The following is a 57671-nucleotide window of genomic DNA, read 5'->3' on the forward strand; positions in this document are numbered from 1 at the left end:
AGGGGGAGTGATCCGGATCTCTGTAGAAGTAGCCAAAAACACACTGCTCATCCGGGTTACCGATAACGGAACCGGCATGAATGCGGAGAAACTCAATGCCTGGCTGAAGGAGCCGAACGGTAGTGGAGGTTACGCTCTGTCTAATATATGTAGCCGACTGCAGCTGTACTACGGCAAAGAAGCCGGATTGGTCTTTCGAAGCAGTCCGCGTGTTGAAACCGAAGCTGTTCTATCCATTCCTGTGGAAGGGGGAATAAATCCTGAGCGCCCATTCAATTAAAATATGTATTGTTGATGATATTCCTGCAGTGGTCCGCGGATTGTCGCAGCGGATTCCTTGGGAGGAACATGGGATTGTGATCGCGGCCACCGCGGCAGACGGGGAAGAAGGTCTGGAGCAGATCCGCAAGCATCGTCCTGACATCGTATTGACGGATATCCGAATGCCTTTTAAGGATGGTTTAGAGATGATGCGGAGCATCCAAGCCGAGCAGCCAGGCATCAAACTGATTTTTTTGACGGGTTATTCTGATTTCACCTATGCCCAGGAAGCAGTTAAGCTGGGTGCCTTTGATCTGATTGTAAAACCGTATACCAAGGTTCAAGTGCTTGAATCCGTATTGAAGGCCAAAGAAATGTTGGAACGGGAACGCAGTCAAGCTGAGCAGATGATGGGCATGGAACAAAAGCTGCGCGAGAGCTTACCTTATTTGCGTCAGGAATATATGCGTCTGCTCATCCGTTACGGCACTAGGCAGCAGCACTTGAGCCAGCAGTGGGATTTTTACAATATCGAGATGAATAACCATAACTTTTGCGTGATGGTAGCGGAAGTGGATTTTTTTGTGGAACGTACATCAGAACTTACGGTTTCCGAGGTGGAATTAATCCGCTTTGCCGTACAGAATATTTTGGAAAATACAATATCCGAATACACTCGGGGCATTGTGTTCCGGGAAAATGTGAATCAGTTCGTTATTGTGATGAACCCTCTGGCGGAGCCGAATATGGAGCAACTTGCAGAGAAATGCCGGGAAAATGTACATCGGTATACGTACCAGACGGTATCCATTGGACTGGGTGGAGAGGTGGAGGAGGTAGGGCAGCTTTCTGCTTCCTATGCGCAGGCGCTGTCTGCACTTGCGAACACCTTTCTGAACGGTGGGAACAGCGTGTACACCTATGTTGAAGATGCAGTCGTGAATGCCGTGCTACCCAGATACTCATATGACAAGGAGAAAGAATTGCTTTATTGTCTGCGTTCGGCGAATTTGTCCAAAGCAGAGGAGCAGCTGGATCATATTTGGCATGATTGGATTACTGCACCGGCAACGCCTAACCCGTCCATCGTTAAGACGTTATGTCTTGAACTGGCTCATTCTATCCATCGGATTTTTTCGGAAAAAGCAACGGATTCGGAAGTTAAAACTCTGGAAAATAAGCTTGCAGACATGAGCAGTGCAGTCTCTTTTGAAGATCTTAGCCGCCAGATTCGGGAATTTTGCCGTTTGGGCTGTACGTATTTGCAACAACGCCAATGCAGTGACGCGCGTATGCTTGTGGATCGGGCCATCACTCATATCAATGGAAATCTGCAGCGAAATCTATCCGTCGCGGACTGTGCACGGGAGGTGCATCTTAGTCCTAGCTACTTCTCCAATCTTTTTAAAAAGGAGACGGGAATGACACTCGCCCAATATATTATCGGGAGACGAATGGACAAAGCCAAGGAGCTGGTGCTGGAAGGCATACAGGTTCAGGATATTGCCATCTCTTTGGGCTATGAGGATCGACCCTATTTTACAGAGCAGTTCAAAAAATACACCGGAATGACGCCGACTGACTTTCGTGCAAAATATACCTTGCCCAAAGTGGAGGGAAACAGTGATTTCGTCTCCCATTGACAGTTGTTTTCTCCTTCACTGATAAAAGGGCAGTGGAATTATAATTTTCTTAAGAAATGAATGCGATTTCAAAAGAAAAGGGAGGCATTTTAGATGAAAAGAAACAAATGGATATTAGCTGGGGTTTCGCTGATGCTGGCTGGCTCGTTGGCCGCCTGTTCATCATCCGAATCTAATACGGAGGTAAGCAGCAGCAATACAAACTCCGAAAAAACAAAATTGGTCTACTGGACCATTGATCGTCATGATTCTGATTTTATTGAGCAAAAGATCAGCGAGTATGAAGGTCTTAATCCCAATATCGAGATTGAAATGAAGGTTATGGCAGAGAACTATACGCAGTCGGTGGATATTGCCTTCTCCAGCATGCAGGCGCCTGATATTCTCCGGGTGGATACTTATAACGTACCAACGTGGGTCAAAAGAGGGTATCTGGAATCTTTTGATAGCTACATTTCACCAGAGATGAAGAGCCGGTTCGAGAACGTACTTATCAACGAGAAAAATACCGTTGACGGCAAAATATATAGCCTTCCCAATATCGGTCAGTTCTGGCGCCTCATCTATAACGTAGATTTGTTCGAGAAGGCTGGCATTACAGAGCCGCCTACCACACTCGCAGAGATGGTCGAGGATGCCAAGAAAATTACGGAAGCGGGAAAAGATATAGGCGCTTACGGCTTCGCGGGTAATTTTAAAAGTACCAGCGGATTTGAGCGTATCGCTTATCCAATAACAACACTTAGCAAGACTAAGGGCACAGAGGGCTTCGACTTCCAGACCGGGCAATTTGATTTTAGCGTCTATAAAGAGGTTGCTGAGGCGCTGCGGCAGATTAAGGTGGATGGAAGCATGATGCCAGGATCGGAATCGCTTGATATCGACCCGCTGCGTGCGCAATTTGCTCAAGGCAAGATCGGTATGTATTTCAACCATTCCGTTGAGCCGACGGTCTACAAAACCCAATTCCCAACTGAGATTCGCTGGGCAGCTGCGATTCCTCCAACCATTGACGGGGAGCAGAAGGGTGTCAGCCAAGTTATTGCAGGAAGTTATTTGGCTATGAGCAAGGATTCTAAGCATAAGGAAGAAGCTTGGAAGTTTATTGAATGGATGTACAGTGATGATGTGCAGATTGCTTACCAGGAAGCAGGGTATGGGGTTTCGGTTATTCCATCGGTTGCTACTGTTGCCAAGGCACCAGACATTGCAGGAATTGAAGATTTTCTGCCTACGAAGTTAGACGGAATTTATCCAGCGACTCCGATGGTCATTAGTGAAGGACGTTTGGAAGGACTAAAGAAGGTTGATGTCTTCAATAGATATATTTTTGGTGGTGGAGATTTAGATAAAGAGCTTCAGGACTTGAATACTCGCTATAATGCGGCGCTTGAAAAAGCCAAAGCTGCAGGTGACACCGATATCGAAGCACAGCCGGACTTCGATGCAGGTTCCCTGCAGGGATCATTGGCCAAATAAATCGAAAAAGACGCCCCTTCGGCTTCGTATTAATACGAGCTAGGGGTGTCTTTTTTTTATGACTACTAAGATATTTTTATTCCTCAGTCGTTTTAGCTGTGCTCGGGGTTCCTTTGTTATTGTAGAGCCACAGCGCGTATTCCAGAGGGCGAATCAGGGCTTTGCGGTAAGTGGTTCCGTCACCTGATCTTGCGAACACTTCACGGGCGGGCTTGGGATTAACCTCCAGCACGTAAATTTTACCTTCGCGATCAATGGCGAGGTCCAATGCAAGCTCACATAAGGCTCCGTAACTTTCTTCCAAGAAGGCTGCGGCATCAAGGCCCAACCTCTCGGCAGTCTTCATGACCTTATCGGTTTTATCCTGACTACCCAGCCATTCCTTCAGCAGTGTTTCCGCTCGAACGGCATGACCACCGCCATGAAGATTGGAGGTTACACTCCGCGCTGCACCGACCCGTGCTGCCATACCTGTGAGTTCCCAGACACCTTGCCCGTTCTTTTGAACGAGCATCCGGTAATCATGGAAACGTCCGCCCGGCAGACGTAATGGGATCCCCTGTTGGATAAGGAAACGCCCGCCGATACACCATTGCCGTACGATGGAATCCAGCCGAGTAGAAGAGACTTTACGGGTGGGAATGATTCGGCGATCCTGGCGACGGCCTTGAATATCATATACCCCACGCCCATCCTTCATTCTCTCAATTCTGAGAATGCCACGTCCGCCTGTGCCGTTTGCCGGCTTGATATAGACTACTGAATTGGTTTTCAGCATCCGGCGCAGGTCGGCAGAGGACTGATAGAGTAAAGTTTCTGGCATATGCTGCCGGAAACGGCTTTTTTGTGAGAATGTTTGGTGAATGGTCCATTTGTTGCGCAGTGGACGATTCAGAAATAACAGATGATTGTAGCGTTCTCGGAAACGAAGCAGTTGCTGAAAGCGTGAGCTTCGCTGAATACGGCAACGGTCATAAATCATGTTCGGAAAAGAACGCCATTTGCGTGACCATTTTCCGCTCTTGGGATCAAAGACAAGGGCATGGATCTGCTCTTTGCTGGGATGAACATCCATGGGGGTAAACACAAAGACATCCAAGCCAATTCGTTTGCCCTCGACGATCATTCTCCGGTACACGGCCTTTTCTTCAAGCTGCTTGGCTTCGTTAATATATAAAGTAAGAATGCCTAAGACGGGCTCTGGCACAGGAGTTCACCTTCTTGTGGAGAAATAGTAGTGCTGCCGGTATGATGGGGTGACCGGAGCAGTAATGTTGGCTTGCCGGTAGGACCAGTGGTAAGTGTGTCGGCAGCAAGGCCGATATTGAAGCACATCTTTAGGCTAGCAGTATTGTCGCAGGCAACACTGCATTGCAGATGCCCGAGGCGTTTCAGCTGGGCAGCCATTAAGGCAGTGCCGGTATGTCTATTCCGGTAGAAGGGGTGCACAGCGACAAGACAGGCTTCTGCACCGAAACCGGATACGAAGCTGACTCCTGCGAGCTGGCGCCCATTCTGACCGCGTACGGTAGCGACAAGCAGCGAGATACCCGGCTCTGACAACTGATCCGGTGTTAATCGGGCCAGTACTTTGCAAGCTTGGTTTGTGATTCGCTTCTCCCCATGCGCTCTTATAAACTCAAGCAGTCCAGCCAGCCGTGATTTCCACTGCTTGGCATTTGTGTCATAGATGGAGGATATCTGCATGCTGTGTCACATCCTTTTAATGATTTCTATTTAAACTGGCGCGCTAGATGCTGGCCGTAGTGAAAGATTCGCTCTAGGGACAGCTTGCGGATCGCGGGTTCATCAAATTTCATCGGCCGGGAGTTGGCCTCAAAGAACCAGAGTCCCCCATTCTCATCTACACCCAGATCCATCGACATCTCTCCGAGCATAGAATCAGAAGCTCTTTCAATTTGTCTAGCGATAAGAAGGGCGGTTGTAGGCACGCTCTTCAGGATCATGGCTGCTCTTTCGGTGCCAAATGTACTTTCCAGCATGCTGGCAGGCTCTTCAATACTACCGCCGCGTGGTACATGTGTCGTTATACTTCGGGCACCGGCGAGGCGTGCACCTATTCCGGTGACTCCCCAGCCGCCTCTGCTGTTTTTTTGCAGCAGCACCCGCAGATCAAACGGTCTTCCCCGATGAGTCGCCAGTTCAATAGCCTGCTGCACAATATAACGAGAGATTCCTTTTTCTTTTCCGATTCTTGCCCAGAGCCGGTCCATGGAAGCTGCTTTGTACGTCACATTTTTTTTGCCGCTTTGAATTTGGAGCCGGTAAGGCAAAGCGGTATCTGCACGATATTTTAGGCGCATAATTCCTTTTCCTGCTTTGCCATTCTCTGGTTTAAGGTAGAGGCTGGTATGCTGGTTCAGCATGGCAGTAAGGGTGTTTGCACTGCGTAATCGTCTCGTTTTTGGAACATGCTTTGAGGTGGAGTGCGAACCCCTCAACCATTCGAAGAGACTCCATTTATTGAAAAAATATGGATTATATAGCTTAATGCCTGGATGTTCCAGGCATTGAGCTATTTTACGTACCACAGCAGGTTTTTCCTCATCCTCACGGGTGGGAATTCGGTTATAAATGATTTGTGGAAGAGGTACAGGAATGCTGTACCAGATTTTACCGCTGGACGATGGGACATATCCGTTCACCATCCGTTCCTCAAGCTTGAGGTCACGGACAGTGATGACGTAGACAAGAAATCCCATTTCTTTGCCTGTGCGAATAATGTCCCGGAAGTTGCTGCGGTTGCCATTAAATTGCCGTACTTTATCGCTGGTTGTCAGTATGGCAATAACAGGTTTTGTATCTTCCGGATTATGGGTGCTCACATCTCATCCCTCCTGCGGAATTTGCTGAGGTATAGACAATGCTCCAGAATGTGCTCGATGGAAGCTTTGCCCTCAGCGCGCAGGGAAGGGTGACGGAAGATGGAACGACCTGGTTTGGCGTTGGCCTCGAACATCCAGATGTCTTCATCCTGATCAATTCCGAGATCAAAGCCAATTTCACCGAGCAAATGACGATGCTGGACTTCTAGTGATTCTGCCAGCTTGATGGCTGTAGTCTTTGCACGCTGCAGTACTTCATCAGCTCTTGCGCCGAATACACGTCCGAGTGCTTGCTGAGGTGTAAGCAATGCTCCTCCATTTTTAAGGTGAGTGGTGACACTGCCACGGCCGGCTTTTTTAGCGCCTATGCCGACTACAATCCACTGATTACTGCCGTTTTTATGCATATGGAACCGGAAATCAATCGGGCAGCCATCTATTTCAATGAGACGTATTCCCTGCTGAACTATATAATTTTGCAGATTTTGACCGTGACGCGAACGAAGCATACGCATAAGGGCTTCAAAGGTGGTAAAGCGTAAAAGAACGTTTTTTCCACCGCGGCGGTAGCGGGCAAAATACCCCTTTTTCGGGAGATAGGTAAGCCGATAAATGCCGTGACCCAGACTTCCCGCAGAAGGTTTATAGTATACAAAATGATGGTGATCCAGCATTTCTCTCATTTTTTCCGTGGACGGATTGCTGTGGGTTTCAGGTACATAACGATTTGCCGCCCCATCATTTTCTAAAAGCTTATAGATATCGGATTTATTGAAAAAGCTCCAGTTAAAGTATGGAATTCTTTTCCGCATAAATCGTTCGCGAAGTTGGTTGATATAGGGTGAGGTCTCAGCTCTCCGACTGGGCAATCGATTATAGACAACATCAGGCAGAGGGACCATTTTTCGTTCAAACTTACCGCTTGAGGTCAAAAAATATCCATAGACCTGTTCCTGTTGCCAGTTGATGTCACGCGGCATAAAGGCAAATATATAACATTTGTTGCTGCCTTCCCGCAGCAATTGCTTGATGAACCCTGTGCGAGAACCGAAGGGCTGAGACGAAGAAGCAGGACCATCGGACAATATGCCAACTAAAGGTCCTAGCTGCACCTCGTCATTCTGTAGATTGCGTAAATAGACACCGCCCGATTTCGGAACCTTGATAGCGCTTTTTACGCCTGAGGCGAGATATAGGTGATTTCCGGCGCGCTTGATGGGCTTGATCATGGTCGGGGTGGCATCTTTACCGAGCCTTAAGCGTATATTTTTTTTCCCCGTTAACTTCAAGCTTTTCATCAGTGCACCTGATACATATACAACTCTTTGGGGCTGCTTAGTGAAATGCACATTGCAAAAAGTGAGACTCATTTATGAATCCTCCTTAGGAACCATTGTTATCATTCTCCCGTTTGTAACGGAGCTGTCCGTAGATAGGGATGGTATCCGTCGTTGTGTGAGCAGTAGATGGCGCGCATAAGACAGTGGATTCTCGGCGGCGAGCTTAGCAGCCCGGCGGTCGCCCGTCAGCCGGAATACCGTGCGCCCTGGCTTGGAATTTGCTTCTAGTAAATGAATCCGACCGCTCGAATCAATACCGAAATCAAGGCCGAGTTCTCCAAGCCTGCCGCATGCAGCCTCCAGTAGGGGAGGCAAGTATGCAGCTTCTGCAGCAAGCTCACGCATGATGTCTTTTCCACCCTGACCATATTCAGCAAGCAAAAAAGGCAGGGGTGAAACAGCTGTTCCGCCGCCATGCAGGTTCGAAGTCAGCGAACCTTGGTTACCCAGCCGTACGGCCATGCCGGTAAGAGTCCAGCGGCCAAGGCCATTCTTTTGCATCAATACACGCACATCGAACGGTTGCCCCTTACTATTCGTTAGGTGCAGGAAAGGCTGTATAATATAGCGGCGTGAGCCGATAAATTCATGAATCCAGTTCAGTCCTTCAGCCTGTGAGTCGAAAACATATTGAAAGGGTGTATTTGTACCGTCACGCCCTCGAACTCTCATACCTCTGTTTTGCAGTATGGCATGTAATGTACGTTTGCCATGGGTGCCGGCCTTGGGCTTTAGAAAGACTCCATATTCTCTTTCAGCAAGCATTGTACTTAACCTGCGGGTACCGGTATAGAGTACAGTTTCCGGCAGTATTGCCGCTGCTCTCCGGTCGCGCTTCAATATCTCATGTACACCCCATTTATCTGGCAAACCTCGAGACCAAGGCAGGGAACGATGAAGAGTAGAGAGAGCAGCGGAAGCTTCTTTTCTTTCTTTAGGACCTTCGTAAAAGCAGCGATTATAGACAATATCTGGCGGTGAAGAAGTAGTATTCTGCCAGCTTCCATCTTTCCAGGTATAGCCGGTAATGGAGGAACCGTCTGCCGCTACTCCGTCTGGATGAAATACGAGGACTTTTAGGCTGTATAGAGGAGCTGCCCGGCATAAATGACTGCAAAACTCTGGCTCGGCGATCGGTGGATTCCCGTTGCGGCGGCCTGTCATAATGCCGAGGAACCCCACTTCTGTTTCAGTCATCGTGTCCTCCTTATAAACCGGCCAAGTAGCGGCAATATAAAATCATTTGCTTGACGGACGGTCTTATTTTTTGATCGTTTAACGGTGTATTATCGTTCTTGGAGGGCTTGGAGTTAACCTCTAAGAGCCATATTCGTCCTGATTGATCCAGTGCCAGATCGATTCCGAGCTCTCCGAAATGAGCGGGGATAAAGGTTTCGACCCCTCTTGCAATGGCAAGTGCTGCTCTGGGCAGCTGAAGCTGAACGTTTTCTTTTGCGCCCGGAGGAAGACTGCTCTTGCTAACCGCTTCTTTTACAGTGCTGAGACTGCCACCTCTAGCTAAATTAGACACGAAGTGATTGCTTCCGGCGGTGCGGGCGACAATGGAGGTAACCCCCCATTTGCCGCTGCCATTCTTCTGAACAAGTGCCCGGAAATCTACAGGCCGCCTTCCTAGCTCCATCAAAGGCAATCCCTGCTGAATCTGGTATCGAGTAGTCTTCATTTTGGGAGCGATGGACTGGTACAATTTAGCGAGAGTGGTGTAGCTTTGCTTGCGTGTACCTATGGAGGTAGTAGACAACAGACGGTAACCTCCGCCTTCTTCTTTAGAGATACGAAGTATGCCTTTGCCGAGACTGCCTCGTACAGGTTTCAAAAATACACTTGGGTAATGGCTGCACATCTTCTTCATTACGGCAAAGCCGTTCAACGCATGCGACTCAGGTAAATACCGCTGCAGGGAAGGGTCTTGCGCTAAAGCTTCAAATACCTCTGTCTTGTCAAGAAATTTTTCGTTGAAGAAATGCGTTCCATATCGTGATTTTACATCCGCCAAAAAATGCTGTACGCTAGGTTTATTCTCCACCTTTCGCGTCGTTAACCGATTGTTGATTACATCGGCAATGGGCAGACTCATTTTTCTCCAACCCTCGTTGTATACCCAGCCCTGAATGGAAGAACTGCGTGTTTCCAGCGCTTCCGGGGTAAAGAAATATACATAGGCGCCTTGTGTGTGGCAGGCATTTGTCAATTCCCGGCAGAACATGGTAATGGGTCCAAACAACCTGTCGAGATTATCTGGATGGTCACGACTGACGAGCACGCCGATCAACGGTCCAAGCCGCAAGGTGCGGCTTACAGAGCTGTAAGAAACGTTGAGGGTTTGTCGGTGTTTCCATCCGGTCCGCTGCGCCAGTCCTTCGCTTACACGCAGGATGTCGGATTTGGGAGCCGAGATAATGGTAACCTCCTGCCGGAAAGAGCCGAATGCCAGCTGGAGTGTTCCGTGAGACGGGATTTTGAGTCTTTTCATGGATTTTTCGCCAAGCATTATAGCGTTTTCCTGCAGGATGCCCGAGTTGACCGTATGGACCGGGATCTTGAATTGGGACATCGTGGATCTCCTTCCGGTAGGCAGCATGATGCCGGCAATTTGGTAGCTAAGGGTTACATATCATTCATCATATGGAGACAGATGACCCTTGGTGATTGACCTAATCGCTAAAAACCTTGCCCAGTCATTTCATAAGCTCGGCCCAAGAAGCGAAACAAGTATGGAATGAGCGAATATTGGAAACTAAAGCAGCGTGAATTCAGGAAGCGGCTGCTAACAAAACTTAAGCGTATGTTTTCGGAGTGAGTTTTTAGAGCAGAGTAGATTCAGGAAGCGGCTGTTAACAAAACCTAAGCGTAAGCTTTCGAAGTGAGTTTTGTACGAAGACGATCTGAGGAGTGTACGCTAACAAAACTTTTAGGAGGAATCATAATGAGCATTCACGACAAAGCACATGAACTGGCGAAAGCCATTAAAGAGAGCAGCGAGGTATCGGATATCAGAAATGCCATGAAGGTCGTAGAAACAGATCCTGAAGCGAAAGCGATGCTGGACAATTTCCGCCAAGGTCAGATGGAGCTGCAACAACGGATGATGAGCGGAGAAATGCCTCCACAGGAAGAAATGGAAAAGATGGAGAAGCTGTTCGAGGTGCTTAACTTGAATCTTGGCATTCGTCGTCTGTTCGATGCGGAACGCCGTCTGAGCGTTGTAATCGAGGATGTAAATAAAATTATCACCGAGAGTTTGTCTCAACTGTACGGCGAATAAATTTCAACAATGAAAATCAAAAGAGGGTGTTCCCGAAGCCGGTGGCTCTGGAAACACCCTCTTTCTTGTGGCTGTGACTATAGGGCTAGCTTAAGTTCAAGCTCGACTTCGACCTCGACCTCGACCTCGACCTCGACCTCGACCTCGACCTCGACCTCGACCTAATCTTGTTTACCTTCGACTGCGCAGAGAAGAATACCAGCTGCCAAACCTAAGCGGCGATCAAGCTTGCCTTTTCGATCCTCCGAGAAGTCAGCCATAATTTTGGTGACAAATGGATTGAAATTTTGCTTGAATGCAGGGATCGTAGTATCATCCATCTCGATATTATATTTCTGCGGAATAATAGCGATGAAGCGGCGCAGTAGAGCCATCGCGGTGCTGTCTTCCTTGATTTTTCCGATTTCCTGATCATGACGGTCAAGAATAATCCATTCATCCTTCAAAATAGATTTGAGACCCTTACGTCGAAAAGCACCAATATGCTCACCGGACTCTGTATCGTGTACATCATAAGTAGCACTAAAATCGACCACGTTGCGGGCTTTTATGCGCAGAAGCTCCTTCTGCATGGACTCATCCGTATAAAGTGCAATGTCTTCTTTAAGCTTGAACGCTTTCATTTGCGAATAGAGCACAAGCTGCTCAGAGCTATCAAAAATATGAAGTTTCGCACCCATGATCGAAAATACTTTTTTGCGAATTATGTATTCGGTATGATTATAAGCTGCATTCAATTCAAAAACGCCTCCCTAAATGAAATCATCATCTCATATATAAGCATCTCTTGCTATATAAATGCTAACCTTTTATACAAAATTTTGAAAAGGTATATATTTTTTAATGGACTTGTCTCATATTACGGGCCTCATGTTCATAGAGTAGAGATATAGATTCAATCGAATATCCTGTCTACGAAGGAGCTGTTATTAATGAGAAAAAGAAACAAGTTCAAACACGGTGTCTATCTGTTGCTGGCGTTGGCCATGCTTTTGTATGCACTGCCGAAGCTTTCGCTTGCGAATGGACCGAGCTGGGTGTTTGGTTTTGGAGTCGTCTGGTCACTTTTTGCGTTTATGGTCATTGCGGCACATTTGCATTTTATTATCGGGGTTGATGAAGAAAAGTCCAAACGTTTGGAAGCTGTGCGAAAAGCAAAGCTGGAGCAATGGCAGACAAAGTGGAATGAAGAAACTAGAGTTTCGCAAAGATAATAGAGTTGACATCGGATACTAAAAAGCTAGATTAGCTTCAGGTCTCTCGAATAAGCGCGGCAATCGTGCAAAGAGAGGCAAAAATGCCTCGGAATGCTGCGGAAAGCGTGGCAATGGTGCGAAGAGAGGCAAAAATGCCTCAGAATGCTGCGGAAAGCGTAGAAGTGGCGCGAAGAGAGGCATAAGTGCCTCAGAATGCCGCCGAAAGCGTAGAAGTCGCGAAAAGAGAGGTAAAAATGCCTTAGAATGCCGCGCAAAAAACCAAAGTAGCCAAAAGAGAGGTATAATTACCGTAGAATGCCGCGCAAAACGCACAACTAGCCAAAAGAGAGGCAAAAATGCCTTAGAATGCTGCGGAAAGCGTAGGAGTGGCGCGAAGAGAGGCAAAAATGCCTCAGAATGCCGCGAAAAGCGCAGAAGTAGCGAAAAGAGAGGCATAAGTGCCTCAGAATGTTGCGGAAAGCGCGGCAATGGTGCGAAGAGAGGCAAAAATGCTTTAGAATGCTGCGGAAAGCACAGAAGTGGCGAAAAGAGAGACACAAATAACGTAGACTGCCGCGCCAAAAGACACACTCATACGAAAAAGCCCACTAGCCTAAGCCAGTGGGCTTTAATATGTTCCTGCATTGCTAGCAGGGGGCTAAATGTTGTTTTCCACCCGTAAAAGGATTGATCTCATTCGTGAGATCTCTTCCAGCCTTCTTTTCTTCTGCAGATATCCGTTTACCGAGAGCCGCGTAATACCACACTGCAGGAACGAGAACCGCGAGTATAACAAGAAATTGCATAAGCTCAGCTCCTTTCACGTCGATAGTATAAACTTTTTTCCTGATCGTAGAAAGGATGGATATGATCCTACCATCCTACCATCCTACCATCCTACCATCCTACCATCCTACCATCATCCCACCCACTTGTTGCAAAAACAATCCGACTACTTTTTACTGACCGAGCATTCTACTTCAAATACATAACTGGCGCTTCCCTGAGGCCATCTTGCATGGATGAAATATAGGTGTCTGCCTCTACCTGCTGCGAGTTGAAAACTATTTTTGTCCACGGAAAGGGCTTCGTCCGGTCGTTCCTCACGGGGAAATGAAGCCATAACCTCTATCTCTTTGGGTGCATATGAGAACTCGAGTTCTACCCGATCACCGCTGATGGCTTTAGGATGTACCTTTTGTTTGGAAACCAATTCATCGTAAGAAGCCATATCCACACATACGCCTTTGCCATTGTCGTTCCAGCAATAAGAGCCTTGAATAGCCTCGAACCGCTCACCGCCAACAGTAACTTGAACACTTGGGGGCTGTGGGTTAGTAGTGTCTTCTGATGAAATCTTATCTTTAAAAGTTGATTGAAACAAGTCCAATAGATCTTTTTTGCTGGTATCTGACAGACGATAGTGGCCCATTTGTCCGGATTTAATGAGTAACCCACTGTTACTTCCGCCGATCCAAAAAGAGAACTCATAACTTATGCCATCCTTCATGTTCACAGTGGTGCTGTAATCGCTGGAAGCAATATCTAGTTGTCCTCTATCATATTCAGCAGTAGTTATGGCTTGAACGAAACGTTCAAACGAGGATGGATCCGAAATAGTGGCCATGGGCTGTTTTTTTTCAATTAAGTTAATAGAAACTATATTATTTGCATCCAACTCAATCTGGCCTGCTTGTTTTACTTCGTTTCCCGTATTTCCACAGCCGACCAGTCCTATAAAAAGCAAAGTAATAGTAAGTAGTAATAAAGCGGTCTTGTTCATCTCTTCAATGCTCCTTTACACATTCTTTAATTCTCAGACTATAAAAAAGAGGAAAAGGTTGCTAAATAAAGGCAGCGAATGTTTAAGGTCAGCTTAAAACGCATCAGAGATATTCAGTTTCAAAAAATTCGATTTTAAGGTGGTTTTCAAACTTACTATGTGGCAATACCTACCTTAATCGTAGATTGTGTAAGGAGAGTGAAATTCGAATTCGAAGCTTATGAATCGGTTGTACTGAGCCATTCTATCCGTGTATAATAGGTACAGTATAGTACAGATCGGAGCATGGGGGTGTAACAGTTGGAAGGTCAAGGCGATGCGATTACTAAACACGAGCAACTGCTGCAGCATATTGAAGGTCTTAAGGTAGGCACCAAAATATCTGTTCGCAAGCTCGCCAAAGAAATGTTAGTCAGCGAAGGGACTGCTTACCGTGCAGTGAAGGAAGCTGAGAATCTCGGGATAGTCATCACGAAGGAACGGATTGGTACAGTTCGTGTAGAAAAGAAACCTCGGAACATTTCAGAGCAGCTGACGTTTGGCGATGTAGTTGATATTGTTGAAGGGCATGTGCTCGGCGGAGCAAGTGGACTAAATAAACATCTGCATAAATACGTGATCGGGGCGATGAAGGTCGATGCGATGATCCGTTATATAGACGCTGACAGTCTGTTGATTGTAGGTAACCGCGATGATGTTCACTCTCTAGCGCTGGAGCAGGGTGCGGGGGTTCTGGTGACAGGGGGCTTTGGGACGAGCCGTGAAGTGAAGGCATTGGCAGACGAGCTTGATCTTCCCATTATTTCTTCGAGACATGACACGTTTACCGTCGCTTCAATGATTAACCGTGCCATTTTTGATAGATTGATAAAGAAAAAAATTATGCTGGTAGAGGATATTATCGACAGCAAACCGCGCCTGAATACGTTAAAAATCTCTAGTACCGTCGGCGAGCTACGACAGGTTTCTGAGGAAACTGGAGAGCAGCGCTTTCCCGTTACGGATGAATGGAACCGAGTCATCGGCATTATCGGTCGCCGCGATGTAGAGGAATTGACGGAAGGCCAGATCATTGAAAAAGCGATGATCCGCAGTCCGGTTACGGCTGCACTGCAAACCTCACTAGCCTCCGCGGCCCAGATCATGATGTGGGAAGGCGTGGATTTTCTGCCCATAGTGGACCGTAACCGTAAACTGGTAGGCTCCCTAACCCGTAAAGAAGTGCTGCAAAGCTTACGCGATGTCCGGAATCAACCTCAGCTGGGAGAGACTTTTGATCATCTCATTTGGAATGGTTTTGCGGATGAGCGGGACGAAGAGGGACGATTGTTCTTCCATGGCTTTATTACGCCGCAGATGGCCACGGATCTTGGGACGATTTCTGAAGGGATATTGTCTACGCTTATGACGCTCTCGGCTTTTAAAGCAGCTAAGGACATCACAGGAAATGATTATGTACTAGATAATATGTCCACTTATTTTATCCGACCGGTACAGATCGAACATGCGATCATTGTAATGCCGAGACTGCTCGAAATCAGCCGCCGTACCTGTAAGCTTGAAATTGAGATCAGCCACTCGGATACTCTGGTAGCCAAAGCTGTTCTGATGCTGCAATCCATTGATCATGGCTAAAAAATGGTTTGCTAGCTGGATAGCATACGGTAAATAGGATCGTATACATGCTAAATAGACTGCCCTCATCATTGAAAGAGAGGGGAGTCTATTTTATTCTTTCTATTCCGTCAGAACAGCAGCTAAGCTTTCGACTAGTGTTGTTCCTGGCTGCGGCTGCGACTACGGCTGTAAAAACTATAGCTGCGTAGCCCCGAGAAGATGTTGAACGCACCAATCAGCAGAAAGGCAGCTTCAACAATGATATTAACGGTAGAGCCGCGAAACAAAAACATGGATATCAAGGACAGCGTTACGAGCATAGCACCGAGCATCACATTCATGACGGAGCGTTTCAGCCCTTTATCTTGGGGATTTAAGGCACGGCGGGAGGATATGCTGAACACAGCGGCACCGATTACAAAGATCACCAGCAGGATAAACAATAAATACTTGATAAATAAAACCATGGACAGCCAGCTCCTTTATCGTGTCTTGCAGTAGCCAAGAAGTAATTTCCACGTCTGTCCATTATTGTATCACACGATGGCTGTCAGCTGCGCTTAAAAGGACTGATTTCTACCCAGATTTGCAGGACGCCTTCCATGACGAGCATGGTTCGGATTTTGACAGAGTATTCCTTGTCACGCACAATGTATAGCTTACCATCCAACAGCAGTCTAACCAGTTTGCTGTCTGTATCAATATCGAACATGCTGCGGCCGCGCATCGGTTCCAGATCTGAACCCATTTGGCTTATGATTAATTTTACAGTTACGGGGTCAAGTGGGGTATCTTCTTTGGATTTGCTTTCCTCCGATCGAATTTTGATTTCTCTGATCACGGTTGAGGTATTATTGTATTTTTTGAGTGTCTGAATATCTTTTTGATATTGCTCGATCTGTACACGCAGATCTTGATTATGCAGCCATAATACGTTATATCCTACATGGTAAATAGCATTGTATATGACAGCTCCTACGACGATCCCTAGCATGAATATAGCGGAGATCTGGGTGAATCTGCGAAAACGACTGAATGGTGGAACTCTCACTGGCGTTACCCCCTGCCGCACACCCATTTTACTAGCTCACTGCCCATATGGGCTCCTAGAAAAGCGAAGGCAAGATACATGATTTGTTTGATGGCGGGGGAGAGGTTGCCTCCAATCATGTTGCTTTCAATGACCCGTAAGGGGTCCATAGTACCTCCTACAGCGGCTGCTAGTGCCCATATTTTAATCCGATCTGCCACATCCAGCATCGTTTGCGTCGGCGGTTGCAGGGATACAACGGCGCCGATTCCGCCGAGCATAGCTCCGCCAAGCACGATGCCGAAGGCGATAAAGAAGTCGAGGATAGCTTTGCTCATAAAAATGCTCATACAGGCCCCTTCCCGGACGAGGCATTTACAAGCTTTGCCTGTCCTTATGCTCTTAATCCATTCTATGGGCGGGTCCCCCTTTAATATGATAAAATAGTTTCATCTTATGTTTGATTTTTGCAGTAGAGAGGAAGTGGGGTTATGAGCCCTTTCGTGCATTTGCATGTGCACAGCGAATACAGTTTACTGGACGGGGCGGCGCGCATTACCGATCTCGTGCGCCGGGCCAGCGAATACGGCATGAAGTCGCTGGCGCTTACGGATCATGGAGTGATGTACGGGGCCATCCCCTTTTATAAAGCGTGTAAAGAGAATGGAATCAAGCCGATTATTGGCTGTGAAGCTTATTTAACCGCGGGTTCACGCCGTGAGCGGGGCAGTCGAAAAGATCAACCGATCTACCACTTGATTCTGCTCGTCAAGAATGAAACCGGCTACAAGAACCTGATGAAGCTGATCTCTATCGGCCATCTGGAAGGCCATCATTATAAACCCCGGATCGATATGGAAGTGCTGGCAGCTCATTCAGAGGGGATTATTTGTCTTAGTGCTTGTCTTGGCGGAGAAGTGCCGCAGCATCTGCTGCATGGACGTGATGAGGAGGCGCGCAAGGCTGCGCTGCGATATAAGGCGATTTTTGGCGAAGATTTCTATCTGGAGCTGCAAGACCACGGGATCTCCGAGCAAAAGAGAGTCAATCCCAAGCTGATCGCCCTTGCCGAGGACTGTGAAATTCCACTTGTGGTGACGAATGATGTCCATTATTTAGCGAAGGAAGATGCTGAGGTTCAGGATGTGCTGATCTGCATCGGAACAGGCAAAACGGTGGATGATGAGGAACGTCTCAAGATCGGAACAGATCAGCTGTTTCTAAAAAGCAACGAGCAAATGGCGGCCTTGTTTCCGCATGTGCCGCAGGCTATCGCCAATACCTTATTGATCGCAGAAAAATGTAATTTGGAGCTGACCTTCGGCAATCATATTCTGCCTGCCTATTCTCCGCTCCCTGAAGGCATGGATTCCGCTGCTTATTTGCGTGAGCTGTGCTGGAAGGGGATGGAGGAACGATATATAGATACACCGCAATGGACTACACCTGAGCAAAGAGAGACGGCTGAGAAGCGTCTGACCTATGAACTGGGCGTTATCGAGAGTATGGGCTTCAGCGATTATTTTCTAATTGTGTGGGATTTTATTGCTTATTGTCATCGTCAGGGAATTGCTACGGGACCCGGACGGGGATCCTCCGCGGGTAGTCTCACCGCATACTCTTTGCGAATAACTGACGTGGACCCATTGAAATATAACTTGCTCTTTGAACGTTTTCTAAATCCAGAACGGATCACCATGCCGGATATTGATATCGATTTTAGTGATGAACGGCGTGATGAGGTTATTGGTTATGTAGTGGAGAAATACGGCAAAGAACATGTGGCGCAAATTATTACTTTCGGAACTATGGCTGCACGGGCTGCCGTTCGTGATGTAGGCAGGGTGCTGAACTTGCCTTATAACGAGGTAGACAAAGCTGCCAAGCTTATACCTGGTCAACTAGGGATCAGCCTTGCCAGAGCGCTGGAGAGTACACCAGATCTTAAAGCACTGTATGATAGCAATCCAAAGATAAAAGGGCTGCTGGATATGGCTATGAAGGTGGAGGGCATGCCCCGCCATGCTTCGACACATGCAGCGGGGGTTGTTATCTCGAAGGGTCCGTTGACCGATGCAGTCCCACTTCAGGAAGGTAACGAAAGTACGGCGTTAACCCAATACTCTATGGAGCATTTGGAGAGCGTCGGGCTGTTGAAAATGGATTTTCTGGGTTTGCGCACGTTGTCGATTATCGAACGCTGCATGAATTCGATTAAAGAAATGAGCGGAAGTGTTCCGGATTTCCGTGTCATCCCAGATCATGATCCAGCTACGTATGAAATGCTTGGGGCTGGTGAGACAACAGGGGTCTTCCAGCTGGAGTCGGCGGGCGTTAGACGAGTACTTAAAGATCTGAAACCTAACGGCTTTGAAGATATTGTATCGGTTCTAGCGCTGTATCGTCCGGGTCCGATGGAATTCATCCCGAAATATATAGCAGGCAAACACGGTGAGATTGAAGTAGAGTATCCACATTCTGATTTGAAGGCTATTTTAGCGGACACCTATGGGATCATTGTGTATCAGGAACAGATCATGCAGATTGCTTCTCTGATGGCGGGCTTCTCGTTAGGAGAAGCGGATCTGCTCCGTCGAGCGGTCTCAAAGAAAAAACGTGAGACGCTGGATAAGGAACGGAGCCATTTTGTTCAAGGCAGCTTGCAGCAGGGGTATAATGAAACGGATGCAAATGCTGTTTATGACATGATCGTGCGTTTTGCTGATTACGGCTTCCCGCGTGCTCATGCCGCGGCTTATGGAGTACTGGCTTTCCAGACAGCCTATCTCAAGGCACATTATCCGGTGCAGTTTATGGCGTCTATGTTGACCGCTGTAATGGGCACTCACCGCAAGGTAGCGGAGTATGTGCTGGACTGCCGCCGCACAGGCATCGGCGTGTTGCCGCCGGATGTGAACGAGAGCGGCGTATTGTTTACTCCGGTTCCTGGCGAAGGAACCGGAACCGGGCATATCCGCTTTGGACTCGCAGCCATTAAGAACGTCGGAACACTGGCAGTGGAGAACATTATGGCAGTCCGCAAGGAGCGGCCGTTCGACAGTCTGCTAGATTTCTGTCGACGTGTGGACCTACGGGTCTGTAATAAGCGGGTAGTGGAATCTTTGCTGCAGGCGGGAGCTTTTGACTGTCTGCCGGGTCACCGCGCCCAGCTGCTGGCTATGCTGGACGAGACGGTTGACGCTGCGCTGAAATGGCGCAAGGAGCGGGATGAGCTGCAAATCCAGCTGTTCGACGATTTGGTGGAGACACCGAACTGGGAAATCCGCTATCCGGATATCCCTAAGTTCACCATTGGCCAGCAGCTGGAGATGGAACGTGAGCTGCTGGGGTTATATCTTTCGGGCCATCCGCTTGATGATAGCGTGGAACTGCTTGAGGAGCCCGGCATGCAGCGGCTGATGGATCTTGGTGAAGCTGCGGATGAGAGCCAGACGGTTACGGCCGGAATGGTAGTATCCGTTAAGGAAATTACGACGAAGCAAGGAAAATCGATGGCCTTCGTCGAATGGGAAGATCAGATCGAGCGCTGCGAGGTCGTGCTCTTCCCTGAGGTGTGGAAGCGAAGCCGCAGCTTGATTGCCAAGGGCGCGCTGCTGGCCTTGCGCGCTAAGGTTCAGCAGGAAGACGAAGGCTTCAAGCTGCTGGCCGAGGAAGTGGCGCTGCTGTCTGCGGAGGCTCTCCGCGGGCTGTTGCAGCGCCGCAGTGCCGCCGCGTCCCGCTCGTACAGCGCGGGACGCTCGGCCTCGGCAGGAGCGCCGCCACGCGGCGCAGCTCCTGCTTCCCGGACCAGCGGTGCCGCCACTGGTCCGGCTGCCAGGCCAGCAGGCGGCACAACGCCGCCTGCAACACCTGCACAGGCCGCGCCAGCAACAGCGGCGACCTCAGGCCAGCGTGTCTTTATCAAGATCACGCCGGCCTCAGAGAATGCAGCTTTGCTGTCGCGCCTGAAAGAGCTGCTGCAGAATCATCCCGGTCCAGCTGCGACGCTTCTGTTCTATGAACAGGATCAGAAGCTCCTAGCTCTTAGCGATAATTATCGAATTAAGCCGTCCGAGGAACTTTTCGCGGCGATCGAGGTTATGCTGGGTGCAGGTACGGTAAGAATAAAATAAGAACAATTCTCCCCTTTTCCGCATACATTAGGAAACCACAGGGCACATCCCTGTACGGAAAGGGGAGTCGCAGCATGTCCTATCAAATGGCAGTAGATCTGTTGGAACGCAGAGGTGTATCACTTTCCTCCATTGCTGAAATCGTATATATTTTACAATCGGTTTATTATCCTGGTTTAACCAAGGATGAATGTCTGTCCAGCGTCAAGTCTGTTTTGGGCAAAAGAGAAGTGCAGTATACTTTAATGACAGGTGTTGCTCTTGATGAATTAGCCGAGAAAAAACTGCTTCCACAGCCGCTGCAGGCGGTAATGGAGGCTGATGAATCCCTCTACGGAGCGGACGAGACTCTGGCGCTTGGTATTACAGGGGTATATGGGATGATCGGACTGACAGGTTTTGGGTATTTGGACAAAATAAAGCTTGGAATCATTGGTGAACTGAACGATGATAAAGGTAGGATTCATGTATTCTTGGATGACCTTGTTGCCGGCATTGCTGCCGCCGCTTCCGCCAGAATTGCTCATCGGCATGAAGGGGCAAAAGTATATCCTTTAGGCACGGACAAGGAATAATTGAGCCCCTTTATTTCGTTTGAACAAGTTCCTCAGTCTTGCTTCCTATGCCCTACTCCTGTTGCGGGAAAAAAGAAAACTGTGTTATCATAATTCCATTATACGGGATACGGCTGGGAATTAAGATTGGGGAGGCCTTGCAGGGCATGTGGACGGTAATATATATCGCGCCGACCGCCAGAGTGGCGGATATGATTAAGAGTAAGCTGACAGAAGAAGGTTTTTTGGTAGAATGCCGTCCAATCAATATGTCCAAGCAGCAGTTTGAGATATTGGTTCCTTCAGGTGAGCTGGAGGAAGTACAGGAAGTCCTTAATCTTATTCTGCATCCCTGAGTTTCTTACAAGACAAAAGTCATGACAGCGGCAAGCTGCATAACGCAAATAAACGGCTGAAGAGGTGCGGGTGTGTTCAAAGATTTATTTCAGAAGAAACGGAAGTACGCGACTATTCCTTCAGAACGTCTGGAGCGGAGCGGCGGGCCTGCGGAAGGCGAACGCCCCAAACGTGAAATCCCTGAAGGATTAATGAGCAAATGTAATAAATGCGGAACGATCCAGTATAGTAAGGAATTAGAGAAGAACCTAAAGGTATGTCCTAATTGTGGTCACCACTTGCGCCTAAATGCTGTGGAGCGTATTGCAATGACATTAGACCCTGAGGGCTTTATTGAGTTTGACAGTGAAATGTATTCTATCGACCCGCTGAAATTTCCGGGTTACGCTTCCAAAGTGGAGCAACAGCAGCTGAAATCTGGACAAACTGAAGCCGTAATTACGGGTCAGGGCTCCATTGGTGGCCATCCAGTCATCGTAGCTGTGATGAATTTTGAATTTTTCTCAGGCAGTATGGGCTCTGTAGTAGGGGAGAAGATCACCCGTGCGATAGAAGAGGCCACAGAGCAACAGCTTCCACTCCTTATTTTCTCTACTTCTGGTGGAGCGAGAATGCAGGAGAGTATTCTTAGTCTAATGCAAATGGCGAAGACCAGCGCTGCGCTGGCTCGATTTAACGAGGTTGGAGGTCTTTACATCTCGATTATTACGGATCCTACTACCGGTGGAGTATCTGCGAGTTTTGCCAGCCTTGGTGATATAATTATTGCAGAGCCTGGAGCGGTATTTGGTTTCGCAGGACGTATAGTCATTGAGCAGACTATTCGCCAGAAGCTTCCGGATGATTTCCAGACCGCTGAATTTAATCTTCAGCATGGGTTGCTTGATATGGTCGTGCACCGCAAAGAAATGCGCGCTACATTGACTAAAATTTTGGAGCTGCATGACGTGAAAGGGGGATTTTAGGTTGGCAGGAGAGTTGCCTTTTGAAATGCCTCTGGTAGAAATGCGCAAGAAGATTGCTGAACTGAAGCAGTTTGGCGAAGAGAAGGGTATTGATTTTACGGACGAGGTAGCTAGGCTGGAAGAACGATACCGTGTGCTGGAGGAAGAGATATATTCTAATATTTCTCCTTCGCAAAAAATGCATTTGGCTAGACATCAAGGACGTCCGACTTCCCTTGATCTTATGGGGCAGATCTTCACAGATTTTATTGAGCTCCACGGTGATCGGATGTTTGGGGATGATCTTGCTATTGTAGGCGGCATCGGTAAACTAAATGGGTTGCCGGTTACAGTTATTGGCCAGCAGCGCGGTAAAGACACCAAAGAGAATATTTTACGATTCTTCGGCAGTGCACACCCTGAGGGCTTCCGTAAAGCGCTGCGTCTGATGCAGCAAGCGGACAAGTTCAAACGTCCCATTATTACCTTCGTGGATACGAAAGGTGCATACCCAGGCAACACAGCCGAGGAAAGAGGTCAATCCGAAGCGATTGCCCGTAATTTACGTGAGATGTCTCAGTTTGGTGTCCCTGTAATCTGTGTGGTCATCGGTGAAGGCGGAAGCGGTGGCGCCCTGGCATTGGCGGTTGGGAATAGAGTGCTCATGCTGGAACATGCCATTTATTCGGCGATATCTCCTAACGGAGCGGCCTCTATTCTGTGGAAGGATGCTTCGAAGGCTGATCAAGCGGCAGAAGCCATGAAGATAACAGCTGCTGATCTGCTTGAGATGGAAGTTATAGAAGAGATCGTACCAGAGCCTAAAGGCGGCGCTCATCGGGATTACGAAGCAACGGCAGCAGCGATTAAGGATGCATTATGGCGGCATCTGCAGGAGCTAACCCAGATGAACTCAGTGGAATTGAAGGATGATCGATACCGTAAATTCCGTAAAATTGGTGAGTTTGCAGAGGCTCAGCAGGAACAGATTTTTATTGAAGAAGAAGTGAAGTCAGAAGTGTAAAAGTGCAAAATCATTTGCACTTTAAGACATATAGCTATACTTAGTGGGTCTTTTGGATATAGTGTAAAATATACAATTTATTGGAATTAAAATAATCTCGATCCACTAACGGGATTATTTTAATTTTTTTTATGTTTACAGAAAATTCGACTTAAAGTTACACCCAAAAGTGCCTACAACATTGATTTTGTGTCTGGTTTGCAGTAATATTCATAAGGGCGTACTTAAAGGCACATGTGACAAAGTTCCTATTTTATTAGTTAGCCTTGTAGTAGATTTTGTAGTTGGAAAAAGTGAGACAGAGAGAACGAAAAAACGGAGGAAAACCTAATGCGGAAAAGTAAAATTGTATGTACGATCGGACCTGCGAGTGAATCGTTGGAGAATATCAAAAAATTGATTTTGGCTGGTATGAATGTGGCCCGTCTGAATTTCTCCCACGGCGATTTCGAAGAGCACGGTGCTCGGATCAATACGATCCGTCAAGCATCTAAGGAACTGAACAAAACAGTTGCTATCCTGCTCGATACTAAAGGACCGGAGATTCGCACAGGCAAGCTGGAAGTAGAACCGATTGAACTTGTTCAGGACGAGTACCTGACACTGACTACGGAAGAGATCCTTGGTAATCAAGATCGTATTTCCATCACGTACAGCGAACTTCCTAACGATGTTCAAGTAGGATCCACAATCCTTATTGATGACGGTCTGATTGGTTTGACAGTTGTCGACATTCAAGGTACAGAAATCAAGACCCGTATTGTAAACGGTGGTACGATTAAGAGCAAGAAAGGCGTTAACGTACCAGGAGTAAACATCTCCTTGCCGGGTATTACGGAAAAAGACACCAACGATATTCTTTTTGGTATCGAACAGGACATCGATTTTATCGCCGCTTCCTTCGTTCGCAAAGCTAGCGACGTTCAGGAAATTCGTGAGCTGCTTGAGAAAAACAACGCTTCTCACATCCAAATCATTTCCAAAATCGAAAACCAACAAGGTGTTGACAACCTTGATGAAATTTTAGAAGCTTCTGACGGCCTGATGGTTGCTCGTGGTGACCTTGGTGTTGAAATCCCAGCTGAAGATGTACCTTTGGCTCAAAAATTGATGATTCAAAAATGTAACGTTGCTGGTAAACCAGTAATCACAGCTACACAAATGTTGGATTCCATGCAACGCAACCCACGTCCTACTCGCGCTGAAGCAAGTGACGTAGCAAACGCTATTTTAGATGGTACAGATGCAATCATGCTTTCCGGAGAAACTGCTGCTGGTAAATATCCAGTAGAATCCGTACTTACAATGTCCCGCATTGCTGAGAAAGCGGAATCCGCTCTGAACCACCATGAAATCTTCATGAAACAACAAACTGCACAAGAAACTACAGTTACAGAAGCAATCAGCCAATCCGTTGCAATTTCTGCTTTGGATCTGAACGCTAAGGCTATCATTTCTTCGACTGTAACAGGTCATACTGCACGCGTTGTTTCTAAATACCGTCCTAAAGCACCAATCATTGCCGTTACAACACAAGAAAGAACTATGCGTCAATTGTCCCTCGTTTGGGGCGTAACGCCAGTGTTCGGACAAGTTGCATCTTCCACAGATGAGCTGCTGGAAACAGCAATCAAAGGTGGTAAGGATTCCGGTCTGGTTCAAACTGGTGACCTAGTTGTGATTACTGCAGGAATTCCACTTGGACGTTCTGGTTCCACTAACTTGGTAAAAGTAAGCACAATCGAGTAGTTCTCGATTGGCTTCACCTGTTTAACAGGTTCCATAAAGCTTAATTAAAGGGTTGTCTCAACTGTAGTGAAAATCTACAAGCGAGGCAGCCCTTTTTTTCGTGTTTATCAACATATTCGATTGAAGATTATGTTAAATCCATTTATGCTGTTAGTAACAAATCTTGAATGATAGGTTCGAGTATTTTTATTTGGGGTATGTTCGTTTGACAGTAAAAGAATCCCCACGATGGTTTGGACAAGAAGGAACGGCGATAGTAGCGTTATTTTGCACCATGATTCCTCCCATATTGAGAGTGAGCCTCGGACTTTTGCCATTAATTCGACAGCAATAGAAGCAAGTAGGGGAGACACGCGCCAGCTTTGCGATCGAGCCGTCTACCTCGGGAGCCTCCATAATCCATTCACCAGAGGTTTGTGGTCCGGTATATCGCTGTAATGTTCGAAAAATCCAATTTCGGCTCAAATTGCGGAGCGTAATCGTCCATTTGTTGCGGCCTACCTTCGTGATGTTCGCTTTTATATGGTCTCCAGGGCTCACTGGAAGGGGAATTACCGTTTCGACATCAGGAAGGATTTCCCACCAAGCGTAATACCGGGCACGGCCATTTACGAATTCATGGCCTGTACCCGTTTGGATCAGGCTGCTGTTCTTGAAACCGTCAATACCAATCCAAGCAGAGGAATAGGAAGGTTTAGAGGTTGGTTTTACATATGGAACGATCCATTCACCGGCAATGCGGTTAAAAGCCCCCTTTTTTCCAGTGATCGTATATCCGCTCCAGTTTGTTGAAGACCAGCCGAAGCCGGAGCTTTGAAATTTGTTCGAATTAGATTTGTCTTTTAGACATGGATGATTGACCCGATTAGAATTTTGCTTATCATTCAACTTGTCCACCGCCTTTATAGTACTGCTATATTAAATGCGGTGATTACATAGGAAGTACGGGTGTTCTGCTAAAATATAAGAGAGTGCAATGCTTGATTAAGAAGCTGGAGAGGATTTGTAGCTTAAAATGGAAAAATTATCGAAGCTGCGTGGCTTTTATCTGTTTTTAGGATTGGCCGGCGGTTCATTTGGCTCATATCTAACGCTGCTGCTTGTCCACAATGGACTTGATAGCGGGCAGATAGGTATACTAATGGCAACAGGCACGCTAATTGCGATCACGATTCAGCCAATATGGGGAATTGTCTCGGATCGGTATAATCAGACGCGTTTGGTACTAATCCTAAGTGTGGCGATACCGGCTTTATTAGCCGTCTTTTACCGTTCGGAATATTTTATAGTGTTACTGCTGGTGTATACCCTCTCTACAATCTTTTCCTCGACACAGGCGCCTATAGCCGATTCTTACGCGATTTCAGCGGCGAAGAGGGCTGGGGCTACTTATGGCAGTATAAGGCTTATGATGAGCATTGGAGCGGCTGTGGGAGCCTATTTAGGCGGATTGTATGTATCGTCCTTCTCTGTATCCACGATATGGTTGCCCTTTCTTATGTTTAATCTGATTGCGGTTCTTATTGCATTGACGCTGCCGAAGCAGGCAGAAGAGAATCATATGATGCGGCAATCGTTTTCTCAGGGGGTTAAAAAGCTGCTGGGGAATCGGGTGTTCCTAGCGTTTTTGGGTGGCAGTTTTCTTGTGAACCAGACGATGACTGCTTTTGGAACCTACTTCGTCATTGCGTTTCAGTCGGTTGGAGGTTCAACTCGTTATGCAGGAATTGCGCTTTTCCTCGCATCTGTAACGAACGTGCCCTCCATGCTGTTTGCTTCCAAGGTAATCAAAAAGCTGGGGCGCGAGCGGACGCTGCTCCTTGGCGCACTTATTTATGTCTTGCGGTGGGGTATTCAGGTGGCTTTCCCTTATCCATCCGTAATGATTGGAGTGCAGGTACTGCATGGTCTGTCATTCGGGTTCTTTTATATTGCTGCCGTTGAATATGTATCTCAGATCACCTCTAATGAGATGCAGGCGACTGGGCAAAGTGTTTTTAATATGGTGTTCTCGGGTTTTGCCGGTGTTGTAGGCAATTTATTAAATGGATTCTTGCTCAATCAAGGCGGCGTAGAAGTGATGAACCTGTCTTGTATGTTGAGTTCAATTGCAGGAGCGATGCTGTTATTTTATGTCGCCAGAAGCTCCCGAAGCAAACTATCGACGACAAAGCTATCTTCAGACGGGGCCCGGGCCTAAGCTCTCCCTGCTGCCTATGCCGAAAGGAGTATTTATAAATGGAATTACAGCAAGACGGCTTGCGAAGCCGGTGGTATGAGTCTACCCTGCGTGTTCGATACCAGGAAAGTGATCAGATGGGCGTAGTGTATCATGCGAATTATTTGAACTGGTTTGAGTCTGGCCGTACGGAGTTGTTACGTCAGCTTGGCTTTACTTATCGTGAGCTTGAGAATCAGGGAGTGCTGCTGCCTGTTACCTCAGCCGATTTGCAATTTAAAAGTCCGGCGCGATATGATGATCTTATCTCCGTGTATGCGCGAATGACTACCTTTTCGGCGTTAAGAGTCGCATTTGAGTATCAGGTGCGGAGGCTCTCGGAAGCAGAAGGTAGGAATTTAGAGGGTTCAGCGGCTACTTTGGGACAATTGCGGTCGATGGACCTCCCCGGGGAACTGCTGGTTACCGGCTCGACAAATCATGTTTGGGTGAATCGAGAATGGAAGCCTGCCAGGCTGGATAGAGCCCTTCCGGAGCTGTTTCACGCGATTAAAGGAGCGCTGCGGGAAGAAAGGGGTTCTGTATGATTAGAAGCAAATGGTTGTGGGCTGCATTATTTATCATTCCTGCCGTGGAATTATTCGGCTTTATCTTTGTAGCAGATCAACTTGGAGCATTCAAAACGCTGCTGCTTATGTTGACGACCTCGGTTATCGGACTATTGATGATGCGTTTCGAAGGGAATAAAGTGCTGCAAGACAGCAGAACACATATGCAGGAGGGACGCGTTCCTGGCCGGACGATGCTGGATGGCCTATGCATTTTTTTCGGTGGCTTACTGCTGATCTTACCTGGCTTCATAACGGATATTGTAGGTTTCTCCTTGGTGTTTCCGTTGACTCGGCCTTTGTATCGTATATTTTTGCTGAAGTGGATTGAGAAAAAGATGAAAAACGGCACCTTCACCTTTTACCGCCGCTAGTCATCATCAAAACAAAAACAGAGCGGGCCCCTGTCATTGATAGGAGCCCGCTCTGTTTTGCTATTCCAAGAATTGTAGGGTATTGTTTATTATCTTAGTCTTCCGCTGACAATATAGCTGTGTAATGCGTGAAATACACCTGCTCGGTTAAAGGCTACAAGAATAACTAGAATAACGGGACCGATGATCAGCCCAAGCATACCGAACAGCTGCAAACCTGCAAACATACCGACCAGCATAGCAAGGGGATCAAGCCCAATGCTGCTGGCGAGCACTTTCGGCTCAAGCACTTGGCGGGTTACAAGGATAACGGCATATAGGATAGTAAGTCCGATCCCCAGTGCCAGATTGTCTGTCATGTAAGAGTATAACGCCCAAGGAATCATTACGATTCCAACCCCTAAATAAGGCAACAGATCCACAAAACCAATCATTAAGCCAATAGCGAAAGCAGATTTTACACCCAAGAGCAGCAACCCGATCACGACAATGACCGCTGTAATGGAGATCAGGATTAGCTGAGCCCGGAGATAGCCGAAGAGAGCTTTTCGCAGATCCCGCCAGATACCCGATACCGGCTTTAAGAATGGGGCTGGCAGCCAGCCTGTGAGTTTGGCATTATGTCTTTCCCAGCTAGTACTAATAAAAAAGGCAGCGAGAACGACCACGATAAGAATTGTACCCATACTGGGTAGAGCGGAGATCAGCTTTAAGATCACATTAAAAAATCCGGTCACCACTTGCGTAACTGCGTAACCAACGGTTTCCGTTGTTCTGCTGATATTGCTGTCAATGGTGGCGTGATAGTCAGGATTGTCGCGGTAGAACTGATTTATCTGGTTAATGATATTCTGTATGCTTGCATTCTGGCTCAAGGACAGCAGAAGCTCTCTCCATTGGTCCGTATGAAGATTAAAGGTCTGCAGCAGCACGATCAATTCTTTCACTAGCCTTGTAATCATCGCGGTCAGTACTAGTGCGGTTCCGCCTATGTAAAATAGCAGCGAGAGCGACACCGCCAGCCACGCTGGGAGCTTAAGGCCTTTAAGAATCAACACTAGTGGATGCATGATATAAGCGAGCAACCAAGCGAGCAGGAGGGGGTATAACAGCGGAAGCAATAAATAGATTGCCAGCAGGAGGATAGAGGTAGCCAGAACGACCCACAGGCCGCGCAGCAGTCTTTTTAATGCTAATCGGTCCATACGAAGATCTACACCTCCTTCATTCCTGCGGATGCAGGGGAATAAAAGCTCGTCTTCATATATATTCATAGAACCTATTTAAAGACTAGGAAACGGGATAAATATTGGGCTGAACCGGATGCTATAAACTAAAATCTCAACTGTGAATCAAGGGTTTAGAAGTTTTTTTCTATCTCTGTGATAAAATCATTTGATGCGCTGCAAAGCTTCCACATTGTTCACATAACCGACAAAATCCAGTATGATGAATAAAGATTCGATTACGAAAGTCAGACAACATCCTCGCCGGATATGTCCTTGAACTGCACTCCTTAGATTTTTCAATGCTTTAAATTGGAAATGTTTACATGAAACCGAGAATGCTTTTTATACCTTGTTGGCAAAGGAGAGATATGCTATGACAGCTACCAAAGGCTTGGAAGGTATCGTTGCAACAACTTCATCCATTAGCTCTATTGTGGATGGGGTACTCACTTACCGTGGTTATGATATTGATGATCTCGCAGAAAATGCTACCTTCGAAGAAACCGCTTATTTATTGTGGTTTGGCAGTCTACCAACAACACCAGAGCTGGAAGCGCTCAAACGGGATTTCAGTGCTTTCGCACGGATTCCTGAGCCAGTCATCGAGCAAATGAAGCTCTATCCAAAAGACACCAACACCATGGCAGCATTGCGGACTGCTGTATCAAGCCTTGCTCTCTATGATGAAGCGGCTGACGATATGAGTAGAGAAGCTAACGAGATTAAAGCAGTAAAACTACAGGCACAGCTCCCGACGGTTGTGGCGGCCCTATCGCGTATTCGCAAAGGTCTGGAACCTGTGGCTCCTAAAGAAGGCGTCTCGATTGCCGAGAACTTCCTGTATATGTTATGGGGAAAAGAGCCTGACAGTGTATCTGTTAAAGCGCTTGATACCGCACTTGTGCTTCATGCGGACCATGAGCTGAATGCTTCAACTTTTGCAGGCAGAGTTACGGTTGCAACCTTGTCCGATATTTATTCCGGCGTGACCTCCGCTATCGGCGCACTAAAGGGTCCACTTCACGGTGGGGCGAATGAAGCCGTTATGAAGATGCTTGAAGAGATCGGAAGTTTGGAAGCGGTTGAACCTTATATTCGTAAGAAGCTGGATAACCGCGAGAAGATCATGGGCTTCGGCCATAGAGTATACAAAAATGGTGATCCACGTGCTAAACACCTGATGAAAATGTCACTTGAACTTGGCACAATGAAAAATGATACTACGCTGTATGATATGTCCGTAAATATCGAGGAATTGATTACCGGACAAAAGGGACTTAAACCGAATGTTGATTTCTATTCGGCATCAGTTTATACACAGCTGGGTATTGAACGTGAGCTGTTCACTCCTATCTTTGCAATTAGCCGGACTTCAGGCTGGACTGCACATATTCTGGAGCAATATACAGATAACCGTATTATCCGGCCACGTGCAGAATACACAGGTATGATTGAACAGAAATACGTTCCAGTAGACGAAAGATAGAAGGGCAGCCTTGCAGGCTGCTCCTAAAGTTTAGTAGAATGAACCCTAGAATATATGCAATAATGCATATTCATACGTAGAGAGTTTTGTTCGAGGCTTGTCCATGAGAAATTAAATCCCACAAAACTTTAGGAGGAATACACTCAAATGTTGAAACTAGAAAAATTCGATCTGCCAACAGAAGGCGAACAAATCACAATTAAAGATGGTAAACTGCAGGTTCCTAATCATCCAATCATTCCTTTTATCGAGGGTGACGGCACAGGCCGTGATATTTGGAAGGCTTCCAAACGCGTACTTGATGCAGCAGTAACTAAAGCTTATGGCGGCACAAAGCAAATCGCTTGGTACGAAGTTTTTGCTGGCGAAAAAGCCTTCAATACATATGGTGAATGGCTGCCAAATGATACTTTGGAGGCAATCCGTGAATATTTTGTAGCTATTAAAGGTCCACTTACGACTCCAATCGGAGGCGGTATTCGTTCATTGAACGTAGCTTTGCGTCAAGAGTTGGATTTGTACGTATGTCTGCGTCCAGTTCGTTATTTCGAAGGGGTTCCTTCTCCTGTTAAACGTCCTGAGCTGGTGGATATGGTTATTTTCCGTGAGAATACGGAGGATATTTATGCAGGGATTGAATATCAAGAAGGTTCTGCTGAAGTGAAAAAAGTCATCGAATTCCTGCAAAAAGAGATGGGAGTTAACAAAATCCGTTTCCCTGAAACTTCTGGTATTGGTATTAAACCAGTATCCTCCGAAGGTTCGAAACGTTTGGTACGCGCTGCTATTGAATATGCGATCAAACACGGACGCAAGAGCGTAACGCTTGTGCACAAAGGAAACATCATGAAGTTCACTGAAGGTGCCTTCAAAAACTGGGGTTATGAAGTTGCTGAGCAAGAGTTCGGAGATAAGGTCTTCACTTGGAATCAATACGATGTGATTAAAGAACGTGAAGGTGAAGCTGCTGCCAATGCTGCTCAGAAGGATGCTGAAGCTGCGGGCAAAATTATCATCAAGGATGCCATTGCGGATATCGCATTGCAACAAGTTCTGACTCGTCCGACTGATTTTGATGTTATTGCTACCTTGAACCTGAACGGGGATTACCTGTCTGACGCGCTTGCTGCGCAAATCGGCGGTATCGGTATCGCTCCTGGAGCGAACATTAACTATATTTCTGGACATGCGATTTTTGAAGCCACTCATGGCACCGCACCTAAATATGCAGACAAAGATGTTGTGAACCCTGGTTCCGTGATTCTGTCCGGCGTAATGTTGCTGGAGCATCTGGGTTGGCAGGAAGCAGCAGATCTGATTTATAAAGGTATGGAAACAGCTATTAATAACAAAACCGTGACTTATGACTTTGCCCGCCTGATGGAAGGCGCAACTGAACTGAAATGCTCTGCATTTGCCGACGAGATTATTAATCACCTCTAAGATAGGCTGGCTCAACCAACTGAATATATTGAAGTTTAGCTAATACAAGCTATACCGACACCGTTCTAGGAGGAGAATCCTTGGCAATCAAACGTTATAAAATTACAGTTGTAGGTGCCGGTTTTACTGGGGCTACTACAGCTCTTATGCTTGCTCAAAAGGAGCTTGGTGACGTTGTGCTGCTTGATATCCCACAAATGGAGAACACAACCAAGGGGAAGGCACTAGATATGCTGGAAGCAGGTCCTGTACAGAAATTTGACAGTCAAATTACAGGAACATCAAGCTATGAAGATGCTGCGGATTCAGATATTGTAATCATCACTGCAGGGATTGCCCGTAAACCTGGAATGAGTCGCGATGATCTCGTGAACACCAATGCAGGTATTGTGAAGTCGGTATGCGAGAACATAAAACGTGTAGCACCAGATTCCATCGTAATCATTCTGAGTAATCCAGTTGACGCTATGACCTATGCGGCATTTAAAGCGCTGGGTTTTCCGAAGAGTCGCGTAATTGGACAATCCGGAGTACTGGATACAGCCCGTTATAACACGTTTATTGCACAAGAGCTGAAGGTATCTGTTGAAGATGTACGTGGTTTCGTATTAGGCGGACACGGCGATGATATGGTACCGCTCGTAAGGTATTCCAGTGTCGGTGGCATTCCAATTGATACATTGATATCTGCGGAGCGTATTGATGAGATTGTGCAACGTACACGTGTAGGTGGCGGAGAGATTGTTAACCTCTTAGGAAATGGTAGTGCTTATTATGCACCAGCGGCTTCTTTAGCTCAGATGGCGGAAGCTATCTTGAAGGACAAAAAACGGATCATTCCGGTTATCGCTTTGCTCGAAGGAGAATATGGCTACGATAACCTGTTCATGGGTGTTCCGGCGTTACTTGGTGCCAATGGTATCGAGAAGATTTTTGAACTGGAGCTTACAGCTGAGGAAAAAGCGGCTTTAGATAAGTCTGCTGAATCCGTGCGTAGCGTAACAGCTGTGCTAACTGTATAGATTGTGACAGAGGTATGAAGAAACCCCCATTTTGTTCACTTAAAATGGGGGTTTCCTTTTCTTCTCAAGCAATAATGGGTATAATTAAATGTAACTATTATCACAGTTAAAACGGAGGAGATATGTTATGGATTGGAACGTGTTGTTTTTCTTACATATGATCGGAACCTTGGCACTTGGCTTCTACCTTGTGCTACCCTTCATCCTAGGACGTGCAGAGAAACTGTCGTCTGGGGCTAAAGAAGGAACGTTAAGTGCAGTAACCGGATTTAATCGTTTTGCGCAGTATGGATTGGTGATCCAACTCCTTACAGGCGGTTATATGATGACCAAAGGTGATTATTCAGTAGCGTGGATGATTATTGTTGTTGTGTTATTGCTAGCGATGTTTGCACTTGGCGGTATTATGAGCAAGCCTTTGCGTCTTGCAGCAGCTGGAATTCGTGAGAACCGCGACGTTAGCGCAGAGACTGGAAAATTGCGCACACTTAGTGCACTGCTTACGGTGTCATTGCTACTAATGGTATTCTTCATGGTGTTTAACGATATAGTTTAATCTATAGCGAATTATACCCGCCTCCGTAATGGAGAGCGGGTTTTTCGTATGTTCCGGTAATTTATCTTCATAAAACGTTAATCCCTGATAGGATTCGTATAAGATTTCGGCCGGTAATTTAACGGAGAAACACCCGTCCATCGTTTGAATTGTCGGCTGAAGTGGCTCTGGGAAGCAAACCCGAGTTGTTCAGAAATCCTCTGTATTTTTAAATCGGTATGAAGCAGCAAATGTTTTGACTTCTTTAATCTTAGGTTAGTTATGTACTGCCTAGGAGATATCTTATATATCTTTGTAAACAACTTATGGCACTGCACCCGACTTAAGCAAAGCTGCTCAGCAATCAAATTAACCGTGAGCTCCGGCAAATGAATATTGGCTGCAATATATTTTTCAATCTGATGAGCAGTTTCCACCTCGTACAAAGAGTTTGCTTGTCGCGCTGTGTTGGAATTCTCCGAATTCGAGAGCTGTACATCAATGAGTTCAGTCAAAATCATCAGGATGATCGCTTGCAAACGAAGCCTTTCTTTTACAAGAATCATTTCTTCAATTTCCTCGGGAAATCCAGTGGAGGCCGTCGTGGCGAGAATATTGTTCTTAATAAATTCATCCAAATGTTCCAGTTGGTGATTTAATCCCGAACGCTGCATTTGCTGGTTATTCCATTTCTGTACAGCCTGAGACTGAAACCATTCACGAAACTTTAAATCGTCAATATCGAAATGAAAAGAGAGGTAGATATAGTTGCTCAGGCCAGAATTAACTACATAATGACGTAAGCCAGGCGGAATAATTAACCAATCTCCTTTACCAAAGGCAATGGAACTTCCTTCTACATATTGATGGGAGTTGCCGTCGTAGCAATACAATAGTTCGAAGATTTTGTGATAGTGATCAGGGTATGTCCACCCAGGTTCTGCTACACGATAATGAACACCGATCAGCTGCAGTGTACTTATAATGTTCGGAAAGCTGACTTTGTAAGCGATAGGAGTTCTCCTCCTTAGGATCAATAGGGATGTTCTTAATTATATCAAGGATACCTATACATATGACCATTTTGCAGTGTGAGCCGTTGATCATTCCATGGTTTTCGTTACAAAAGGTCAAAAAAAAGAATGAAATCATCATTTGAATCACTTTAGAGAACAGGGATAATGGAGGGACCTAGGGAAGTATTTCGAGAAACGGAAGGAAGTGTAATGAAGTGGGAAAGCTGTGTAGGAATATACTAATCTTATCTTCTTTACTTATGGCTTCATTGACTCTTACTCACGGTAAAACAGAGGCATCCCTATTAAAAGATGGGGCAGAGAGGCAACCTCCAACCCAAATTGCAAGCGTATACAAGTTTAATTTTACAAACCAAGTTAAAACAGGATATCAATCCGTTAGGTATGATCCTAATCGCGGTGCACAATTGTATGACTCATCTTTAGGTTATGGTTTTGTTCAAGAGACCAACGCTTTACCCGCCAGAGAAGTGCACACCGACTCAATTACATCCGATGGAACAGGTTTTTTCATCACAGAACCTATTTTTTTTGCTGAACCTAAATCTGAGAAAGATAATTATAACAACTACGGAATGGCGTTTCGAATGGATGCTCCCCCTGGAACCTACAACGTATATGTAAAAACGACTTCTGACGCAGAGGATGGGATCGTGTCAGTATCAGGAATGCAGACCACCCGCTTGTTGAAAAGTGGACATTGGGACGCTGCAAAGCTTGTACCCGTCAAGCATACGGCTGTAGCCAAAGGGAAAGAGTGGACTTATACGTATGTAAACGGCCGTGACCATATAGATATTGAGATCGAACCGAACAAAGTGAACACAGCTGTGGGGATTGAGGAGATCATACTGGAACCGATTTTGACTCAGCATAGAGCGGCTGGAGCTCTTCCGAATTTATTTATACTTGGAGATTCCACGGTCAAGTCCTACACCTTCGACGAAGCACCAATGAGTGGTTGGGGCCAGATTATTGGCAGTATGTTTAATCAACATAAATTGAGTGTAACTAACTATTCCATGGGGGGACGCTCGTTTAAAAATGCCTATACAGAAGGTCGACTGAACGACATTTTACTGAATGGCAGCATTGGGGATTATGTGTTTATTCAATTCGGACACAATGATGAGAGCGCAGATGAGTTCAGACGTTACGGCAGAGGTTCGACAGAAGCAATGTATGAAAATTACCTTAAAGAAGTCTATCTCCCTGCGATTCAAGCCCGGGGTATGATACCAGTACTGGTAACCCCAATGTCCAGAATTAAAGGGAATGCAAGTCCGGGATATATCTATGAAAATTCTTTTAAATCAAGAAAGTTTGTAGATATTCTTAAACGGGTCGCAGATGAATCTGGAGTTACACTTATTGACCTTAACTCGGAAAGTCTGAAATATTATAACGAGATCGGTGTAGAAGCAATAACAGCCCTCTTCATGTCTATTGAAGCCGGAGAAACGCCAGGCAAAACAAATGACGGAAGTTACGCTAACGGGCATCCTTCAAAGAAAGTCGATGGGACTCATTTTAAAGAAGTGCTCGCCAAACAATTTTCACGGATGATTGTCACGGAGCTTGTAGAGAAAGGTGCTACTGGCGATTCTACTGCTGCCTCCATTACTCCTTACCTTAAAGGGAACGTTAAGCATGCGGCACTAACAGGGAACTGGGGTAAGATTTTTCCGGAAATAACGAATGATACGACGACTGGGGAAGCTGCTTATTACCGTAATCAAATTGAAAAATTAATCCAGCTGGGAGTAATGGGCAAAGACCGTCAAGGGAATTTTAATCCGGATACGGAGATGACAGTTGCTGAATTCACACGCAGTATTTCTAAGTTAATGAAAGTGGAAAGATCTGATGTTGCCTATTATCCGAAAGGTAGGCTGTCACGTGAATCGATGGGTGCTATTCTCTATGACGTTTACCAAATAAAGTTTGCTAATAAACCTAAGTACATGACTGATTATAACGGCACAGCAGTAGTGCCAGGAGATCCTGGCTATGATTCGAATTTGGAGCCAGGAGCTAGAGGTGCGATGTACTATCCTCTTGTATCCTGGACGCAGCTTGTTGATACAGCGGACATTTCTCCTTATTTAATTTCAAAAGTGAAAAGTGCATATGAATTAGGACTCATTAGATCTGAAGTGGGGATTGCCAGAGGCGAAATGGTCAATGGGACAGAACTAGAACCTAAAGCTATAGTGACCCGGGAGAAAGCGGCCAAAGCTCTGTACTTTATGTGGGTGCTGGAACATGAAGTGAATGCAGAAAATCATGTTTCTTCTCTAAAATAGTCAGGGTGAACAATTCAAGGCACAGCAGCGATGCTGTGTCTATTTGTATGCAGTGAATTCCTCTCCACTTACAGCAGTATATCTCTCACGGTTGTTTATATCTACTTTCATTGTGGTAAGTAAGATTCGTAAAGCGATTTAAGAAAATGACAAACCCAGCGTATAAACGTGCATAGTTGTGCCATCCTAAGACGATCAGTTAACTATCAATTTGCTTAACGAGAGGAGATAGGGAAGATGTCAGGCAACAATAAACAAGCTACAAAAACCTTACCCCCACAGGAGCAGTATCATCAGCCAGGGATTGAGAGTGAAATGACGCCGCTGCCCAAATACGAGCCGGCAAATTATAAAGCAGCAGGTAAACTGCAAGACAAGGCGGCGTTAATTACCGGTGGAGACAGCGGAATTGGGCGTGCAGTTGCTGTGCTTTTTGCTAAAGAAGGCGCTGATGTGGTCATTTCATATCTTAATGAACACTCAGATGCAGAGGAAACTAAACGTCAGGTCGAGCAGGAAGGCCGCAAATGTATCCTAATTCCAGGTGATATCGGTGACGAGAAATTCTGTAAAGATCTTATTAAACAGACGGTGGAGGGCTTAGGAAAGCTTGATATTCTCATCAATAACGCGGCAGAGCAACATCCGCAAGCTAAGATCGAGGATATTACTTCCGAGCAGCTTGAGCGTACTTTCCGTACGAATATATTTGCGATGTTCTATTTAACAAAAGCAGCTATGCCTCATTTAAAAGCAGGATCTACCATTATAAATACAACTTCAATTACCGCTTATCGCGGAAGCCCGCAGCTGCTGGACTATTCATCAACTAAAGGAGCTATTCTTAGCTTCACACGATCCTTGTCCACGAATCTGGCAGAGAAGGGCATACGGGTAAACGGTGTTGCTCCAGGTCCAATCTGGACACCGCTGATTCCCTCTACCTTTGATGCAAAACAGGTTAGCGAGTTTGGAGGTACACAGCCTATGAAACGGCCTGGACAACCAGAAGAGCTGGCACCAGCCTATGTATATCTGGCCTCTGACGATTCCAGTTATGTGACTGGACAGGTTATTCATGTAAATGGTGGCGAGGTAGTAAACGGTTAGATCAGAACAGCTAATGTGAATAAATGGGTGTATTTCAATAAAAAAATATGTTACTATAAACCACGTTAGCATTTTAAAATTGTATATTTATGTCACTAGGGGTGCCGATTGGCTGAGACGGAATGGATTTCCGGACCCTTTGAACCTGATCTGGTTAAGACCAGCGTAGGGAAGTGGAGAACGAATTTCTGTTATCGGGCTATTTGTAGTGCCGTCTATATACAGATTCTGACTGCCTTCCTTACGGGGGCAGTTTTTTTGTTTTTTACTGACCTACAGGGAAGTGAGAGAGGAGATCGTGATGTTGCAAGCTGAGATCCATCTAATATCAGACGGCAAGCTACAGCTGAGACATTTTGTTGAACTAGCTGTCACGGTGCAGACATGGGTCGATTATATTCACCTGAGAGATAAGCAATGTCCTGCATGCGAACTGCTCGCTGCGGCACAGGAGCTGTTGGCTGCCGGTATGCCCGCTACCAAACTGATAATCAGCGACCGGATCGATGTAGCCTTGGCAGCTGGTGCCGCGGGGGTTCAGTTGGCTTGGCACAGTCTGAGTCCGGTTACAGCCCGGCGAATTGCACCTCAGCTTCGGCTGGGGAGATCGGTTCATTCTCCGGAAGAAGCGGCAAATGCCTCAGAGCAGGGAGCTGATTATTGCTTGTTTGGTCATGTATTTCCCTCGGATAGCAAGTTAGGGCTGCCCGCACGTGGGTTAGAGCTGCTTGCAGAAACGGTGAAGACCAGCTCTATTCCTGTAATTGCGATTGGCGGAATTAGCCCCGCTAATGCGGCGCAGATCATCAGGAAAGGTGCGGCAGGAGTTGCTGTGATGTCCGGTATTTGCGGAGCGGATGATCCTTATGAGGCCGCCAAAGCTATTCATAAGGCGGTTCATTCATAGCCTGGAGGTAACAGCATGGGCGAAGGGGGTGATTCAGAATGAAGCTGTTGATTAACGGGAAATCCGCAGAGTGTTCTGGTGGTATTCAAACTATAGCTGATTTGATCAGTCTTCCTGAGTGGTCGGGTTGTCTGATGATCATTGAGCTGAATGGAGAAATTGTCAGTAAGGAGAATTATGAAAGTACTGCTCTGAGCGAGGATGATCGTTTGGAACTGGTGCACTTTGTTGGTGGGGGTTGAGATGGAGCGGTATAGAATTTTGAGAAATTTATACGAACCAAAGGGAGGTAATTTCATGCATGACCCGTTACATATTGGCGGCATCGAATTAACCAGTAGATTATTTATCGGAACCGGAAAATATAGCCGGAATACGTTGATCCCCGAAGTGATCGCAAGCTCTGGTTCTCAGGTGATTACTGTAGCGCTTCGCCGAGTGGACCCGCAAGGTGGAGCAGAAAATATCATGAACCACATTCCCGGCCACATGACTCTTCTGCCTAATACCTCAGGAGCGCGTACAGCGGAAGAGGCAGTCCGTATTGCAAGATTAGCAAGAGCTGCGGGACTGGGGAACTGGGTCAAGATCGAAGTGATCAATGATCAGAAATACCTGCTTCCAGATAATCTGGAGACCATACGAGCTACAGAGATTTTAGCAGCGGAGGGTTTTGTAGTATTGCCATATATGAGTCCGGACCTTTCGGCTGCTTTACGTCTGAGAGATGCCGGTGCTGCTGCTGTGATGCCGCTTGGTGCGCCGATCGGGACGAATCGCGGCCTGCGCACTAAGGAGCTTGTGCGTATTCTTATTGAAGAAGTGAATTTGCCGATTATTGTAGACGCCGGGATTGGCAAGCCCTCGGAAGCGGCGGAAGCAATGGAGATGGGGGCCGCTGCTGTTCTGCTTAATACGGCTATTGCAACGGCACGTAATCCGCTCGTCATGGCGGAAGCGTTCCGCGAGGCGATATCCGCTGGCCGCAAAGCTTATTTGGCAGGACTCGGTCCTGTAGAAGAAGTTGCTTTTGCTTCGTCACCGTTGACTGGATTTTTGAACTGAATTTGATAGGTCACGAAAGGAGGGAAGATTAGCATGAGCTTTTTTGACACACTGGCCCGCTTGGAGCAGTATCCTTATGAGCAGCTGTGGAAGGAGTTCCGGGAGGATGACGTTAAGCGGGCGCTTGGAAAAGACAAGCTGAACGAAAATGATTTGCTGGCATTGCTCTCTCCGGCAGCAACGCCGCTGCTAGAGGAGATGGCGTTGGCTGCACAGCGACTGACCCGTGCACATTTTGGTTATTCGATGCAGCTGTTCACACCGATGTATCTTGCGGATTTTTGTGTGAATCATTGTACCTACTGCAGCTTCAGCTCCATTTATGATTTTCCGCGCAAAAAGCTGTCCTTGGAGGAGGTCCGCAGGGAGGCTGAGAAGATTGCAGCTACAGGTCTGCGGCATATCCTCATTTTGACTGGTGAATCGCGCCGGGAGAATCCTGTCTCATATATTAAGGATTGCGTAGATGTACTCAGGGAATTTTTTTCCTCTGTCAGTATTGAGATAAATCCTCTATCAACTGCAGAATATAAAGAGCTTCTTCAAGCAGGGGTGGATGGATTAACACTATACCAAGAGGTGTACCACCAGGAGACTTACAGAAAGCTGCATGTTAAAGGGCCTAAAAGAAACTACCGGAATCGCCTGGATGCACCTGAACGCGGCTGTCAGGCAGGTTTTCGTTCTGTGAATATTGGTACGTTGCTCGGGATGTATGATTGGCGGCAAGAGGCATTCCAAAGTGCCATGCATGCCCGCTATTTGCAGGATCGGTATCCAGATTGCGAGATCAGTCTGTCACCTCCGCGGTTTCGGCCTTATTTAGGGGAATTTAACCCGGAGTGTGATGTTACCGACCGATCGCTAGTGCAGATTATTTTGGCATACCGGTTATTTTTACCCCGTTCGGGCATTACTTTATCTACACGAGAGCCTGCCTCTCTACGCGATCATTTAATTCATCTAGGAATAACTAAGATGTCAGCCGGGGTCACTACTGAGGTGGGCGGTCACACTAATGCAGGGGGAACTCCGCAATTCGAAATATCCGATGGCCGTAGTGTGCAGGAGATTACGGAAATGCTATATACGAAGGGTTTGCAGCCCATTTTTAAAGACTGGGATATCCTGACCGAATCAACAACGTAACGCTTGTATTATCAATTATTAATCACTAATGGACCCCTGCGAGATTCATGCGGAGGTCCATTTTTTTTGTATAGAGGGTGTTTAGTTTCCGGCAGAGAGCTCATCGAGAGACATTTCGAAACTCGGTGCCATATGAGTCAGAAAATAATCCACTTCCTGCAGGTCAAGCCCACGAAGTTTTGCTGCTGTCTGCTCCTTCGCGGCGGCAAATTCTCGGTTTCCTGCAGCAACTTCCCATACGCATTTCAAATAAGCATCCAGCCGATCAGCGGCTTTCACATAGCTGTGCAGCAGAATGTCCTCCGAATCGGGAGGGCTGTCTTCCGGTCGTATAAGCTGAGTGTAGATGCTTTTCAGCTCTGATGGAATCATTCCAGTTAAGCGATCAGCCGCAACTTTCTCCATTTCGCGGAAGCTGGTGAGCAAGCGAGGATTGTTGTATTTTACCGGCGTGGCGATGTCACCTGTGAACACTTCGCTGGCATCATGGAACAGAGCTAGGGTTGCTGCTCGTTCTGCGTTTAGTGAACGTCCAAAATGAACATTACCGATGGAACAGAGCATATGTGTGAGCAATGCAACATGAAAAGAATGCTCAGCGACGTTCTCTGGTGCGGTGCTGCGCATCAAGCTCCAGCGCTGAATATACTGAAGACGATATAGATAGGCAGAAAAATGGTAGCTCAATTTTAAAGTAACCCCTTTCATGCGGTGCTAGGTATGATATTATTATACTAATTGTATCAAACTTTAGATAACCTGGAACTGCCGAGAGGAGCTTGAATGAAGATGCAGCATTTTGAAGACAGTATTTATAACCTTATCGTAGAAACTTCCACGAATTTGCCGGGAGATGTACGCCGGGCAGTTGCAAAAGGTCGCGCGCTGGAAGACAGGGCGACCCGGTCCGGTCTTGCTTTAACCACGATTGCGCAAAATATCGGAATGGCTGAGCAGCAAGTGTCTCCGATCTGTCAGGATACGGGAATGCCTACATTTATCATTCACACCCCTGTGGGAATCAATCAGATTGAGATGAAAAAAGATATTCATAATGCCATTGTACGAGCGACCAAGAATGGTAAACTTCGTCCCAATTCTGTAGATTCATTAACAGGTGAGAATAGCGGAGATAACTTGGGTGCAGGCACACCAGTCATTCATTTCGAACAATGGGAAGAGGATAAAATAGACGTTAGACTTATTCTGAAGGGTGGAGGCTGCGAGAATAAAAATATTCAATACAGTCTCCCGGCAGAATTAGAAGGACTCGGGAAAGCGGGTCGGGATCTGGACGGAATCCGTAAATGTATTTTACACGCGGTATATCAGGCGCAGGGACAAGGCTGCAGTGCCGGTTTTATTGGCGTGGGTATCGGCGGTGACCGTACGACTGGCTACGAGCTGGCTAAGAAGCAGCTGTTCCGCAAAGTGGAGGATGTTAATCCAATAGAAGACCTTAGTAAGCTGGAAGACTATATTATGGAGAATGCTAACAAGCTTGGAATTGGCACGATGGGCTTTGGTGGTGAAGTATCGCTGCTGGGCTGTAAGGTTGGCGTAATGAATCGTCTGCCAGCTAGCTTTTTCGTATCCGTTGCTTATAACTGTTGGGCCTTCCGCCGCCAAGGGGTGCTGGTTGATCCATCCACAGGCAATATAGAGGATTGGTTGTATGAGAGTGGTACAGGGATATCTGTAGATGATGAAGGGGCACATGAATCTGAAGCAGTAATTGCTGAGGGAGCTAACAGCCCAGCCTCTGAATCGCGGGAAGTACGTCTTACAACGCCGGTAAGTGAAGAGGATATCCGTAGTCTGCGTGTTGGAGACGTGGTTATTTTATCCGGTGAAATGCATACAGGCCGTGATGCTTTGCACAAATATTTAATGGATCATGAGTCTCCGGTAGATCTGGAAGGGGCTGTGATTTATCATTGTGGTCCTGTGATGATGAAAGATGAGGAAGGCTGGCATGTAAAAGCTGCGGGCCCAACTACGAGCATTCGTGAAGAGCCTTATCAAGGCGATATTATCAAAAAATTTGGAATCCGTGCAGTCATCGGAAAAGGTGGTATGGGTCCAAAAACGTTAAAAGCGTTACAGGAGCACGGCGGGGTATACCTCAATGCGATTGGTGGAGCCGCCCAGTATTATGCAGAGTGCATTAAGAAGGTCAACGCTGTTGATTTTATGGAATTTGGTATTCCTGAGGCGATGTGGCATCTCGATGTGGAGGGTTTTGCAGCGATTGTGACGATGGATGCTCACGGCAACAGTCTGCATGCGGATGTGGAAAAAGATTCTGCAGCTAAATTGACTCAATTCAAGGAGCCAGTGTTTAAATAAATGGGGTTACAACCGGTGGATAAGTCATGAGGAGGGCAGATTCTCTGAATGGCTTTTCCATGGGTTTTAATCAAATTATAAGGATTTATATGTCCAGACTATAAATGATCCTTAAGGAACGCCGAAGGCGTTTTTACCTGTCTAAAGGAGGACAACGAATGGCACCACATTATATTAGAAATGGGTTTCTTAACGTTACGCCGTATTTTATTGCGGAAGATGCAGACCAATTGATAGATTTTGTTGTGCACTGCTTTGATGCCAAAATTATTGATATGCTGCGAAATGATGAGGGAAGGATTAGGCATGCCGAGGTCAGAATCGGTGATTCCATCATTGAGATTTCCGAAGCGAATGAAAAGTATTCACCGGTACAGCTTGCCATTCATCTTTATGTAAGAAATGTTGATGAGACCTACCGCAAGTGCCTGGATGCCGGGGCTTCTATTATTGAAGAACCACTGGATAAATCCTATGGAGAAAGAGGAGCAGGGGTTAGAGACCGTCAGGGTAATCAGTGGTTTCTTGCCACCCGTACAGAATAAACTCATGTGTTTTTACAAAAGTAATACAAAGTAACAGTCCAGAGTTAATCAACTCGGGCTGTTATTTTTATATAATCTACTCTGGGGGCTTATGTCACGGTCATAGTCGTACTGGTATTTTGAAGAAAATGAAGTTAGGATAAAAGATACAATGATAAAGGGAGAGGCAAATTTCAGATGAAACCGTTTCGCGCTCGTCTTACGTTTATACTTATGGCCTTAATCGGTATTTCCATGATTGGTACTGGATTTACGATGGCTCATCTGTTTAAGAGCTCCCATATAACTGCTCTGGAAGAGAATATGTCCCGGGAAATAAGTTTGCTCTCAGGAACACTGGAATTTGTAGATATGAATTCTTCAAATGCGATCCCGTATTACACTGAACAGGCGGAGCATATTTCTAAACTTTTAGATTCTCGGATAACGTTTATTACAAAGTCGGGTAAAGTAATTGGCGATTCTGAGAAAAACCCCTTGGAAATGGACAACCACTCCAATCGTGAAGAAGAGATAGGGGCTGCGAAAGAGGGAACTGGACGGGCAATCCGTTACAGCGAAACTCTAAAGCATGAGATGTTATATGTGGCTGGAAAGGTAACTTCTGATCAGGGATTTGACGGCTATATTCGGGTCTCAATGGGACTTGATGCTGTAACGCAAGGTCTTAAGCATGCTTGGATGATCATGGCTGCAGGTCTAATTATCTTGTTCTTGTCAGCAACTATTGTGAGCTATAAAGTAGCTTCAAGCATGACTTCCCCGCTGGAGCAAATCACAAGAGTCGCCCGGCGGATTACCGATCTGGATTATGATGCCAGAGTTCATTTGAAGCGTAAAGATGAAGTTGGACAGCTGGCTACAGCGATTAATGCGATGGCAGACAGTCTTCAAGACCAGCTTAAGACGATTCGTGATAATGAGGATCTGCTGCAAAGCGTGCTGGATAATATGACTGGCGGCATCATAATGATCAATGCGGAAGAAGAGATTGCGCTGCTTAATCGGGCTTCAGAGCGAATGCTTGATGTCAGTAACGGTGAAATGGCGGGTCATTCGTACAAAGAGTTAAAACGGCATTATGAGCTAACCCGTCTGCTTGAAGAAGGGGTGTTAAGCCGGGAGCCGATTCATGAAGAACGAAGTATTTATAACCCAAGAGAGCGAATTGTACGGATGGACGCGGTTCCGATGATCCAGGATGGTACGTACAGAGGTATGCTTTTCCTATTGCAAGAGGTTACGGAAATTCGCCGTTTGGAGCGGATGCGTAGTGAATTTGTAGCTAATGTATCGCATGAACTCAAGACTCCGGTTGCAGCGGTCAAAGGGTTTGCCGAGACCTTACTGGGTGGCGGAGTTAAAGATGAGAAGACGGCGAGATCCTTCCTGCAAATTATTTATGATGAGAACGAGCGTTTAAATCGCTTGATTGGAGATATTCTGGAATTATCTAAAATCGAATCTAAACGGGTGCAGCTCGATTGCTCACCGGTTCATATCATTGAATTCTTTGATTCCGTGCTGGGAACCATCAGTAAAGTCGCTGAGAAGAAAAACATTAGTCTTAATGTAGAGGTTCCTGAGGAGCTATTCATTGAGGCGGATGAGGATAAGCTGCGTCAAATCTTTATGAATCTGTTCTCTAATGCGATTAATTACACACATGAAGGCGGAAACGTAAAGGTCTACGTTAAGAGTCTACTGAAACCAGACGGCTCCGAAAATGTTCAATTTACTGTTAGCGATACAGGTATGGGGATTCCTAAAAAAGATCTTCCGCGTATTTTTGAACGTTTTTACCGGGTGGATAAGGCAAGATCCAGAAGCTCCGGCGGAACGGGATTGGGGCTGTCTATTGTAAAGCATTTGGTAGATATGCACCATGGAGTGATTTCAGTTGAAAGTGATCTGGGAATCGGCAGTTCCTTTGTGATTGAATTGCCTTTGCTGCAGGAAGAAAAGACCGATTAGATTTTTGTAAATTCACTTTTTTAATTTTACACTAAGTTAACATTACGGTGATATGATGGTTTTGTTGCTGTTTTGTAAAAATCAAACTATATGGAAGACGGGGGAACCTATGGCTCAACGATTGCTTGTCATTGAAGACGAACCGACACTAGCCCGGCTGCTGTCCTATAACTTAACGCAGGAAGGTTACGAGGTGACGGTAGAGGATCATGGAACGGCAGGATATGATCGTGCGACGAGGGAACCTTTTGACTTGATCGTATTGGATCTGATGCTGCCAGGAATGAATGGCATTGACATCCTTGATAAATTGCGTGGACAAGGTATCCGCACACCTATTATCGTATTGACTGCTAAAAATGCTGAAGAAGATGTGGTTAGAGGGCTGAAATCCGGTGCTGATGATTATATAACCAAACCTTTTGGGGTATCCGAATTGCTTGCAAGAGTGAGCGCTGTATTGCGGCGGATTTCCGGTCTTGCTGAGGAGGCTCCGCAAGAGACACCTATATCTGCTTCTACGATCATTCTGGGACAACTAGAAATCTATCCTGAGCGGTATGAAGTTTCCTTAGGTGGACATAGCATTAACCTGCGACCGAAAGAGTTCGAGGTATTGTTATATTTGGCTCGTAAACCAGGGGTAGTGCTGACAAGAGATGATCTTATGAACGCTGTATGGGGCTTTGATTATATTGGTGGACAGCGCACCGTTGATGTGCACGTAAGTTCACTTCGTAAAAAGCTTGAGCTAGATCCAGAATCCGTCCATATCGATTCCATTCGAGGTGTAGGTTATAAATTAGTTGTTAACAAAAAGAGAGCTCCGGTCATTTAGCATGACTGGAGTTTTCTTCTTTATCCCGTTCATAAACAAGATTCAGGTGAGATTACACGCCGAATTGTAGGGAATACTATCACGTGGACTAATTCATCTTCACCAATTTTACATTGCGTTAACATTTCTCTCCAACTGTATTTACATTAAAAGCTTATTATGGAGAACGAAGATGATGAGAAGGAGACGTAAATACTAATGAAATCCATCATTGACATAGAGAAACTTGATCTCTACTATGAGTCATTTCACGCACTGAAGAATGTGAATCTGCAAATTCCGGAGAAACAGGTTACTGCTTTTATTGGACCTTCCGGTTGCGGAAAATCCACTCTGTTGCGCACGCTGAATCGTATGAATGATATGATTCCTGGTACACGTATTGAAGGAACTGTAAACATCGGCGGCAAAAATATTTATAGTGACGAGGTAGAGGTAGAAAGCCTGCGTAAGCAGGTGGGCATGGTATTCCAACAGCCAAATCCTTTTCCAAAGTCGATTTACGACAATGTAGCTTATGGTCCTCGCCTGCACGGTATTCGTTCAAAGAGCGAACTGGATGAGATTGTAGAGCAAAGTCTGCGTCATTCCGCGCTGTGGGAGGAAGTTAAAGATTTTCTGAAAAAATCTGCCCTTAGCTTGTCCGGCGGACAGCAGCAACGGCTGTGTATCGCCCGAGCTTTGGCAGTACAGCCGGATATTCTGCTCATGGATGAGGCAACGTCTGCACTTGATCCTGTGTCTACGCTCAAGATAGAGGAGCTTGTACAGGAATTAAGAAGTAAGTATACAATCGTTATGGTTACTCATAACATGCATCAGGCGGCACGTGTATCTGGTCGAACCGTGTTTTTCTTGAATGGTGTAATTGTAGAGGCGGCGGATACAGAGGTGTTGTTCTCTACTCCTAAGGATTCCCGCACCGAAGATTATATTTCTGGACGTTTCGGCTGATACGGGCTACAAGGGCGCTCGTCCTTGGAAATGGCAAGCTGACCATACATTAATGAGGAGGATCGCTCTTACTATGATTCGCAGAAAAGAATTTGATAAAGATTTGGAAGAGCTGCGCAGTCTGCTGCAGCAGATGGGTGAACATGTAATAGATGCTCTTGGTGGAGCAATTGTTGCTTTACAGAATCTTGATACTGTGCGCGCTCAGGAAATCATTAAAGCAGATTTGCAGCTGAATGCCATGGAAGATAAAATCATGGAAATTGGCTCACGGCTAATTATTACACAGCAGCCTGTAGCAAAAGATTTGCGCCGCATTATCGTTGCTTTCAAAATATCTAGCGATTTGGAACGTATGGGTGACTTGGCTATTGATGTTGCGAAAGCAACTATGCGCATCCATGGACAGCAGCTGATCAAGCCGCTTGTAGACATTCCACGTATGGCGGAAATTGTGACGACCATGATTGATGAGGCTATCCAGTCTTATCTGGATGAGAACACGGATCTGGCTTATAGAATGGCACAAGATGATGATCAGGTCGATCAATTATATGGTTCGATGATCAATGAGCTATATAGTTATATGGTGGCAAAACCGGATTCTGTATCCCAAGCTATGTTATTAACGCTGGTAGGCCGTTATATTGAACGGATTGCCGATCATGCGACTAACATTGGTGAGAGTGTTGTTTATCTGGTCACAGGCAGCCGTCCGGATTTGAATCAGTAATTTGCACTTACACAGCTTTTGTTATATCTTTAGTTAAACTAAGTAGCCGCCCTTTTAAAAGGGCGGCTACTTGTTGTATATCCTTAACATATCAGCTTATCCCACTGTTTAGGTTGGTAAAGCCGTTTCTACTTGTACAGGGCATATGGTAAGATGTAAGGAGTAAGCATGAAAAAGGCGAGGTGCACTATGGACAAGTTGATACTTATAGATGGAAACAATATTATTTACCGTGCTTTTTTTGCGATGCCCCCGCTGACGAATACAGCAGGGCAACAGACAAATGCGGTGTACGGATTTACAACGATGCTGCTTCGTTTAATCGAAGAACATAAACCGACACATATGATTGTCGCTTTCGATGCAGGGAAAGTTACTTTTCGGCATGAAGGTTATCAAGATTATAAGGGCGGCCGGCAAAAAACACCGCCGGAACTCTCCGAGCAGTTTCCTTTGTTGAAGGAATTGCTGACTAATTTAGGTGTACCGCAGTTTGAAATTGGCAATTTTGAGGCTGATGATATTATTGGCACCATTTCACGCCAGGCGGATGAAGCGGGACGGCAGGTTATGATCGTGTCGGGAGACAAGGATATGTTGCAGCTGGCTTCTGAACATACGACCGTTGCCTTAATCCGCAAAGGGGTCACCGAAGTTGAGCTTTATGGGCCGGAACAAATCCGGGAGAAATATGACCTAACCCCTGAGCAGATCATTGATCTTAAAGGGCTGATGGGCGATGCAAGTGATAACATCCCGGGAGTACCCGGCGTAGGTGAGAAGACAGCTTTGAAGCTGCTGCATCAATTTGGATCAGTGGAAGGTGTCTTAGCTGGAACCGGTGAGCTAAAGGGTAAAATGAAAGAGAAACTGGAAACCCATGCGGAAGATGCGGTGATGAGTAAAAAATTAGCGACCATCTATCGCGAAGTACCGCTTGAGCATTCGTGGGAAGACATGGTCTTCAATGGAATTTCAGCAGATACAGCCGGACCAGCGCTTGCCAAGCTGGAATTTAAATCATTGTTGGAACGTTTGTCACTTAGTGCCTATGCTCCTGTTGCCGAGGGTGAGGAGAGTACTGCTGAAGTAGAAGCTGCGGCACTTGATATTACGATCGTAAGTGAAGAAGAACTTAAGGGGCTCAGTGAAGTCCTGGCTGGTATTTCGGCGCTGCATGTGGAATCGTATGGAGATAATCCGCATCGTGCCGAGGTAATCGGAATAGGATTGTCCTCTCTGGAGCGGCATTACTATGTGCCGTTTGAATTACTGCATAAACCGGCCGCTGCGAAGCTGCGTGATTGGCTAGGAGATGAAAAGGCTTCGAAAAGTGGATATGATCTTCACCGCGCTGATTTGGCTCTACACTGGCAGGGAATTGCTTTTGCAGGTGCAGCCCATGATGTGCAGCTGGCGGCTTATTTGCTTGATCCTACGGAGGCTAATCAGAATCTAAATGATCTCACTGCTAAATACGGCTTGCCGCGGCTCTCTCCTGATGAAGAGGTATTTGGTAAAGGTGCCAAATACAAAATCCCTGAGCTTGAAGTTTTAGGAAATCACGTTGCACGAAAGAGTGCAACGGTTCTTGGAATCGCACAGAAGCAACAGCAGGAGCTGGTGGAGACCGCAATGACAGGGCTATTCGAGGATCTGGAAATGCCTTTGTCACGGATTTTGGCGGATATGGAGAAACAGGGGATTGCAGTCAATGCTGGTGATCTTAAAGAGCTTGGAAAAGAATTCGAGGCGCAAATTTCCAAATTGGTCAGTGAAATATACGAGATTTGTGGCACTGAGTTTAATTTGAACTCACCAAAGCAGCTGGGTGAAATCTTGTTTGTAAAGCTAGGTCTGCCTGTCGTCAAGAAGACGAAGACGGGTTATTCCACGGATGCCGAAGTGCTTGAGAAACTGGCGCCATACCACGATGTGGTGCGTTTGATTCTGCAATATCGCACAATTGCAAAGCTGCAATCTACCTACGTAGAGGGGCTGCTTAAAGAAATTTCCCCGAACACAGGGAAGGTGCATACATTCTATCGGCAGACAATTGCCGCTACAGGACGGCTTAGCAGCCAATTCCCGAACTTGCAAAATATCCCGATTCGTCTAGAGGAAGGACGCAAAATCCGCAAGGTATTCGTTCCGTCCGAACCGGGCTGGTCCATCTTAGCAGCCGACTATTCGCAGATCGAACTGCGTGTGCTGGCACATATTTCCGGCGATGAGCGGATGAAGGAAGCCTTTCTGCATGATATGGATATTCACACGAAGACAGCGATGGATGTGTTCGGTGTGACCGCAGAACAGGTGGACAGTAATATGCGCCGTGCCGCAAAAGCCGTTAACTTTGGGATCGTCTACGGGATCAGTGATTACGGTCTCTCGCAGAATCTGAATATTCCGCGTAAGGAAGCCGCGCAATTTATTGAACAGTATTTTGAGGTTTATCAGGGTGTGCGCCGCTATATGGACGATATTGTAGTGGAGGCACGAAAGTATGGTTATGTGACCACATTGCTCGAACGTCGCCGTTATCTGCCGGAGATTAATGCGAAGAACTTTAATCTGCGCTCTTTTGCGGAGCGGACAGCAATGAATACACCTATACAGGGAACAGCAGCGGATATAATCAAGCTGGCGATGGTGCATATGGACAAGGCATTATTTGATCGTGGGCTTAAGAGCCGTATGCTGCTTCAAGTACACGATGAGCTTGTATTCGAGGTGCCAGAGGATGAAATGGAGCTTATGAAGACGCTTTTGCCGGAAGTAATGGGTGGAGCCCTAAAGTTATCTGTGCCGCTTAAGGCAGAGGTCAGCTTTGGAAGTAACTGGTACGAGGCGAAATAGACTCCCTTTAAGGTGTGCATATCAGCTATAATGTAGTTGAGGTGAAGACATCATGCCGGAATTACCGGAAGTAGAGACAGTCAAGAGAACACTTAATGAGTTAGTTAATGGAAAGCAGATAGAGAATGTAACCGTCCGGTTGGCGCGGATTATTCGGCGTCCGGATGATATTCAGGCTTTTGCCCACCTGCTGGCAGGTCATAGCATTGTAAAAGTTGAACGAAGAGGAAAGTTTTTACGTATTGTGCTGGATGGTCTGGTGCTTGTGTCACATTTACGGATGGAAGGCCGTTACGGACTTTTTTCAAATGATGACCCACTGGACAAGCATACACATGTGATTTTTCATTTTACGGATGGAACTGAGCTGCGTTATACGGATGTTCGCCAGTTCGGGACGATGCATCTTTTTCAGATGGGAGAAGATCTTCAGCTGCCGCCTTTAAATAAGCTGGGGCAGGAGCCGCTGGAGCCTTCTTTTACACCGGAGAGGTTTAAGCAGATCGTGTCCGGTAAAAGCACCAAAATTAAATCGCTGCTGCTTAATCAGGAATATATCGTCGGCATCGGCAATATTTATGTAGATGAGTCGTTGCACCGTGCGGGTATCCATCCTGAAGACAGCGCCAAAGCGCTCACGGACAATCAATTGGACAAGCTGCATCATGCTATTGTAAGCACGCTGGCCGAAGCGGTTAACGCCGGAGGTTCATCTGTTAAGTCATATGTTAATGGCCAAGGTGAGAGCGGTACGTATCAGCAGCAGCTATTGATTTACGGTCGTAAGGATCAGCCGTGTAGTAACTGCGGAACGATGATTGAGAAGACGGTTGTAGGCGGTCGTGGCACGCATTATTGTCCAAATTGCCAGCGTCCGACTGTTCACTGAATTTGTTGAAATAATAAGGTTGGCACCCACTACTTGTCCCGCCCATATACTGTGTGAAGAATGCTTAATAGAGAACGGAAGCTGAAACGATAAAATTTCAGTTTTCCGGTTCTTCACAGGAGGGATTGCGGGTGCTCAGCCCATTATTTTCACTGCTATTGCTAGCGTTTGCCTTGAGTTTAGATGGTTTTGGTGTAGGAATTACATATGGGCTGCGTAAAATGAAAATACCATTGCTCTCCGTTCTGATTATCTCGCTCTGTTCGGGGGTAGTTATCTGTGTATCGATGCAGGTTGGGGTTTTGCTTGCCAAGGTAGTGTCTCCGAATGCAGCTTCTATAGTTGGTGCAGTTATACTTGTGCTAATGGGATGCTGGTCGCTTGTTCAGATGCTGATGCAGAAAGAGAAAGATGCAGATGGCGGACGTAAAGCTGAAACGGTAGATAAGGTCTCATTTTCCGGGCAGGCTTGGGCAGAGGTAGCTGCTGATTCTGAAGCGGGTACAGAACCTGTTATGAATGATGAACCGTTGAAATCAGCTGTTTTTTCGCTTGAGCTTCGCCGTTTGGGGATTGTAGTGCAGATCTTGCGTACCCCGTCTTCTGCGGATATGGATGCCTCAGGAAGCATCTCTTCGATGGAAGCGATGATACTGGGGATTGCGCTCTCTCTGGATGCTTTTGGGGCTGGACTTGGCGCAGCGCTGCTTGGATTCAATCCGATATGGACATCACTTACAATAGCTTTGTTTAGTGGTACATTTCTATTGCTGGGTATGAAGACTGGACTTAGATTTGCCGGGAACTACTGGATGAAGCATGCTGCCGCATTACCAGCGTTATTATTAATTGCAATGGGAATACTGAAGCTATTATGAGGTGAGTACATGATTATAGGCTTAACCGGAGGAATCGCATCCGGAAAAAGCACAGTGTCTGCACTGCTTGTGAACAAGGGAGCGAGGCTGGTTGATGCCGATGTGATCGCCAGAGAAGTTATGCTTCCCGGGCATGAAGTGTTGGCTGCTGCTGCTAAGCAATTCGGAAAAGAGATCCTTTTTCCGGATGGAACACTGAATAGGGCCAAATTAGGTGAAATCGTCTTTCAAGATCCTGTGGCCCTGCAAACCTTGAACAATTTGACGCATCCTGCTATCCGGCAGGAAATCAAAGACCGTATGTACAGCATGGAGCAGGAAGAGCCGAAGCGGCTTATTATTGTGGATATTCCGCTTCTTTTTGAATCAGGGCTTGAGACCCTGTTCCATGAGATTGTAGTAGTCTACGTTCCCCGTGAAATGCAAATTGCTCGATTAATGGAACGTAATAGGCTCTCTTTAGAAGAAGCAGAAGCGCGATTGAATGCACAGATGGATATTGAGCAGAAACGTAATAAAGCGGACTACATCATCGACAACAGTGGCGATCTTGCGTACACTGAGCAACAGGTTGCTGTGTTTTGGGACAGGCTGGGTTTATCATGAAATGGCTACGTAAAAAAAGAGTACTGCTTCTGCTATTTGTGGGTTTTACGGCAATATTGTTTCTGAGTACTAACTGGATGTCGTGGTTTTATCCCATCCATTTTAAAGATGAGATTCGCAAGCACAGCATCACTTATGAGATAGACCCGTTTCTTGTAACCGCGATTATTCGTGTAGAAACGAACTTCAAAACTGGACGAGAATCCAAAAAAGGCGCACTAGGGCTGATGCAGCTTATGCCGGATACCGCTAAGTGGGCGCTGGAAAAGGCCAAGCTTCCAAACGTATCTATGGAAGAACTCAAGCATGAGCCTTCGGCTAATATTGAACTGGGTACATGGTATCTTTCAACTTTATCCCGTCAGTTCGAAGGTAAACGTACAGCAATTATCGCAGCCTATAATGCTGGGCCCGGAAAAGTTCAACGCTGGTTGGACGAAGGGGTCTGGGATGGGACAGATGCAACCATCAAAGATATTCCCATTGGTGAAACCAGGCATTATGTACAGCGCGTTAATTATTACTATGATCAGTACACGGACATTTACAAAGAATTTTAATTTCTACCGTGTTATGTATAAAAAGAAGTATTAAACGACCTGTAGGTCGTTTAATACTTCTTCAAAAAGCTTATGTTGGTCAGGTTATTTGTATTGACCTGCCAGTTGTTGTTCTGCCAGGGTTACAAGACGTTTAGTGATGTAACCACCGATCGAACCATTTTCATAAGAAGTTTTATTGCCTTGGTAACCATCTGGGGAAAGCGTGATTCCTAGTTCTTGGGCAACTTCGTATTTAAGTTGTTCCAAGGCACCGCGGGAATTTGGAGCTACAAGGTTATTGGAGTTGTTGCTTTGGCTCATTGCTGTTCACCTCCTCTGTTGGTAACTGTATTATGTGCCGGACTTGCCATTATCATTACAAGAAAAAAACGGTGATTTCTGGAAATAATAAAAAAGCCGTTCAAAAGCCGGATTTATAACGTGCCGGGACCCATACCATTATGTAATAGGAAGTGATGAAGCTTATGAAATGCCCTTACTGTGATCACACAAATACTAAAGTGCTGGACTCGCGACCAGCGAATGAAAATAAGTCAATCCGTCGTAGGCGTGAATGTGAGCGTTGCAGCAAACGTTTCACTACTTTTGAAATGATTGAAGAAACGCCACTCATTGTAATTAAAAAAGACGGCAGCCGTGAGGAATTCAGTCGTGATAAAATACTCCGCGGTCTCATCCGTGCTTGTGAGAAACGGCCGGTTTCTGTGGAACGTCTAGAAAAGATCGTGTCCGAGGTTGAGAAATCTCTGCGCGGCATCGCCGTTGCGGAAGTGGAAAGCCAACAGATTGGTGAATTCGTGATGGAGCAGCTCTACCCAGTAGATGAAGTGGCTTACGTTCGTTTTGCGTCCGTATATCGCCAGTTCAAGGATATTAATATGTTCATGAAGGAACTCAAAGGGCTGCTGTCCAAGAGTACAGGAGAATTAGAGGGATTATAGGGTTTTGTCCAGTTAGGGCGTTACAGTCAATCCTAGGGTCTGTTAGGAGTGCTTGTACTGGTTTGTTTCCTCTGAGTTTTGAGCGGGGAATTTGAGTGGAAAAATGAATTTTAAAAAAAGTGTTGACATAGAGGGCGATTTTTTATATTATATAGAAGTCGCCTACGACGCTTGAGTTTATCGGAACAACTCAATTACGACCAAACTAAAATTAAAAAATGTGTGATTACATACATCTGAAATTTCAGTTTGGGGCCATAGCTCAGCTGGGAGAGCGCATCGCTGGCAGCGATGAGGTCAGGGGTTCGATCCCCCTTGGCTCCACCAAACATCATATGGACTCTTAGCTCAGTTGGTAGAGCAGTAGACTCTTAATCTATTTGTCCAGGGTTCGAGCCCCTGAGAGTCCATACTAAAGAAACGGCAGAAATGCCGTTTTTTTGCTGTTTTATGCGATTTTTGATCAGTTTCGGATGATTAAGAATCAATTAATGAATTAATAACGTGAAGTGGATAAAAGCCAACTAAAACGGCAGAAATGCCCTTAAAGTTGACTTTTATCGTTACTCCAATTGTTAGTAAGTTGATTGTAAAAAAATGTGTTGGGGACGAATTGGGGACGAAATATTTAATTGGCTGTTTAACACTGTTTCAATTGGAGAGGATGAATAATACATTTCTCTAAGAGGGAGCAGGTAAGTGGCCAGTATTGAAAAGCGGGGTAAAAATTCATTTAGGCTTGTTGTCGAAGCGGGATATGATGCACGTGGCAAAAGAATTAAACGGTCGAAATCAATAAAAGCTAATGGCATTAGAGAGGCTGAAAAAGAACTAGTCAAGTTCCAAACTGAAGTTGAAACTGGTGAATATATAGCTCCTGAAAAGATGACCTTTTCTTCATTCCTAGAAGAGTGGAGAGAAAAATATGGGAATAAACATCTTGAGTTGAAAACCATGGAGACTTATAATCACATGTTGAAAAACCATATCGTTCCTTATTTTGATATGCGGCGAATTTCTGATATTAAACCCATTCAGATATTAAATTTTCTTGATGACCTATCACATGATGGTGCTCGTAAAGATAGTAAGCCAGGAGGACTTTCATCAACTTCAATTCGTTTCATTCATCGAATCCTTAAAGATATTTTCGAAAGAGCTGTCGAATGGAGAATTATAAATAATAATCCAGTAGCTGCTGTAAAAAGACCTAAAGTGAAGGAACGAGAAGTAGAAGTATACAATGAACAAGAAGCTGAACTTCTCTTTAAAATGCTCGAAAAAGAGCCAATCCATTGGCGTATACTGATTACATTAGCATTGACAACAGGACTTCGGCGGGGTGAATTGTTAGCGTTAGAATGGAAAAATGTTGATTTGGTTCAATGCACCATAGATGTTGTTCAGTCTTTGAGCTATAGCCAAGGCAAGACCATCATAAAAGAACCAAAAACAAAAAACTCTAAACGGAAAGTATCAATTCCAGACTCGCTTCTGCCTGAATTGAAAGAATATTATCTGTTTGCTGAAGAATACAGAAATAACTTCGGTTCGGGTTGGGGAGCAGGCGAAAGATTATTTGTTTTCTTCTCTGAATTTGGCAAACCCTTTTTTCATACTGCACCCGGTAAATGGTTTTCTCGTTTCACTGAACGTACCAGTATTAGAAGGATTCGGTTTCATGATTTACGTCATACATCAGCTACCTTACTTATAAATCAAGGTGTTCATGCAAAATTAATTGCCAGTCGTCTTGGTCACGCGGATATTAGAACTACGATGAATATTTATGGACATGCGCTCCGAACTGCCGATCAGGCGTCAGCTAATACTTTTAATAATCTCCTTCA

The 57671-nt window shown here is 46.0% G+C and carries 55 protein-coding genes, 2 tRNA genes and 1 riboswitch (2 of these 58 running past the window's edge); of the genes, 40 read left to right on the top strand and 17 right to left on the bottom strand.

Annotated elements, in window-relative coordinates; translation table 11 throughout:
• The 3 genes from MHI32_RS09210 to MHI32_RS09220 form a co-directional block, all read left to right on the top strand.
• Positions 1-280, top strand: the final stretch of a protein-coding gene (locus tag MHI32_RS09210) for a sensor histidine kinase (RefSeq protein WP_248547628.1). The gene continues 1490 nt to the left of window position 1, outside the view; the window shows 280 of its 1770 coding nt (coding positions 1491-1770); its start codon lies beyond the left edge, outside the window; it ends in the stop codon at positions 278-280.
• 7 nt (positions 281-287) lie between these two features.
• Positions 288-1904 carry a response regulator gene (locus tag MHI32_RS09215; protein WP_340012707.1) on the top strand — a complete coding sequence of 539 codons (1617 nt, stop codon included), beginning with the start codon at positions 288-290 and terminating at the stop codon, positions 1902-1904.
• A 93-nt stretch (positions 1905-1997) separates the two neighbouring features.
• The gene (locus MHI32_RS09220) at positions 1998-3383 is read left to right on the top strand and encodes a sugar ABC transporter substrate-binding protein (RefSeq protein WP_036683984.1); all 1386 of its coding nucleotides are present in this window, start codon (positions 1998-2000) and stop codon (positions 3381-3383) included.
• A gap of 76 nt (positions 3384-3459) precedes the next feature.
• On the opposite strand, the gene MHI32_RS09225 is transcribed toward MHI32_RS09220, so the two are convergent.
• The 6 genes from MHI32_RS09225 to MHI32_RS09250 are packed head-to-tail and all read right to left on the bottom strand — an operon-like array spanning position 3460 to position 10144.
• Positions 3460-4590: a YheC/YheD family protein gene (locus MHI32_RS09225; RefSeq protein ID WP_076184268.1), complete on the bottom strand. Its 1131-nt coding sequence runs from the start codon at positions 4588-4590 to the stop codon at positions 3460-3462.
• Entirely contained in the window at positions 4572-5090 is a 519-nt protein-coding gene (locus MHI32_RS09230) for a GNAT family N-acetyltransferase (protein WP_076124882.1), read from the bottom strand. Before MHI32_RS09230 ends, MHI32_RS09225 begins: the two co-directional genes overlap by 19 nt.
• Before the next feature lie 26 nt (positions 5091-5116).
• Positions 5117-6229, bottom strand: a complete 1113-nt coding sequence (locus MHI32_RS09235) for a YheC/YheD family protein (protein WP_076124884.1) — start codon at positions 6227-6229, stop codon at positions 5117-5119.
• Entirely contained in the window at positions 6226-7599 is a 1374-nt protein-coding gene (locus MHI32_RS09240; protein ID WP_036683976.1) for a YheC/YheD family protein, read from the bottom strand. Before MHI32_RS09240 ends, MHI32_RS09235 begins: the two co-directional genes overlap by 4 nt.
• Positions 7600-8766, bottom strand: coding sequence for a YheC/YheD family protein (locus MHI32_RS09245; RefSeq protein ID WP_076301307.1), 1167 nt, complete (start codon positions 8764-8766; stop codon positions 7600-7602).
• 10 nt (positions 8767-8776) lie between these two features.
• Complete coding sequence (locus MHI32_RS09250) at positions 8777-10144, bottom strand: YheC/YheD family protein (RefSeq protein WP_076124889.1); 1368 nt, start codon at positions 10142-10144, stop codon at positions 8777-8779.
• Positions 10145-10516: 372 nt separating this feature from the next.
• Here MHI32_RS09250 and MHI32_RS09255 point away from each other — a divergent pair, with 372 nt between their 5' ends.
• Positions 10517-10855 (top strand): YlbF family regulator, encoded by a 339-nt coding sequence (locus tag MHI32_RS09255; RefSeq protein WP_036683973.1) that lies wholly within the window; start codon positions 10517-10519, stop codon positions 10853-10855.
• A gap of 161 nt (positions 10856-11016) precedes the next feature.
• Here MHI32_RS09255 and MHI32_RS09260 read toward each other — a convergent pair whose 3' ends face one another.
• The gene (locus tag MHI32_RS09260) at positions 11017-11592 is read right to left on the bottom strand and encodes a hypothetical protein (RefSeq protein WP_076124891.1); all 576 of its coding nucleotides are present in this window, start codon (positions 11590-11592) and stop codon (positions 11017-11019) included.
• A 195-nt stretch (positions 11593-11787) separates the two neighbouring features.
• Between MHI32_RS09260 and MHI32_RS09265 the strand changes: the two genes are divergently transcribed.
• Complete coding sequence (locus MHI32_RS09265; protein WP_076281023.1) at positions 11788-12069, top strand: hypothetical protein; 282 nt, start codon at positions 11788-11790, stop codon at positions 12067-12069.
• A 629-nt stretch (positions 12070-12698) separates the two neighbouring features.
• On the opposite strand, the gene MHI32_RS09270 is transcribed toward MHI32_RS09265, so the two are convergent.
• Complete coding sequence (locus MHI32_RS09270; protein ID WP_175623544.1) at positions 12699-12857, bottom strand: hypothetical protein; 159 nt, start codon at positions 12855-12857, stop codon at positions 12699-12701.
• A gap of 146 nt (positions 12858-13003) precedes the next feature.
• Positions 13004-13834 (bottom strand): hypothetical protein, encoded by an 831-nt coding sequence (locus tag MHI32_RS09275; protein WP_340012200.1) that lies wholly within the window; start codon positions 13832-13834, stop codon positions 13004-13006.
• 300 nt (positions 13835-14134) lie between these two features.
• Between MHI32_RS09275 and MHI32_RS09280 the strand changes: the two genes are divergently transcribed.
• Positions 14135-15469, top strand: a complete 1335-nt coding sequence (locus MHI32_RS09280) for a DRTGG domain-containing protein (RefSeq protein WP_076124897.1) — start codon at positions 14135-14137, stop codon at positions 15467-15469.
• Between the two features lie 134 nt (positions 15470-15603).
• Here the strand turns inward: MHI32_RS09280 and MHI32_RS09285 are convergent, their stop codons facing one another.
• From MHI32_RS09285 to MHI32_RS09295, 3 genes are all read right to left on the bottom strand, one after another.
• Positions 15604-15918, bottom strand: coding sequence for a YtpI family protein (locus tag MHI32_RS09285; RefSeq protein WP_076124899.1), 315 nt, complete (start codon positions 15916-15918; stop codon positions 15604-15606).
• Positions 15919-16001: 83 nt separating this feature from the next.
• The gene (locus MHI32_RS09290; RefSeq protein WP_038569663.1) at positions 16002-16502 is read right to left on the bottom strand and encodes a DUF4044 domain-containing protein; all 501 of its coding nucleotides are present in this window, start codon (positions 16500-16502) and stop codon (positions 16002-16004) included.
• 5 nt (positions 16503-16507) lie between these two features.
• A complete protein-coding gene (locus tag MHI32_RS09295) occupies positions 16508-16831 on the bottom strand; it encodes a YtrH family sporulation protein (RefSeq protein ID WP_036678886.1) in 324 nt (107 codons plus the stop codon).
• 141 nt (positions 16832-16972) lie between these two features.
• Between MHI32_RS09295 and MHI32_RS09300 the strand changes: the two genes are divergently transcribed.
• The 6 genes from MHI32_RS09300 to pyk all read left to right on the top strand — a co-directional run bounded on the left by MHI32_RS09300 (position 16973) and on the right by pyk (position 25242).
• Positions 16973-20614, top strand: coding sequence for a DNA polymerase III subunit alpha (locus MHI32_RS09300; RefSeq protein ID WP_340012202.1), 3642 nt, complete (start codon positions 16973-16975; stop codon positions 20612-20614).
• Positions 20615-20688: 74 nt separating this feature from the next.
• Positions 20689-21189 carry a phosphatidylglycerophosphatase A gene (locus tag MHI32_RS09305; RefSeq protein WP_036678892.1) on the top strand — a complete coding sequence of 167 codons (501 nt, stop codon included), beginning with the start codon at positions 20689-20691 and terminating at the stop codon, positions 21187-21189.
• A 146-nt stretch (positions 21190-21335) separates the two neighbouring features.
• Positions 21336-21524 (top strand): hypothetical protein, encoded by a 189-nt coding sequence (locus MHI32_RS09310; RefSeq protein ID WP_036678895.1) that lies wholly within the window; start codon positions 21336-21338, stop codon positions 21522-21524.
• Positions 21525-21596: 72 nt separating this feature from the next.
• Entirely contained in the window at positions 21597-22490 is an 894-nt protein-coding gene (gene accD, locus MHI32_RS09315; RefSeq protein WP_076124903.1) for an acetyl-CoA carboxylase, carboxyltransferase subunit beta, read from the top strand.
• Between the two features lies 1 nt (position 22491).
• A complete protein-coding gene (locus MHI32_RS09320) occupies positions 22492-23493 on the top strand; it encodes an acetyl-CoA carboxylase carboxyltransferase subunit alpha (RefSeq protein ID WP_036678900.1) in 1002 nt (333 codons plus the stop codon).
• Positions 23494-23823: 330 nt separating this feature from the next.
• Positions 23824-25242, top strand: a complete 1419-nt coding sequence (gene pyk, locus MHI32_RS09325; RefSeq protein WP_038569666.1) for a pyruvate kinase — start codon at positions 23824-23826, stop codon at positions 25240-25242.
• A 186-nt stretch (positions 25243-25428) separates the two neighbouring features.
• Here pyk and MHI32_RS09330 read toward each other — a convergent pair whose 3' ends face one another.
• Positions 25429-26130, bottom strand: a complete 702-nt coding sequence (locus MHI32_RS09330; RefSeq protein WP_076124905.1) for a G1 family glutamic endopeptidase — start codon at positions 26128-26130, stop codon at positions 25429-25431.
• 127 nt (positions 26131-26257) lie between these two features.
• Between MHI32_RS09330 and MHI32_RS09335 the strand changes: the two genes are divergently transcribed.
• The 3 genes from MHI32_RS09335 to MHI32_RS09345 are packed head-to-tail and all read left to right on the top strand — an operon-like array spanning position 26258 to position 28403.
• On the top strand, positions 26258-27442 hold the full coding sequence (locus tag MHI32_RS09335; RefSeq protein WP_036678905.1) for an MFS transporter: 1185 nt from the start codon (positions 26258-26260) through the stop codon (positions 27440-27442).
• A gap of 38 nt (positions 27443-27480) precedes the next feature.
• Positions 27481-28008: a thioesterase family protein gene (locus tag MHI32_RS09340; protein WP_038569667.1), complete on the top strand. Its 528-nt coding sequence runs from the start codon at positions 27481-27483 to the stop codon at positions 28006-28008.
• Complete coding sequence (locus MHI32_RS09345; RefSeq protein ID WP_076124906.1) at positions 28005-28403, top strand: FxsA family protein; 399 nt, start codon at positions 28005-28007, stop codon at positions 28401-28403. Before MHI32_RS09340 ends, MHI32_RS09345 begins: the two co-directional genes overlap by 4 nt.
• A gap of 89 nt (positions 28404-28492) precedes the next feature.
• Here the strand turns inward: MHI32_RS09345 and ytvI are convergent, their stop codons facing one another.
• Positions 28493-29608 carry a sporulation integral membrane protein YtvI gene (gene ytvI, locus MHI32_RS09350; RefSeq protein WP_076124908.1) on the bottom strand — a complete coding sequence of 372 codons (1116 nt, stop codon included), beginning with the start codon at positions 29606-29608 and terminating at the stop codon, positions 28493-28495.
• Positions 29609-30005: 397 nt separating this feature from the next.
• On the opposite strand from ytvI, the gene citZ reads away from it, so the two are divergent.
• The 4 genes from citZ to MHI32_RS09370 all read left to right on the top strand — a co-directional run bounded on the left by citZ (position 30006) and on the right by MHI32_RS09370 (position 34139).
• Complete coding sequence (citZ, locus tag MHI32_RS09355) at positions 30006-31118, top strand: citrate synthase (RefSeq protein ID WP_036678915.1); 1113 nt, start codon at positions 30006-30008, stop codon at positions 31116-31118.
• Positions 31119-31265: 147 nt separating this feature from the next.
• Positions 31266-32561, top strand: coding sequence for an NADP-dependent isocitrate dehydrogenase (icd, locus tag MHI32_RS09360; RefSeq protein ID WP_036678918.1), 1296 nt, complete (start codon positions 31266-31268; stop codon positions 32559-32561).
• 80 nt (positions 32562-32641) lie between these two features.
• The gene (gene mdh, locus MHI32_RS09365; RefSeq protein ID WP_340012205.1) at positions 32642-33583 is read left to right on the top strand and encodes a malate dehydrogenase; all 942 of its coding nucleotides are present in this window, start codon (positions 32642-32644) and stop codon (positions 33581-33583) included.
• A 127-nt stretch (positions 33584-33710) separates the two neighbouring features.
• Entirely contained in the window at positions 33711-34139 is a 429-nt protein-coding gene (locus MHI32_RS09370) for a hypothetical protein (protein WP_036678923.1), read from the top strand.
• 77 nt (positions 34140-34216) lie between these two features.
• On the opposite strand, the gene MHI32_RS09375 is transcribed toward MHI32_RS09370, so the two are convergent.
• Entirely contained in the window at positions 34217-35155 is a 939-nt protein-coding gene (locus MHI32_RS09375; RefSeq protein WP_340012206.1) for an AraC family transcriptional regulator, read from the bottom strand.
• Positions 35156-35349: 194 nt separating this feature from the next.
• On the opposite strand from MHI32_RS09375, the gene MHI32_RS09380 reads away from it, so the two are divergent.
• From MHI32_RS09380 to thiH, 6 genes are all read left to right on the top strand, one after another.
• Positions 35350-37461: a GDSL-type esterase/lipase family protein gene (locus MHI32_RS09380; RefSeq protein ID WP_340012207.1), complete on the top strand. Its 2112-nt coding sequence runs from the start codon at positions 35350-35352 to the stop codon at positions 37459-37461.
• Between the two features lie 237 nt (positions 37462-37698).
• A complete protein-coding gene (locus tag MHI32_RS09385) occupies positions 37699-38571 on the top strand; it encodes an SDR family oxidoreductase (RefSeq protein ID WP_340012208.1) in 873 nt (290 codons plus the stop codon).
• A gap of 87 nt (positions 38572-38658) precedes the next feature.
• Positions 38659-38760, top strand: a riboswitch (TPP riboswitch).
• Between the two features lie 112 nt (positions 38761-38872).
• On the top strand, positions 38873-39478 hold the full coding sequence (locus tag MHI32_RS09390) for a thiamine phosphate synthase (RefSeq protein ID WP_340012209.1): 606 nt from the start codon (positions 38873-38875) through the stop codon (positions 39476-39478).
• 38 nt (positions 39479-39516) lie between these two features.
• Entirely contained in the window at positions 39517-39720 is a 204-nt protein-coding gene (gene thiS / locus MHI32_RS09395; protein WP_340012210.1) for a sulfur carrier protein ThiS, read from the top strand.
• 55 nt (positions 39721-39775) lie between these two features.
• Positions 39776-40543 carry a thiazole synthase gene (locus tag MHI32_RS09400; RefSeq protein ID WP_038569684.1) on the top strand — a complete coding sequence of 256 codons (768 nt, stop codon included), beginning with the start codon at positions 39776-39778 and terminating at the stop codon, positions 40541-40543.
• A 33-nt stretch (positions 40544-40576) separates the two neighbouring features.
• Positions 40577-41692, top strand: coding sequence for a 2-iminoacetate synthase ThiH (thiH, locus tag MHI32_RS09405; RefSeq protein ID WP_076304385.1), 1116 nt, complete (start codon positions 40577-40579; stop codon positions 41690-41692).
• A gap of 81 nt (positions 41693-41773) precedes the next feature.
• On the opposite strand, the gene yfbR is transcribed toward thiH, so the two are convergent.
• Entirely contained in the window at positions 41774-42379 is a 606-nt protein-coding gene (gene yfbR, locus MHI32_RS09410) for a 5'-deoxynucleotidase (RefSeq protein ID WP_139330047.1), read from the bottom strand.
• Positions 42380-42481: 102 nt separating this feature from the next.
• Here yfbR and MHI32_RS09415 point away from each other — a divergent pair, with 102 nt between their 5' ends.
• The 11 genes from MHI32_RS09415 to MHI32_RS09465 all read left to right on the top strand — a co-directional run bounded on the left by MHI32_RS09415 (position 42482) and on the right by MHI32_RS09465 (position 54877).
• Positions 42482-44041, top strand: coding sequence for a fumarate hydratase (locus MHI32_RS09415; protein ID WP_076100116.1), 1560 nt, complete (start codon positions 42482-42484; stop codon positions 44039-44041).
• Between the two features lie 158 nt (positions 44042-44199).
• A complete protein-coding gene (locus MHI32_RS09420; RefSeq protein ID WP_076124919.1) occupies positions 44200-44586 on the top strand; it encodes a VOC family protein in 387 nt (128 codons plus the stop codon).
• Between the two features lie 177 nt (positions 44587-44763).
• Positions 44764-46560, top strand: a complete 1797-nt coding sequence (locus MHI32_RS09425; RefSeq protein WP_076124920.1) for an ATP-binding protein — start codon at positions 44764-44766, stop codon at positions 46558-46560.
• Between the two features lie 109 nt (positions 46561-46669).
• Positions 46670-47398: a response regulator transcription factor gene (locus tag MHI32_RS09430; RefSeq protein ID WP_036678951.1), complete on the top strand. Its 729-nt coding sequence runs from the start codon at positions 46670-46672 to the stop codon at positions 47396-47398.
• 198 nt (positions 47399-47596) lie between these two features.
• Positions 47597-48352 (top strand): phosphate ABC transporter ATP-binding protein PstB, encoded by a 756-nt coding sequence (pstB, locus tag MHI32_RS09435; protein ID WP_036678954.1) that lies wholly within the window; start codon positions 47597-47599, stop codon positions 48350-48352.
• 73 nt (positions 48353-48425) lie between these two features.
• Complete coding sequence (gene phoU / locus MHI32_RS09440; protein WP_036678957.1) at positions 48426-49085, top strand: phosphate signaling complex protein PhoU; 660 nt, start codon at positions 48426-48428, stop codon at positions 49083-49085.
• A gap of 189 nt (positions 49086-49274) precedes the next feature.
• Positions 49275-51944, top strand: coding sequence for a DNA polymerase I (gene polA, locus MHI32_RS09445; RefSeq protein WP_340012211.1), 2670 nt, complete (start codon positions 49275-49277; stop codon positions 51942-51944).
• A gap of 52 nt (positions 51945-51996) precedes the next feature.
• Positions 51997-52833, top strand: coding sequence for a DNA-formamidopyrimidine glycosylase (gene mutM, locus MHI32_RS09450; protein ID WP_340012212.1), 837 nt, complete (start codon positions 51997-51999; stop codon positions 52831-52833).
• A gap of 131 nt (positions 52834-52964) precedes the next feature.
• Positions 52965-53711: a manganese efflux pump gene (locus tag MHI32_RS09455; protein ID WP_340012213.1), complete on the top strand. Its 747-nt coding sequence runs from the start codon at positions 52965-52967 to the stop codon at positions 53709-53711.
• Positions 53712-53720: 9 nt separating this feature from the next.
• A complete protein-coding gene (coaE, locus tag MHI32_RS09460; protein ID WP_076220141.1) occupies positions 53721-54317 on the top strand; it encodes a dephospho-CoA kinase in 597 nt (198 codons plus the stop codon).
• On the top strand, positions 54314-54877 hold the full coding sequence (locus tag MHI32_RS09465) for a lytic transglycosylase domain-containing protein (protein ID WP_076124928.1): 564 nt from the start codon (positions 54314-54316) through the stop codon (positions 54875-54877). Before coaE ends, MHI32_RS09465 begins: the two co-directional genes overlap by 4 nt.
• Before the next feature lie 84 nt (positions 54878-54961).
• Here the strand turns inward: MHI32_RS09465 and MHI32_RS09470 are convergent, their stop codons facing one another.
• Positions 54962-55180, bottom strand: a complete 219-nt coding sequence (locus MHI32_RS09470) for an alpha/beta-type small acid-soluble spore protein (protein WP_036678974.1) — start codon at positions 55178-55180, stop codon at positions 54962-54964.
• 164 nt (positions 55181-55344) lie between these two features.
• Here MHI32_RS09470 and nrdR point away from each other — a divergent pair, with 164 nt between their 5' ends.
• From nrdR to MHI32_RS09490, 4 genes are all read left to right on the top strand, one after another.
• Positions 55345-55821 (top strand): transcriptional regulator NrdR, encoded by a 477-nt coding sequence (gene nrdR / locus MHI32_RS09475; RefSeq protein ID WP_036678976.1) that lies wholly within the window; start codon positions 55345-55347, stop codon positions 55819-55821.
• Between the two features lie 251 nt (positions 55822-56072).
• Positions 56073-56148 (top strand) — tRNA-Ala (locus tag MHI32_RS09480).
• Between the two features lie 10 nt (positions 56149-56158).
• A tRNA-Lys gene (locus MHI32_RS09485) sits at positions 56159-56231 on the top strand.
• Positions 56232-56520: 289 nt separating this feature from the next.
• On the top strand, positions 56521-57671 hold the 5' portion of the coding sequence (locus MHI32_RS09490; RefSeq protein ID WP_340012214.1) for a site-specific integrase. The gene runs 22 nt beyond the window's last position; the window shows 1151 of its 1173 coding nt (coding positions 1-1151); its start codon is at positions 56521-56523; the stop codon falls past the right edge of the window.

The sequence above is a fragment of the Paenibacillus sp. FSL H7-0690 genome, assembly GCF_037980415.1.
Lineage (GTDB): Bacteria > Bacillota > Bacilli > Paenibacillales > Paenibacillaceae > Paenibacillus_AQ > Paenibacillus_AQ odorifer.

Bases quoted from the DNA above. Each gene is read 5' to 3' on its own strand.
- MHI32_RS09220 (WP_036683984.1), top strand. From the start codon at position 1,998: ATGAAAAGAAACAAATGGATATTAGCTGGGGTTTCGCTGATGCTGGCT.
- MHI32_RS09230 (WP_076124882.1), bottom strand. From the start codon at position 5,090: ATGCAGATATCCTCCATCTATGACACAAATGCCAAGCAGTGGAAATCA.
- MHI32_RS09240 (WP_036683976.1), bottom strand. From the start codon at position 7,599: ATGAGTCTCACTTTTTGCAATGTGCATTTCACTAAGCAGCCCCAAAGA.
- MHI32_RS09245 (WP_076301307.1), bottom strand. From the start codon at position 8,766: ATGACTGAAACAGAAGTGGGGTTCCTCGGCATTATGACAGGCCGCCGC.
- MHI32_RS09250 (WP_076124889.1), bottom strand. From the start codon at position 10,144: ATGTCCCAATTCAAGATCCCGGTCCATACGGTCAACTCGGGCATCCTG.
- MHI32_RS09255 (WP_036683973.1), top strand. From the start codon at position 10,517: ATGAGCATTCACGACAAAGCACATGAACTGGCGAAAGCCATTAAAGAG.
- MHI32_RS09265 (WP_076281023.1), top strand. From the start codon at position 11,788: ATGAGAAAAAGAAACAAGTTCAAACACGGTGTCTATCTGTTGCTGGCG.
- MHI32_RS09270 (WP_175623544.1), bottom strand. From the start codon at position 12,857: ATGCAATTTCTTGTTATACTCGCGGTTCTCGTTCCTGCAGTGTGGTAT.
- MHI32_RS09275 (WP_340012200.1), bottom strand. From the start codon at position 13,834: ATGAACAAGACCGCTTTATTACTACTTACTATTACTTTGCTTTTTATA.
- MHI32_RS09285 (WP_076124899.1), bottom strand. From the start codon at position 15,918: ATGGTTTTATTTATCAAGTATTTATTGTTTATCCTGCTGGTGATCTTT.
- MHI32_RS09295 (WP_036678886.1), bottom strand. From the start codon at position 16,831: ATGAGCATTTTTATGAGCAAAGCTATCCTCGACTTCTTTATCGCCTTC.
- MHI32_RS09300 (WP_340012202.1), top strand. From the start codon at position 16,973: ATGAGCCCTTTCGTGCATTTGCATGTGCACAGCGAATACAGTTTACTG.
- MHI32_RS09305 (WP_036678892.1), top strand. From the start codon at position 20,689: ATGTCCTATCAAATGGCAGTAGATCTGTTGGAACGCAGAGGTGTATCA.
- MHI32_RS09310 (WP_036678895.1), top strand. From the start codon at position 21,336: ATGTGGACGGTAATATATATCGCGCCGACCGCCAGAGTGGCGGATATG.
- pyk (WP_038569666.1), top strand. From the start codon at position 23,824: ATGCGGAAAAGTAAAATTGTATGTACGATCGGACCTGCGAGTGAATCG.
- MHI32_RS09335 (WP_036678905.1), top strand. From the start codon at position 26,258: ATGGAAAAATTATCGAAGCTGCGTGGCTTTTATCTGTTTTTAGGATTG.
- MHI32_RS09340 (WP_038569667.1), top strand. From the start codon at position 27,481: ATGGAATTACAGCAAGACGGCTTGCGAAGCCGGTGGTATGAGTCTACC.
- MHI32_RS09345 (WP_076124906.1), top strand. From the start codon at position 28,005: ATGATTAGAAGCAAATGGTTGTGGGCTGCATTATTTATCATTCCTGCC.
- ytvI (WP_076124908.1), bottom strand. From the start codon at position 29,608: ATGGACCGATTAGCATTAAAAAGACTGCTGCGCGGCCTGTGGGTCGTT.
- citZ (WP_036678915.1), top strand. From the start codon at position 30,006: ATGACAGCTACCAAAGGCTTGGAAGGTATCGTTGCAACAACTTCATCC.
- icd (WP_036678918.1), top strand. From the start codon at position 31,266: ATGTTGAAACTAGAAAAATTCGATCTGCCAACAGAAGGCGAACAAATC.
- MHI32_RS09370 (WP_036678923.1), top strand. From the start codon at position 33,711: ATGGATTGGAACGTGTTGTTTTTCTTACATATGATCGGAACCTTGGCA.
- MHI32_RS09385 (WP_340012208.1), top strand. From the start codon at position 37,699: ATGTCAGGCAACAATAAACAAGCTACAAAAACCTTACCCCCACAGGAG.
- MHI32_RS09390 (WP_340012209.1), top strand. From the start codon at position 38,873: ATGTTGCAAGCTGAGATCCATCTAATATCAGACGGCAAGCTACAGCTG.
- thiS (WP_340012210.1), top strand. From the start codon at position 39,517: ATGAAGCTGTTGATTAACGGGAAATCCGCAGAGTGTTCTGGTGGTATT.
- MHI32_RS09400 (WP_038569684.1), top strand. From the start codon at position 39,776: ATGCATGACCCGTTACATATTGGCGGCATCGAATTAACCAGTAGATTA.
- thiH (WP_076304385.1), top strand. From the start codon at position 40,577: ATGAGCTTTTTTGACACACTGGCCCGCTTGGAGCAGTATCCTTATGAG.
- MHI32_RS09415 (WP_076100116.1), top strand. From the start codon at position 42,482: ATGCAGCATTTTGAAGACAGTATTTATAACCTTATCGTAGAAACTTCC.
- MHI32_RS09420 (WP_076124919.1), top strand. From the start codon at position 44,200: ATGGCACCACATTATATTAGAAATGGGTTTCTTAACGTTACGCCGTAT.
- MHI32_RS09425 (WP_076124920.1), top strand. From the start codon at position 44,764: ATGAAACCGTTTCGCGCTCGTCTTACGTTTATACTTATGGCCTTAATC.
- MHI32_RS09430 (WP_036678951.1), top strand. From the start codon at position 46,670: ATGGCTCAACGATTGCTTGTCATTGAAGACGAACCGACACTAGCCCGG.
- pstB (WP_036678954.1), top strand. From the start codon at position 47,597: ATGAAATCCATCATTGACATAGAGAAACTTGATCTCTACTATGAGTCA.
- phoU (WP_036678957.1), top strand. From the start codon at position 48,426: ATGATTCGCAGAAAAGAATTTGATAAAGATTTGGAAGAGCTGCGCAGT.
- polA (WP_340012211.1), top strand. From the start codon at position 49,275: ATGGACAAGTTGATACTTATAGATGGAAACAATATTATTTACCGTGCT.
- mutM (WP_340012212.1), top strand. From the start codon at position 51,997: ATGCCGGAATTACCGGAAGTAGAGACAGTCAAGAGAACACTTAATGAG.
- coaE (WP_076220141.1), top strand. From the start codon at position 53,721: ATGATTATAGGCTTAACCGGAGGAATCGCATCCGGAAAAAGCACAGTG.
- MHI32_RS09465 (WP_076124928.1), top strand. From the start codon at position 54,314: ATGAAATGGCTACGTAAAAAAAGAGTACTGCTTCTGCTATTTGTGGGT.
- MHI32_RS09470 (WP_036678974.1), bottom strand. From the start codon at position 55,180: ATGAGCCAAAGCAACAACTCCAATAACCTTGTAGCTCCAAATTCCCGC.
- nrdR (WP_036678976.1), top strand. From the start codon at position 55,345: ATGAAATGCCCTTACTGTGATCACACAAATACTAAAGTGCTGGACTCG.